At 41.7% G+C, this 57671-nt stretch carries 56 protein-coding genes, 1 pseudogene and 1 riboswitch (1 of these 58 running past the window's edge); of the genes and pseudogenes, 35 read left to right on the forward strand and 22 right to left on the reverse strand.

Going from position 1 to position 57671, the window contains the following annotated elements:
• The coding region (locus tag V7K61_RS25425; RefSeq protein WP_335057664.1) for a COR domain-containing protein at positions 1 to 2588 on the forward strand (2588 nt) is incomplete at its 5' end.
• Positions 2589 to 3025: 437 nt separating this feature from the next.
• Entirely contained in the window at positions 3026 to 4003 is a 978-nt protein-coding gene (locus V7K61_RS25430; protein WP_335057666.1) for an aromatic ring-hydroxylating dioxygenase subunit alpha, read from the forward strand.
• Positions 4004 to 4302: 299 nt separating this feature from the next.
• Here the strand turns inward: V7K61_RS25430 and V7K61_RS25435 are convergent, their stop codons facing one another.
• Complete coding sequence (locus V7K61_RS25435) at positions 4303 to 5058, reverse strand: TspO/MBR family protein (RefSeq protein WP_335057668.1); 756 nt, start codon at positions 5056 to 5058, stop codon at positions 4303 to 4305.
• Between the two features lie 156 nt (positions 5059 to 5214).
• On the opposite strand from V7K61_RS25435, the gene V7K61_RS25440 reads away from it, so the two are divergent.
• The gene (locus V7K61_RS25440; RefSeq protein ID WP_335057669.1) at positions 5215 to 5832 is read left to right on the forward strand and encodes a hypothetical protein; all 618 of its coding nucleotides are present in this window, start codon (positions 5215 to 5217) and stop codon (positions 5830 to 5832) included.
• 387 nt (positions 5833 to 6219) lie between these two features.
• Here V7K61_RS25440 and V7K61_RS25445 read toward each other — a convergent pair whose 3' ends face one another.
• A complete protein-coding gene (locus V7K61_RS25445; protein ID WP_335057671.1) occupies positions 6220 to 7008 on the reverse strand; it encodes a hypothetical protein in 789 nt (262 codons plus the stop codon).
• Between the two features lie 517 nt (positions 7009 to 7525).
• On the opposite strand from V7K61_RS25445, the gene V7K61_RS25450 reads away from it, so the two are divergent.
• From V7K61_RS25450 to V7K61_RS25465, 4 genes are all read left to right on the forward strand, one after another.
• Positions 7526 to 9313 carry an amidase family protein gene (locus V7K61_RS25450; protein ID WP_335057673.1) on the forward strand — a complete coding sequence of 596 codons (1788 nt, stop codon included), beginning with the start codon at positions 7526 to 7528 and terminating at the stop codon, positions 9311 to 9313.
• A 41-nt stretch (positions 9314 to 9354) separates the two neighbouring features.
• Positions 9355 to 11166: a mechanosensitive ion channel family protein gene (locus V7K61_RS25455; protein ID WP_335057675.1), complete on the forward strand. Its 1812-nt coding sequence runs from the start codon at positions 9355 to 9357 to the stop codon at positions 11164 to 11166.
• A 293-nt stretch (positions 11167 to 11459) separates the two neighbouring features.
• Positions 11460 to 11876, forward strand: a complete 417-nt coding sequence (locus tag V7K61_RS25460) for an SH3 domain-containing protein (protein ID WP_335057677.1) — start codon at positions 11460 to 11462, stop codon at positions 11874 to 11876.
• 421 nt (positions 11877 to 12297) lie between these two features.
• Positions 12298 to 12573 (forward strand): hypothetical protein, encoded by a 276-nt coding sequence (locus tag V7K61_RS25465; RefSeq protein ID WP_335057679.1) that lies wholly within the window; start codon positions 12298 to 12300, stop codon positions 12571 to 12573.
• 304 nt (positions 12574 to 12877) lie between these two features.
• Here V7K61_RS25465 and V7K61_RS25470 read toward each other — a convergent pair whose 3' ends face one another.
• Complete coding sequence (locus tag V7K61_RS25470; RefSeq protein ID WP_335057681.1) at positions 12878 to 13555, reverse strand: class I SAM-dependent methyltransferase; 678 nt, start codon at positions 13553 to 13555, stop codon at positions 12878 to 12880.
• Positions 13556 to 13865: 310 nt separating this feature from the next.
• Here V7K61_RS25470 and V7K61_RS25475 point away from each other — a divergent pair, with 310 nt between their 5' ends.
• The 7 genes from V7K61_RS25475 (at position 13866) to V7K61_RS25505 (ending at position 21775) form a co-directional block, all read left to right on the forward strand.
• Positions 13866 to 16061 carry an O-linked N-acetylglucosamine transferase, SPINDLY family protein gene (locus V7K61_RS25475; RefSeq protein ID WP_335057682.1) on the forward strand — a complete coding sequence of 732 codons (2196 nt, stop codon included), beginning with the start codon at positions 13866 to 13868 and terminating at the stop codon, positions 16059 to 16061.
• A gap of 75 nt (positions 16062 to 16136) precedes the next feature.
• Positions 16137 to 17231, forward strand: coding sequence for a DUF4350 domain-containing protein (locus V7K61_RS25480; RefSeq protein ID WP_335057684.1), 1095 nt, complete (start codon positions 16137 to 16139; stop codon positions 17229 to 17231).
• Between the two features lie 61 nt (positions 17232 to 17292).
• Positions 17293 to 18243 (forward strand): AAA family ATPase, encoded by a 951-nt coding sequence (locus V7K61_RS25485; RefSeq protein ID WP_335057686.1) that lies wholly within the window; start codon positions 17293 to 17295, stop codon positions 18241 to 18243.
• Between the two features lie 96 nt (positions 18244 to 18339).
• Entirely contained in the window at positions 18340 to 19287 is a 948-nt protein-coding gene (pip, locus tag V7K61_RS25490; protein ID WP_335057688.1) for a prolyl aminopeptidase, read from the forward strand.
• 193 nt (positions 19288 to 19480) lie between these two features.
• On the forward strand, positions 19481 to 19834 hold the full coding sequence (locus V7K61_RS25495) for a hypothetical protein (RefSeq protein WP_335057690.1): 354 nt from the start codon (positions 19481 to 19483) through the stop codon (positions 19832 to 19834).
• 403 nt (positions 19835 to 20237) lie between these two features.
• The gene (locus V7K61_RS25500) at positions 20238 to 20879 is read left to right on the forward strand and encodes a DUF4232 domain-containing protein (RefSeq protein ID WP_335057692.1); all 642 of its coding nucleotides are present in this window, start codon (positions 20238 to 20240) and stop codon (positions 20877 to 20879) included.
• 101 nt (positions 20880 to 20980) lie between these two features.
• Positions 20981 to 21775, forward strand: a complete 795-nt coding sequence (locus V7K61_RS25505; protein WP_335057694.1) for a GH25 family lysozyme — start codon at positions 20981 to 20983, stop codon at positions 21773 to 21775.
• Between the two features lie 110 nt (positions 21776 to 21885).
• Here the strand turns inward: V7K61_RS25505 and V7K61_RS25510 are convergent, their stop codons facing one another.
• The 5 genes from V7K61_RS25510 to V7K61_RS25530 all read right to left on the reverse strand — a co-directional run bounded on the left by V7K61_RS25510 (position 21886) and on the right by V7K61_RS25530 (position 26798).
• Positions 21886 to 22323 carry an NUDIX hydrolase gene (locus tag V7K61_RS25510; RefSeq protein ID WP_322739032.1) on the reverse strand — a complete coding sequence of 146 codons (438 nt, stop codon included), beginning with the start codon at positions 22321 to 22323 and terminating at the stop codon, positions 21886 to 21888.
• A 639-nt stretch (positions 22324 to 22962) separates the two neighbouring features.
• On the reverse strand, positions 22963 to 25053 hold the full coding sequence (locus tag V7K61_RS25515) for a glycoside hydrolase family 10 protein (RefSeq protein WP_335057696.1): 2091 nt from the start codon (positions 25051 to 25053) through the stop codon (positions 22963 to 22965).
• A 175-nt stretch (positions 25054 to 25228) separates the two neighbouring features.
• Positions 25229 to 25786 carry an HdeD family acid-resistance protein gene (locus V7K61_RS25520; protein WP_335057698.1) on the reverse strand — a complete coding sequence of 186 codons (558 nt, stop codon included), beginning with the start codon at positions 25784 to 25786 and terminating at the stop codon, positions 25229 to 25231.
• 183 nt (positions 25787 to 25969) lie between these two features.
• Positions 25970 to 26521, reverse strand: a complete 552-nt coding sequence (locus V7K61_RS25525; protein ID WP_335057699.1) for an alpha/beta hydrolase — start codon at positions 26519 to 26521, stop codon at positions 25970 to 25972.
• 61 nt (positions 26522 to 26582) lie between these two features.
• Entirely contained in the window at positions 26583 to 26798 is a 216-nt protein-coding gene (locus V7K61_RS25530; RefSeq protein ID WP_099101350.1) for a bromodomain-containing protein, read from the reverse strand.
• A gap of 302 nt (positions 26799 to 27100) precedes the next feature.
• Here V7K61_RS25530 and V7K61_RS25535 point away from each other — a divergent pair, with 302 nt between their 5' ends.
• The 4 genes from V7K61_RS25535 (at position 27101) to V7K61_RS25550 (ending at position 28403) form a co-directional block, all read left to right on the forward strand.
• The gene (locus V7K61_RS25535) at positions 27101 to 27343 is read left to right on the forward strand and encodes a DUF2281 domain-containing protein (protein WP_257236308.1); all 243 of its coding nucleotides are present in this window, start codon (positions 27101 to 27103) and stop codon (positions 27341 to 27343) included.
• Complete coding sequence (locus V7K61_RS25540) at positions 27328 to 27516, forward strand: type II toxin-antitoxin system PemK/MazF family toxin (protein WP_335057702.1); 189 nt, start codon at positions 27328 to 27330, stop codon at positions 27514 to 27516. The genes V7K61_RS25535 and V7K61_RS25540 overlap by 16 nt, the downstream gene beginning before the upstream one ends.
• Positions 27517 to 27522: 6 nt before the next feature.
• Positions 27523 to 27660, forward strand: a complete 138-nt coding sequence (locus tag V7K61_RS25545; protein ID WP_335057704.1) for a hypothetical protein — start codon at positions 27523 to 27525, stop codon at positions 27658 to 27660.
• A 299-nt stretch (positions 27661 to 27959) separates the two neighbouring features.
• Complete coding sequence (locus tag V7K61_RS25550; protein ID WP_335057706.1) at positions 27960 to 28403, forward strand: pyridoxamine 5'-phosphate oxidase family protein; 444 nt, start codon at positions 27960 to 27962, stop codon at positions 28401 to 28403.
• A gap of 90 nt (positions 28404 to 28493) precedes the next feature.
• Here V7K61_RS25550 and V7K61_RS25555 read toward each other — a convergent pair whose 3' ends face one another.
• On the reverse strand, positions 28494 to 28703 hold the full coding sequence (locus V7K61_RS25555; protein ID WP_335057708.1) for a hypothetical protein: 210 nt from the start codon (positions 28701 to 28703) through the stop codon (positions 28494 to 28496).
• Between the two features lie 247 nt (positions 28704 to 28950).
• On the opposite strand from V7K61_RS25555, the gene V7K61_RS25560 reads away from it, so the two are divergent.
• Complete coding sequence (locus V7K61_RS25560; protein ID WP_335057710.1) at positions 28951 to 29526, forward strand: DUF411 domain-containing protein; 576 nt, start codon at positions 28951 to 28953, stop codon at positions 29524 to 29526.
• Positions 29527 to 29566: 40 nt separating this feature from the next.
• Here the strand turns inward: V7K61_RS25560 and V7K61_RS25565 are convergent, their stop codons facing one another.
• Together V7K61_RS25565 and V7K61_RS25570 are read right to left on the reverse strand one after the other, a co-directional pair.
• Positions 29567 to 30511 (reverse strand): tetratricopeptide repeat protein, encoded by a 945-nt coding sequence (locus V7K61_RS25565; RefSeq protein WP_335057712.1) that lies wholly within the window; start codon positions 30509 to 30511, stop codon positions 29567 to 29569.
• Positions 30512 to 30753: 242 nt separating this feature from the next.
• Entirely contained in the window at positions 30754 to 31146 is a 393-nt protein-coding gene (locus V7K61_RS25570; protein WP_335057714.1) for a hypothetical protein, read from the reverse strand.
• A 428-nt stretch (positions 31147 to 31574) separates the two neighbouring features.
• Between V7K61_RS25570 and V7K61_RS25575 the strand changes: the two genes are divergently transcribed.
• Positions 31575 to 31991 carry a KTSC domain-containing protein gene (locus V7K61_RS25575; RefSeq protein ID WP_322662161.1) on the forward strand — a complete coding sequence of 139 codons (417 nt, stop codon included), beginning with the start codon at positions 31575 to 31577 and terminating at the stop codon, positions 31989 to 31991.
• Here V7K61_RS25575 and V7K61_RS25580 read toward each other — a convergent pair.
• Positions 31988 to 34096 (reverse strand): hybrid sensor histidine kinase/response regulator, encoded by a 2109-nt coding sequence (locus tag V7K61_RS25580; RefSeq protein WP_335057716.1) that lies wholly within the window; start codon positions 34094 to 34096, stop codon positions 31988 to 31990. The genes V7K61_RS25575 and V7K61_RS25580 overlap by 4 nt on opposite strands.
• Positions 34097 to 34580: 484 nt before the next feature.
• On the opposite strand from V7K61_RS25580, the gene V7K61_RS25585 reads away from it, so the two are divergent.
• A complete protein-coding gene (locus V7K61_RS25585; RefSeq protein WP_094350603.1) occupies positions 34581 to 35066 on the forward strand; it encodes a molybdenum cofactor biosynthesis protein MoaE in 486 nt (161 codons plus the stop codon).
• 185 nt (positions 35067 to 35251) lie between these two features.
• On the opposite strand, the gene V7K61_RS25590 is transcribed toward V7K61_RS25585, so the two are convergent.
• Both V7K61_RS25590 and V7K61_RS25595 read right to left on the reverse strand, forming a co-directional pair.
• The gene (locus tag V7K61_RS25590; RefSeq protein ID WP_335057718.1) at positions 35252 to 35662 is read right to left on the reverse strand and encodes a VOC family protein; all 411 of its coding nucleotides are present in this window, start codon (positions 35660 to 35662) and stop codon (positions 35252 to 35254) included.
• 103 nt (positions 35663 to 35765) lie between these two features.
• On the reverse strand, positions 35766 to 36179 hold the full coding sequence (locus V7K61_RS25595) for a GNAT family acetyltransferase (protein ID WP_335057720.1): 414 nt from the start codon (positions 36177 to 36179) through the stop codon (positions 35766 to 35768).
• A 149-nt stretch (positions 36180 to 36328) separates the two neighbouring features.
• Between V7K61_RS25595 and V7K61_RS25600 the strand changes: the two genes are divergently transcribed.
• From V7K61_RS25600 to V7K61_RS25660, 13 genes and pseudogenes are all read left to right on the forward strand, one after another.
• Entirely contained in the window at positions 36329 to 37084 is a 756-nt protein-coding gene (locus tag V7K61_RS25600; RefSeq protein WP_334899878.1) for a dienelactone hydrolase family protein, read from the forward strand.
• 93 nt (positions 37085 to 37177) lie between these two features.
• A complete protein-coding gene (locus V7K61_RS25605; RefSeq protein ID WP_335057722.1) occupies positions 37178 to 38224 on the forward strand; it encodes a sulfonate ABC transporter substrate-binding protein in 1047 nt (348 codons plus the stop codon).
• A gap of 17 nt (positions 38225 to 38241) precedes the next feature.
• Positions 38242 to 39378 (forward strand): FMNH2-dependent alkanesulfonate monooxygenase, encoded by a 1137-nt coding sequence (gene ssuD / locus V7K61_RS25610; protein WP_335057724.1) that lies wholly within the window; start codon positions 38242 to 38244, stop codon positions 39376 to 39378.
• Between the two features lie 268 nt (positions 39379 to 39646).
• A riboswitch (adenosylcobalamin-variant (AdoCbl-variant) riboswitch) is annotated at positions 39647 to 39730 on the forward strand.
• Positions 39702 to 41339 carry a precorrin-3B synthase gene (gene cobG, locus V7K61_RS25615; protein ID WP_335057726.1) on the forward strand — a complete coding sequence of 546 codons (1638 nt, stop codon included), beginning with the start codon at positions 39702 to 39704 and terminating at the stop codon, positions 41337 to 41339. (Overlaps the previous riboswitch by 29 nt.)
• A gap of 139 nt (positions 41340 to 41478) precedes the next feature.
• Positions 41479 to 42105, forward strand: a complete 627-nt coding sequence (locus tag V7K61_RS25620) for a precorrin-8X methylmutase (RefSeq protein WP_335057728.1) — start codon at positions 41479 to 41481, stop codon at positions 42103 to 42105.
• 2 nt (positions 42106 to 42107) lie between these two features.
• Positions 42108 to 42812, forward strand: a complete 705-nt coding sequence (locus V7K61_RS25625; RefSeq protein WP_334933282.1) for a precorrin-2 C(20)-methyltransferase — start codon at positions 42108 to 42110, stop codon at positions 42810 to 42812.
• A gap of 145 nt (positions 42813 to 42957) precedes the next feature.
• Positions 42958 to 43284, forward strand: a complete 327-nt coding sequence (locus tag V7K61_RS25630) for an ArsR/SmtB family transcription factor (RefSeq protein ID WP_335057730.1) — start codon at positions 42958 to 42960, stop codon at positions 43282 to 43284.
• 196 nt (positions 43285 to 43480) lie between these two features.
• Complete coding sequence (gene arsB, locus V7K61_RS25635) at positions 43481 to 44545, forward strand: ACR3 family arsenite efflux transporter (RefSeq protein ID WP_335057732.1); 1065 nt, start codon at positions 43481 to 43483, stop codon at positions 44543 to 44545.
• A 31-nt stretch (positions 44546 to 44576) separates the two neighbouring features.
• Positions 44577 to 44990: an arsenate reductase, glutathione/glutaredoxin type gene (gene arsC / locus V7K61_RS25640; RefSeq protein WP_335057734.1), complete on the forward strand. Its 414-nt coding sequence runs from the start codon at positions 44577 to 44579 to the stop codon at positions 44988 to 44990.
• A gap of 20 nt (positions 44991 to 45010) precedes the next feature.
• Entirely contained in the window at positions 45011 to 45148 is a 138-nt protein-coding gene (locus V7K61_RS34225) for a phosphatase domain-containing putative toxin (protein WP_442936366.1), read from the forward strand.
• A gap of 231 nt (positions 45149 to 45379) precedes the next feature.
• Positions 45380 to 46003 (forward strand): arsenical resistance protein ArsH, encoded by a 624-nt coding sequence (gene arsH, locus V7K61_RS25645; RefSeq protein WP_335057736.1) that lies wholly within the window; start codon positions 45380 to 45382, stop codon positions 46001 to 46003.
• A 281-nt stretch (positions 46004 to 46284) separates the two neighbouring features.
• Positions 46285 to 47283, forward strand: a complete 999-nt coding sequence (locus tag V7K61_RS25655; RefSeq protein ID WP_335057738.1) for a GTPase family protein — start codon at positions 46285 to 46287, stop codon at positions 47281 to 47283.
• 21 nt (positions 47284 to 47304) lie between these two features.
• Positions 47305 to 47538, forward strand: a pseudogene (locus V7K61_RS25660) (arsenical resistance protein ArsH); the annotation flags it as partial.
• A gap of 71 nt (positions 47539 to 47609) precedes the next feature.
• Here V7K61_RS25660 and V7K61_RS25665 read toward each other — a convergent pair.
• From V7K61_RS25665 to V7K61_RS25690, 6 genes are all read right to left on the reverse strand, one after another.
• On the reverse strand, positions 47610 to 48296 hold the full coding sequence (locus V7K61_RS25665) for a PHP domain-containing protein (protein ID WP_335057740.1): 687 nt from the start codon (positions 48294 to 48296) through the stop codon (positions 47610 to 47612).
• 430 nt (positions 48297 to 48726) lie between these two features.
• Positions 48727 to 49863, reverse strand: coding sequence for an AIR synthase related protein (locus V7K61_RS25670; protein ID WP_335057742.1), 1137 nt, complete (start codon positions 49861 to 49863; stop codon positions 48727 to 48729).
• 100 nt (positions 49864 to 49963) lie between these two features.
• Positions 49964 to 50170 (reverse strand): hypothetical protein, encoded by a 207-nt coding sequence (locus V7K61_RS25675; protein ID WP_069070599.1) that lies wholly within the window; start codon positions 50168 to 50170, stop codon positions 49964 to 49966.
• Between the two features lie 261 nt (positions 50171 to 50431).
• Positions 50432 to 51034, reverse strand: coding sequence for a superoxide dismutase (locus V7K61_RS25680; RefSeq protein ID WP_094350617.1), 603 nt, complete (start codon positions 51032 to 51034; stop codon positions 50432 to 50434).
• Positions 51035 to 51547: 513 nt separating this feature from the next.
• Positions 51548 to 53155 carry a bifunctional pantoate--beta-alanine ligase/(d)CMP kinase gene (locus V7K61_RS25685; protein WP_335057744.1) on the reverse strand — a complete coding sequence of 536 codons (1608 nt, stop codon included), beginning with the start codon at positions 53153 to 53155 and terminating at the stop codon, positions 51548 to 51550.
• A gap of 185 nt (positions 53156 to 53340) precedes the next feature.
• Complete coding sequence (locus tag V7K61_RS25690; RefSeq protein ID WP_335057746.1) at positions 53341 to 54444, reverse strand: septal ring lytic transglycosylase RlpA family protein; 1104 nt, start codon at positions 54442 to 54444, stop codon at positions 53341 to 53343.
• An 899-nt stretch (positions 54445 to 55343) separates the two neighbouring features.
• Here V7K61_RS25690 and glsA point away from each other — a divergent pair.
• The gene (gene glsA, locus V7K61_RS25695; RefSeq protein ID WP_335057748.1) at positions 55344 to 56315 is read left to right on the forward strand and encodes a glutaminase A; all 972 of its coding nucleotides are present in this window, start codon (positions 55344 to 55346) and stop codon (positions 56313 to 56315) included.
• A 73-nt stretch (positions 56316 to 56388) separates the two neighbouring features.
• Here glsA and V7K61_RS25700 read toward each other — a convergent pair whose 3' ends face one another.
• Both V7K61_RS25700 and V7K61_RS25705 read right to left on the reverse strand, forming a co-directional pair.
• Positions 56389 to 56910, reverse strand: coding sequence for a GNAT family N-acetyltransferase (locus V7K61_RS25700; protein ID WP_335057750.1), 522 nt, complete (start codon positions 56908 to 56910; stop codon positions 56389 to 56391).
• Positions 56911 to 56953: 43 nt separating this feature from the next.
• Positions 56954 to 57671 carry the 3' portion of a DUF1838 domain-containing protein gene (locus tag V7K61_RS25705; RefSeq protein ID WP_335057752.1) on the reverse strand. Its footprint extends 98 nt past the window's final position, so 718 of the gene's 816 nt are visible here — the last part of the coding sequence; the start codon falls outside the window, past its right edge — the gene reads right to left on this strand; it ends in the stop codon at positions 56954 to 56956.

Here is a 57671-nt window from a genome sequence, read left to right on the forward strand (position 1 = left end):
TGACAGAGCTTTCCCTCCATAACAACCAAATTACCGAGATTCCAGAGGCGCTGGCAAAATTAACCAATCTGACGCAGCTTTACCTTAGTGACAACGAAATAACCGAGATTCCAGAGGCGATCGCTAATTTAACCAATCTGACAGAGCTTTCCCTCCATAACAACGAAATAACCGAGATTCCAGAGGCGCTGGCAAAATTAACCAATCTGACGCTGCTTACCCTCTGTGACAACGAAATAACCGAGATTCCAGAGGCGATCGCTAATTTAACCAATCTGACAGAGCTTTCCCTCCATAACAACCAAATTACCGAGATTCCAGAGGCGCTGGCAAAATTAACCAATCTGACGCAGCTTTACCTTAGTGACAACCAAATTACCAAGATTCCAGAGGCGATCGCAAAATTAACCAATCTGACGCTACTTGACCTCACTGACAACGAAATAACCGAGATTCCAGAGGCGATCGAAAGTTTGCCAAAATTGGAAACTCTAGATTTACGGGGAAATCCGCTTCCTATTTCACCAGAGATTTTAGGATCTTCTGATGATGTTGGTTCAGTTGAAAACATTTTTAATTACTTGCGATTACTCCGTAGCGGTGAAGTGCGTCCACTCAACGAAGCCAAACTTTTACTCATTGGACAAAGTAGCGTCGGCAAAACATCGCTCATCGAGCGACTAATCCGCGATAAATACGATCAAAATCAATCCCAAACTGACGGACTCAATGTAGAAACTTGGAACGTGCAGGTCAATAGTAAAGACATCCGCCTCAATGTTTGGGACTTTGGCGGACAGGAAATTTATCATGCTACCCATCAATTTTTTCTGACTAAGCGCAGCCTCTATCTCCTCGTTTGTAATTGTCGCACCAGCGAAGAAGAAAACCGCATCGAATATTGGCTGAAACTAATCGAAAGCTTCGGCGGACAGTCCCCCGTGATTATCGTTGGCAACAAAAAAGACGAACAACCCCTCGACATCAACCGCAAGGCATTACGCGAAAAATATCCTAACATCCAAGACATTATCGAAACCTCTTGCCAAGACAATATCGGCATTGATGAACTTCGCAACGCCATTTTGCAGCAAATCGCCAACCTCAAAGAAGTCTACGATCTTCTACCCCTGACATGGTTTGAGGTTAAACAACAACTCGAAGCCATGACTGAAGACTTCATCACCTACAACCGCTACATCGGCATCTGCTACGACAACAAAATCCCTGAAGAACAAAACCATGACCAACTGATCGACTTGCTGCATCGACTTGGCTTAGTTCTCAACTTCCGCGATCACCCCATCCTCAAAAATACCAACATCCTCAAACCCAACTGGGTGACAGAAGGCATTTACGCGCTCCTAAGCGATGAAACACTCAAAACTAAACACAAAGGCATTTTCACCCTCGCCGATCTCACCCGCATCCTCAATCCAGAGCGCTACCCCGCCAAGCGTCACGACTACCTGATCGGGCTGATGAAAGAATTTGAGCTTTGCTTTGCACTAGAATGTCACCCACCACAATTTCTAATTGCGGGACTTCTGCCTAAAGACGAACCAGACGAAACAGAACTCGACGGTGAAACCCTTGAATTTCAATACCATTACAAAGTTCTCCCCGAAAGCATCATCTCTCGCTTCATCGTCATCACCCACGAAAAAATTTATAACCAAATCTATTGGCGCAGTGGCGTAATGCTTGCCTATAAAGAAAACAACGAAATCTACAACATCGCTCGCATCAAAGCCGATCCCGAAGACAAAAAAATCTTCATCACTATTAGCGGACGCAAAGAAACCCGCCGCTCATTTCTCGGCATCCTCCGCGATGTCTTCCATAAAATCCACAAAAGTCTTCCCAATCTCGAAATCACCGAATGGGTTCCCGTCCCCAAGCATCCCAACCATCCGCCCCTCGACTACCAAGAACTCCTCGGACTCGAATCAATGAGTGAAAGCACAATCACCATCGGCAAACTAAAATTAAAACTCGATTTACGTCAACTTTTAGATGGCTATGAATCACTAAAATCGCGAGAATCGCGTCGAAAATCACAAAAAGGACATAATGATTTAGATGATAGGACTGCATACGAAGATATGCGAGATATTGCTAAACTAGCTGTCAGCAGAGAAATTAAAATTAATAATAATAATAAAGCTGAGGCAAATGCTGTGTCAGAAAATCCTCAATTCACAAACAACCTTCAAGGCGCAAACATCGCCAATTTAGCCAACCAAGTCAAAGACAACGCTAGTCAGCAAGCCTCTAACTTCAACCAAACAAACGGCGCAAACATCACCGAAATTCTGCAACTGATAGGCAAGCTGCGCCAAACTGCCGCTCAATTCCCACCAGAAATCCGCGACGACATCACCATTGATATTGATGATGTAGAAGTAGAAATTCAAAAGCCAGAAAAAGAACGCAATTTACCCAAACTCAAAAAGCGTCTAGTAGCTTTACTAACTGCTGCTACTCTAGTTGCTGGCGCGATCGCAGGTATGACAGACTTTACAAACAATGTTATGGAAATAGGGAACAAATTAAATATCGAACTAAAGCTTCCCTCTGGTAAATAGACTTTTCTAACTCCAGGGGCGATGCAAGCTATTATAAATTAACAATGATGGCATACAGCTGCATCTAAGTACATATTTTACCCCACCCTAACCCTCCCCTTGTAAAGGGGAGGGAACCAGATTTTTCTTGTTTCCCCCCTTTACAAGGGGGGATTAAGGGGGGTAATTAGGTTGTCTGACGCTCAATTACAGCACTCATCAAGTTACTCGTCAGTATGCTCACGTAGAAAAGCAAGTATTCGCCTAAGTTTTTCCCAGCTAATCTTCAGTTGGCATATCTTTTAGGACTTATGCATTAACCTAAATTTCCCGCCACTTTGAGTTTTTGCATACATAGAGATCGCACATTTATCTGTTAACAAATCTAAAAGTGCTTTGATAGTTTTTCCACAGGATGATTAAGATATAGGTATTTGACCTGACGGGTGTCGATACTCATGGTGCAAGACCAGATTTTGCTGAATGATTGGCATGTAATAGCGCGATCGCAAGACCTCCAACCTGGAACAGTCCTGCACAAGCGCTTATTAGGCGAAAATCTAGTGCTTTGGCATAATGGCGACAAAGTTTTAGCTTGGCAAGACGTTTGCCCTCATCGTGGTGCCCGTCTTTCTCTAGGATATGTTAATCAAGAGACTCTTGTTTGTCCCTACCACGGTTTAGCCTTTAATAGCGAGGGAAAATGTGTACAAGTTCCGGCTAATCCCGAACAATCGCCCCCCGCCCAAGCTTGTGTTAAAACTTACCAAATTCAAGAGCGTTACGATCTGCTTTGGGTTTGTTTAGGGACACCAAAACAAGACATAGCTCCGTTTTCTGAGTGGTACGATCCGGTCTATCACAAGATTTTCTGTGGCCCTTACTACTATCACTCTAGCCCTCTGCGGGTGCTGGAAAATTTCATCGATCCGGCACACTTCCCAATTATGCATTCGGGATTATTTGCCCACGCCAGTCGTCCTGAGTTGACGCACTATGAATTAGAGTCTCTTCCAGATGGGATTAGTTTCAAATGTGGTTTGTGGGAACTAGATTTTAATTCCGGTAATCCTCTGTCAGCACCAATGATTTTCAACACTTACGATTACCGCATTTTCCGTCCGCTTGTAGCATACTTTAAACTTGGGCCTGGAGATCGTCGTTTAAATATCTTCTATACAATTACGCCAGTCGATGAAGATGAGTGCGTGGCGCAATATTGGTTAATGGTAAAGAGCGATCGCGAACTAAAAGTGGAACTGTATCTAGATATTCAAAATCAAGTTGCTAGTCAAGATATTGCCATTGTCGAATCCCAGCAACCCCGACGCTTACCTTTAGATTTGCAAGCAGAAATACATTTACCGAGCGATCGCTATTCTATAGCATACCGGAAGTGGCTCAAAAAACAGGGTGTTACTTTCGGCACTATTTAAAAGTTGGCGATGCTTCTCATTATGATTAAAAAACAGATTTAGATAAAATTCGTTTAGAAGCTAACTCCCTTAAAGATTTTAAAAAACGGTAGATTAGACCTCTTTCATAAGTCGAATTCACCCCCCTTAATCTCCCCTTATAAAGGGGAAAAACTTGAAATCTTGCTCCCTCCCCAATACATACGGGGAGGGTTGGGGAGGGGTGATTCAACGATTTTTGCAAGAGGTCTATTGTTAACTGCTCTACCGTTTTTTATGTATCTTGAATTGGCTTTCATCTCAAGGTGAATTTTGGATATTTATTGATCCACAGGTGCTAATTTTAAAGGATACAATGGCTCAGATCCATTTAATTGCCAAATTCTAAATACTAAAACAGCAGCTACAGTTAACCACACACAAGAAAATGATAAAGTCATTCCTGCTATAGGATTAGTTTGCCAATAAATTGCCGTCACCACTACAGCAGATAACCAAGGGCCTAAAATAACTACAGGTACAGCAGCACCTAATCTCCGTTCTACAGTAAAAATCGTATTCCAAGTATCCCCTAAAGCCAAATGTACCACAAACAAAATTAAAGGTAATACTAAAAACTGGTGATTCATTTCCTGCCAAACCAATACAGAAGAAATGACCCGTAAAACAGCAATTATCATCCAAACTATGGGAAATGCTAAAGGTGGAGGCGACCATCTTGGTCTGATTACCTGGTCATAGGTCTGACGAGAACGGGTATTATCTAAAAGGGAAAAAATTCGAGAACGGATACTTAATAGAGCAAAAAATAATCCAGTCAATAAGGTGCTAAACCAACTGGAAAAAGAAGAATTATTATCAATGAACATTACTAATTTTTCCATTCCCAATAACACGATAATCATGACTACTATTTGTAAAATAGTCCCTAGTGTATAAACTAAAACTGCTTTGATATCTAGTTCTTGTGTAGTCGCTATTGATGTGTTTAGAGACTGTCGTTGATTCCCAGGTTTTACCCCCATCACTGTATTAACAAACTGTTCAACTATTCCACTAGTCTTGGATTTATTCATAATTAAGAGATGGTGCGTAGTTGGTAATTAGTAGTAATAAGTCATTATATGATATTCTAATATTTAAAAATAATTTGGTTAGACTCTTTTAACATCAGAGTTTATAAGTTCCGAATCTAATGTACAGTCTCTCATAACTGATATTGAGGAAAAAACGTGGAATTTCAGAAGTTATTGTATATTTTTACTCTAGTAAATATTGCTACGTTTGCTCTGAGTGTACCTGTATTTGCTCAAATCGCGCAGACTCCCTTTAATTCTGCACAGTCAAATTGTCGTGCAACTAAAGTAAATACTCCAATTTTCAAAGAACCTTCAACATCATCTCATGCTATTAGAATATTGTCGGCAAAAACAAGGATTACTTTAGCATATATCCCAGCTAGTGGAGATAGATTTGTCAGAATTAAAGCTCCGACTTCAGGGTTTATTCAAACTGCTGTGCTGAGATTTTGTCAGCCGAATAACAACGCTCAAAATGTATCGAGTAAACCTACTATTGGCAGTGTATGTCGGCAAATTGTACGACGGGAAACTATACGTCGCCAACCAAGTACACAAGAACCTTTTATTACAACACTTTATCCAAACACAGTTGTGTTTGTGAACTTGGTTACAGGTAATATAGTTAAGTCATATAAATCTGAAAATTACATTTGGGTAGAAATCGACCTTTCCAGAAGTTTCCCTGGAGAATTATCTGGTAATGGTTGGATAGTCAATACTGACTTAATAAATACTCCTGGATTAAGCAGTCTGGCTTATTGTAGTTAAGTATCTAGGCATAAATAAATTTAAAGTTTGTAGTAAGGACTTTATTCCTGATAATCCTTGCTCTGAGCGATAAATCGCTCACTACAAACTAGGAGTTTATTTTATATTTAATTATGTCTACCTACTTAAGAGAATCACAACATCATCTAATCCGGCAGATGCTAGCAGTGTGCCTCTAGTTTTAGTAGCAGGATAAAAGGCAACATCCAACGCTCGTTCTTCGTGTCCTTCCAGAGTATTGAGTAGAGTAGCATCCAGTTTCCAGAGTTTCTCCTGACTGTCTAATCGGTATATTTAAGCTTATCGACTAAGAATTTTGTTAGGATTCAAGCTTTCAAATTTGTTTTATATACCAATCAGACAGTCAGATATTCTAAACCCTTAATCTTAACGTCTGTTGTCCGCTTCTACCCTAATCCTCTCGCGAGGACAGCGCCAATTTGCACCACTCGCACCACCAAGACCAACGTTTGTGCAACCTTGGGCTTGCATTGCATCGTCTGAGACATTCTCAGGCTTGTAGAATCGCCAACGACCTTGGTTATCTGGCCCTGACTCTGCTCTGAGTTGTTGTGTAGAGGCTCCGTAACGATAATCGCGATTCCGAGAATCATCATCACCATCCGCTTCTACCCTAATCCTCTCGCGAGGACAGCGCCAATTTGCACCACTCGAACCACCAACACCAACGTTTGTGCAACCTTGGGCTTGCATTGCATCGTCTGAGACATTCTCAGGCTTGTAGAATCGCCAACGACCTTGGTTATCCGGCCCTGACTCTGCTCTGAGTTGCTGTGTAGAGGCTCCGTAACGATAATCGCGATTCCGAGAATCATCATCGTAGCGAGAATCACGACTACGGGAATCACCATCCGCTTCTACCCTAATCCTCTCGCGAGGACAGCGCCAATTTGCACCACTCGAACCACCAACACCAACGTTAGTACAACCTTGGGCTTCCATTGCATCGTCTGAGACATCGTTAGGCTTATAGAATCGCCAACGACCTTTATCATCCGGCCCTGACTCTGCTCTGAGTTGCTGTGTTTGTGATATCAGCAAAGGAGTAGTAGTGGGTTTAATTTTTTGTTGTGCAAAAACTGATGAATCTTTTGTAGTAATGGAAGCTATACTCAAGAGGATGCCACAAGCAGCAAAAGTCACTAATTGAGACAATCTACTTATCTTGGTAAAATGCAACATCAACATAAGTTACTCTGATTGTTGTAAATATTATCTGTCCTGCGGGCAAGGGATAAGACAGAGGGCAGAAGGGAAGAAAAAATTTTAATGTATGCCTTTTTGCCTTGCCCAAATTTACTTTAATAACTGCACTAAATCAAATTATTTAGTGGTCTTCAATTACAGTGTGTTTGAATGCCTGTAATTACTTTTTACCTTCTGCTTTCTTCAAAAATTTAAATAATAATAGCAGGATAAGCCGCATTTTAGTTGAATTTGTTTAAAAATGTAAAGGTAAAGCAAAAAGCCGTAATAAACCGAAACTTTTGACGGCACTGAGTATTGTAAATTTGTGCGCAGAAAAGCTTTAAGCTAATCAAATATCATGTCAAGCTGTTAGCTGTTATTTTTCTCTAAATCTCAACATTGAACAAACCATTTTCAATTCAAAAGTTTTGTACGGAGAACTAATCTAAACTCCAGTAAGAAAACCCTCCAAGATAACAAGTCTATGAAATTGAAAACCCTAAAATTTTTGATGCTCACAGCAATCTCTGCGATCGCCCTCAGTGTCTCCACCCATGCCTACTCTCAGACAGCCACCCCCACTCAAGGCTTTGTGGCAACGGTCGCTGAAGTCCGCAGCTATCCCATCAAATTTCCTGTCGCAGAACCCAACTACACAAATAAGCGTGCGCGAGATTTCAGCCCCTTTACCAAGGCTCTAGCCAACTTCTCTCCTGAGCAACGTAAGGCTCTAGACAAGCAATTGCTAGAAGCCACCGTGCCGAAAATACAGCAGCTCATGGCTAGCGGCGACCTCACTGCCACCGAGTTGGTAGTTTATTACCTCGATCGCATCCGATGCTACGACATCAACAAACTCAACTCGGTCATGGAACTGAATCCTGATGCCCTAGCGATCGCCCAAAAACTCGATGCTGAGAGAAAAGCTGGAAAAGTCCGGGGAGGTATGCACGGTATCCCTGTCTTACTTAAGGACAACATTGCTACAGGCGACAAAATGCATACTACGGCTGGAGCCTACGCCCTCAAAGACTGGCGAGCCGATCGCGATGCCCTCTTGGTACAACAATTGCGAAAAGCTGGAGCCGTTATTTTAGGTAAAGCTAACCTGTCTGAATGGGCAAATTACCTCGATCCCAGTATGCCTAGTGGCTTTAGTGCTTTAGGTGGACAGACTCGCAACCCTTATGGTGCTTTTGACCCACTCGGATCGAGTTCTGGCTCGGCTGTGTCAGTTGCCGCAAATCTGACTGCTGTGAGTGTGGGTAGTGAAACCCAAGGGTCAGTGGTGCAACCCTCCAGAATCAATGATGTAGTTGGACTAAAAACCAGTTATGGGCTAGTCAGTGGCGATTATATAATTCCCCTAGTCGCATGGGCTGATGTCCCCGGACCAATAGGACGCACCGTAACCGATGTAGCAACTTTGCTCACTGCTATGGTGGGTACTCCTGTAGATGCCAAGCCCGATTTCACTAAGTTTCTCTCTCTAGAAGCCGCCCGCAAACGTCGGGTTGGGGTAGCAACCTATGGTAAAGCTTTCGTGGAGGAAAAAATCAAGCAAGCTATTGAAAGCGATAGGGCACCGGGAAGCAAACAACCAACCGAAAACGAACTGGCCGAAGCTCGGCAGATTTTTAATCAAAGGTATGATGCTCAAAATCGGCAGTTCCAAGCTGCGATCGCTACCCTACGCAAACAAAAGATCGAGGTCGTAGAAATTGTCGCAACCAAATTACCACAGGAAAACCTACCGAACCCCGTTCTGGAATATAGCTTTAAGAATGACCTAAACCGCTTCTTAGCCCAAGCCAAGGGCATACCTGTAAAATCGCTGGCAAAGATTATTGAGATCAACAAGGCTGACCCCACCAATCGGATTCCCTACGGGCAACGATATATTGAAGCATCGCAAAACACAGCTATCACAGCTGAAGAAGGTGCCGCCACAAAAGCAACCCTAAAAACTACGGCGACCAATGCTTTAAATCAGCTATTTGAAACCAACAACATCAGTGTTCTGATTGTACCCACTAACGAGGTGTTTGCTCATGCTCCATCAGGCTTTCCTGCCTTGGCAATACCCAGTGGCTTTTCTCCAGAAGGAGAACCCCAAGGTATCAAATTAGTGGGTCGGTACTTAGGAGAATCAGACATAATAGCTGTGGGCTATGCCTACGAACAAGCAACCCTTGCCCGTAAAGCTCCCAACTTAAATGCTACTATTGCCACATTCAAAAATCTCAATCAGGCAGTGCCAAGGAAGTATTAGGTTCTGATAGGTTCTGATATTCAGTTGGGCAATAGTTCTCTATGGTTATACTCTCGTTTAATCGCTTGCAGCGTCTAACAATTCGGTTTGTGCTAATCATTGTGGTGACGATCGCAATGGTGTTTGGCTGGGGTGCGATCGCCCACAGTCAACTGCCCTCGTCACCCACCGCCGCTTCTAACGATCCGCACAAACCGCCTAAAGGCGTCACCCGTCTCGGTGAATATGAAATTGCCAACGTGAATTCACCATTAGACAAAAACCTTTTATTTAAGGTTGTCTCTCCCACTGTTTTTAATCGCGACGAACCGCCAGAGGGAAGTCTTCCTGTGGAAGTACGTGCTGAAGAAATTACGCAACGGCTGATGCGAGCGCTCGATAGAGCCGACAAAGCCAAACAAACTCCCATAATTTCTGTTGCCACCCTGAATAACCGCCTAATCCTCCAGCTCAATGACGATCAAACGACCCGTTCTTTAAGGCTGGTGACAGTCACAGAGCCAGATGCTGACTACTATGGGAAAACACTGGAGGAATTGGCCCAGGATTGGCAAAAAATATTACAAGCAGAAGTGGAACGCATCGAGCGACTCTTCTCACCTAAGGTATTGTCTCAACGGGTTGGGCAGGCAATACAAATCAGCATCGGCTTGGTGTTGGGCAGTGTTGTGTTATGGTTCCTGCGGCGAACTCTAATTCGCAAACAAACGGTATTGCAAGCTCGTTATCAAGAGCATATAGCTGAGGCAAAACAGGCTGCGGTCAAACGCTCTCAGGCAGAAACATCGGCCAATATTCAGGCAATCGACACCAGCGAACCAGAGGCACACACCATTGCCCACCAGCGATCGCAATTTCTAGAAATCATCCAGCGACAGTTCACTCTCAAGCGCCAACTGGGGATCTATTCTTTTCTCACCTTGCTACTGTTTTGGGCGTTTATTCTCGTATGGTACATCGGGATTGTGGTAATCATGTCTCGCGTCCCCTACCTGATGAGATGGTGGAGTGACGCTTTCGCCCGTCCCCTCGGGCTGCTGATTATTTGGTTTTTCATCAGTGTTGTTATTCGTATTGGCAAAAGCTTAATTGACTACATCACCGATGTCTGGACAACCCATCCCTCTATCCCTTTGAGTGAAACTCAACGGATTGCCCTGCGATCTGCAACAGTTTCCGGGGCACTAAAAGGATTAATCACTTTTGTTTTCATTACCTTCGGTATCTTGCGGACTCTAGACATTTTTAATGTACCCACTAGTTCAATTTTGGCAGGGGGTGCTGTCATCGGTATTGCAATTTCCCTTGGTTCCCAAAGTTTGATGAAAGATTTGGTCAATGGGTGCTTAATTTTGATGGAGGATCAATTTGCTGTGGGAGATGTGATTGAGATTGGGAATAAAAGCGGACTGGTGGAAAATCTCAACCTGCGCGTGACTCAACTACGCAATGGCGAAGGTAAGCTAATTACCATTCCTAATAGCAATATCACTGATGTCAACAACTTAACCCGCCTTTGGTCGCGGGTAGACTTTTCTATTGTGGTGGCCTATGAAAACGACCCGAAGTATGTTTTAGAAATTCTCAGGCAAGTATCCCAGCAATTGTATAGCGAACCAGAATGGCGCGATCGCGTGCCAGAATTGCCCGAAGTGCTGGGGATTGATGACCTCTCCCACACAGGTATGTTAGTGCGCGTCTGGATTAAAACAGCACCGATGCAACAATGGTCTGTGGGGCGAGAGTTCCGTCTACGAGTGCGCCTAGCCTTTGAAGCAAACAATATCCAGATCGGCAGACCGGAATGGATCGCTTACAACACAGATTCGGCAAAGTCTCCTTTTCAAAATTAGCCTAAATGGGATATCAGTAATGTTTCACATTTAGCGATCGCACATTGATGTATGCATTGGGATTACTGGCTTAAAGAGTATTGATGTTGAAAATCAAACCGGGTATTGTGTTGAAGTGGGAACTGTTGAAGGACGCTTCAGTTCCATTCTCTACAACTCCACCGATAGATGCAATTGAAGTGGGGTAATGTCATTAAAATATGTGTCGCCTCTTCCGATGAGGAAAATTCTGCAATTCGCTGAGTATTGGCACATTCAACTCTTAATTTGTAAATATTTAGTAAACAAAAACCATGAAACTTAAAACATCACTTGTTGCGACTGTTTTATCTTTAGCATCAATTGCTACGACTTTACCAGTGCAAGCAAACATCGTTAATGCACAAGTGCAAGGAATTAACAATATTTCTGCACCCTCAAATTCTTCTCTTTTAAATCAGTTAAACCAACCTTATCTGATTGCTAGACCTAATTGGGCGAGGCTGTCTGGAAGTCGCACAAGTAGAATTAACCTACGTGCAAGACCAACTATCAACTCATCTACTCAGGGCTACGGTTTAGGTGGCGATCGCGTCCAAAATTTGGAATGCCGTCAAGACTATGATAGAGGTGGTAAAAACCGTAACTGGTGCAAAGTAAGGTTCCCAAAATCGGGAGCAGTTGGTTGGATTCGTAGCGACAAACTTATTTTCAACGATGGTGGCGAATAAGAGAAATTTCTTAATTTTTCGAGTCTAGTAGACAATCAAAACTAGCGAATTTTCCATAGCAATTAATGCTAGTATCTTTTATTTTTAGTATTAATTGCTATGAAATTAATATCAAGAATGGTGGAAACATTCCAGTTTAAATTATGATAAAAAAGCTAGCGATTATCCTAACTTTTATATCCATTGCCCCGATTAATGGATTACCTACAATAGCAAATGCTCTAGAATCTGATGATGAGATTACCTGTAGCACCGATGATTTTCACTATACAATTTTAAAAAATTCTAGGAATCAATTAATTCTATAAGCCACACCAGATTTGACTCCCAATGAAAGAGTAGTTTTTGGTAATGGGCGGGTTGTCCATAATCCCAATTGGACAGATCGCATTTTTAATCAAAATGGATTTAAGTACAATATTTGTACTGTATACAAAAAAATGGTAGCAGAATTACATTCGCTCTCGTTCCTGGCAAAAAGCCTGTGTTCTACGCCTGCAACAACAATCCAGCCAATGAAATTGTTGCCACTTATTACGAAACCAATCCACCGATTGCCCAATTAGAACGGGGCGACACTACGATCGCAGCAATCGTAACTATTTCCCCTAGTTATCCCGTATTTCTTTCTAAATTCAAATCAGAAAAGCAGAGAACACCGCCCCAAACAAGCGCGCAATCTCTGCCGTACAAATAAGTCAATAAAAATGGAGAACAAACCTATACTACACCAAATTAAATAATTGCTGCAAAACGCACAATGACAACAGCAAATAAAAGCAGCAGCTAACCAAGCAGAAGCTATCAAATTGATAGCGATCGCGAGTGCAGAGAAAGGTTATAACTTCACAGTTGAAGCTTTTTAGATCCAACTTTTCCAATATTTGAATTTGGATAATTTCCATACTTGGTACTGCGGTTTAACACAGAAATAGATGCTGCATAACACAATACTGCTCGGTTAAAGGGAAAAGCTAAAGAGAGCAAATGTGTTTAATACTTTACTCCCGTTCAAAGACAAAAATAATGGAAATTGGTTTATTTGTCTTGGGATCGGATGGCTCATATAAATTTAGCAATCGGTAATTCAAAGCATGGAATTCGTCGATCCATGATTCCAGGGTTCGGAAATACCAAGGAGTAGGGTAGAATGGTCGATCTGCATTTGGTTGCCATGAAGTTTCGCGCCACCCATTGGAGTATGGTGAGTCACCGCAAGCAATTATCGGGTGAAGTGTTTGAATGACTATTTTGCCTTTGTCTTCTAACAGACTATGACCTGCCTTAGCGATCTCATCAAGAGCGCATTCGCCTAGAATTGAAAAGTTGCAAATCAAGCAAGAGAAATAGTTAATTGTGCTAAATCTTTGTGATGCCAGATCCGAGTACGAACAAACAACAAAGCGAGAATCACCACTATCCTTTGCTGTCTCGATGAGATCGGCGCAAAAATCAACACCCCAACCATCGATTCCTAAAGAAAAAAGCTGTCGAGACAACCATCCCTCACCGCATCCAATATCTAAGAATGTTCTTGGATTAAGTTGGGTTATCGCTTTAACTATAGCGGCATCTGTGGCGATCGCACGGCTTTCAATTTGTTGATTACGAATTGCTTGTGTCCATAATTTAGCATTCATCTGCCATGAGTCAAGGATTCGTTTTTCATTCTCGTCCATACAACACCGCTCAAATAGCACGAACAATCTTCTCCTTTAAAACATAAGCGATAATGCAGCCAGATGCAGGATTTACACTATTTCCAAGAATCGCAGTTGTAACTCATGCCTATACACGATTACAGCAATTATTTAGGTTCTATCGATTATCGATAGTACACATGAACTCCATAGTCATTTACATTATTTAAGTATGTTCTGTCACACCAAAAATTCAGTGCAAAAGTTTTTTGAGTCGCTGGGGAAACTGAAGGCTTTTTAGGATTTTTCGAGTTTAATAAACGATCGTATCATTAGTAATTGCAACGCTATGTTAATTAATGAATTAAGAAATATTAATTTAATTATTTTTCCTGACTGGTCTAATTTAGAAACTGCGATGCCTTCTCTACGAGAGGCTGCGCCAACGGCGAGCTTCTCTTCTCTACGAGAGGCTACGCCAACGAGACGCTCCGCGAACGCTAACGCAGAAGATTTGACAAATGTTCTCAGAACTCTTTTCACACATCCAGCTAGACAAGATATAACACTGCTAATTTATAGTCAAAGTTTATCGGATGAACTACAAGATAATGCTAACTCATTACTTTTTGAAATAGTTTTGAAGCTTAGTTTAGAAGAAGCTGTCTCGGAAGACCTGAATGTAGGGCTAACAGGTCAGTTAACCACCCAAGAATGGTCTATTATTAAATCATTAATTAATTTTCGTATCCCAATTAATAACGAAGATCGCTACATTATCCAGCAGCCAGAAATTGCACAAATCCCTAGATGTGATTTGTCAGAAATTGAACAGCCAACTATTTATGAAGCGGCTCGGCTAGAATCTTGGCAAAGATGGGGTGACTATTTCGTAGACAGTGATTCCCCTGAAAATGCTATCTCATATTACAGCAAGTATTTATCTAGTTGTCCGCACCAAATTAACTATTATCTGAAGTTAAGTGATGTTTTTTATAAAACTGGTCAGATGCCAGCGGCTATCATAACATTGCAAAATGGTATTAGCAATTGCCCTCAAGCAGAAGAACTCTATTACTGGCTGATTATTCGTCTAAAGCAAAGCCAGAACTATCTGGAAGCTCGTAACTTCGCTCAACAGGTTACAGAGAAGTTTCCTGAAAATTACGTATTTAAGATGTTGAGCTATCTTCTGCTCCCAGAAACTTATCATACTCCTCAAGAGATTGATACCTATCGAGCATGGTTTCAGGATGGGCTAGAAAAATTGATTCAAGAAGTAACAATGAATAGCCCAGATGAACAGAAAAAAGCTTTTAGAGGAATCAGTCATCATACAAACTTTTTTCTTGCATATCAGGCAAAAAATGATCTGGTATTACAGCAGCAATATGGACAGCTAGTTCACCAAATTATGACAGCAAATTATCCGCAATGGAGTCAGGTGCGTCCAATTTCTTCTATTAGTAACAATCGAAGAATTAAAATTGGCTATCTTTCCTATTTTTTATGTAGCTGGAGTGGAACAGTTTTGTTCTTAAACTGGCTTAAATATGCAGATAATCAAAATTTTGAAATTTATTCATATCACATAGGGCATCAAATTGATGCTGCTACTCAATTATTTCAGTCTCATAGTACGAAGTTTTATCATTTGCCGAATAATTTAGAACAGATTTGTCAACAAGTTATTGACGATCGCCTTGATGTGTTAATTTTTCCAGAATTAGGAATGGATGCCACCACACTATGCATTGCTGGACTCCGTTTAGCGCCGATTCAATGTATGGCTTGGGGGCAACCTGTCACTTCTGGACTACCCACCATTGACTATTTTTTATCTAGCGAACTGATGGAGCCTATGAATGGCCAATATCATTACACCGAAAGCCTAGTACGTTTGCCTGGTGTTGGAATTTCCTATCCTACGATCGAAGTTGACTCAGTTAACCGCAACCGATTATTTTTTGGATTACGAGAAGATGCTATCGTCTATATTTCTAGTCAAGCTGCTTATAAATATTTACCACAGTACGATTACGTTTATGCAGAAATTGCCCGTCAAGTTCCCAATGCTCAGTTTATGTTTCTTCGCTCTGGGATTTCTCAAGAACGTCTGAAACGGGCATTCGCGGCTGTCGGGTTAGATAGTCTTGACTATTGTGTATTCTCTCCTGTCCTACCCCGTGATGATTACTTTGACTTGCTTTCTTTGGCAGACATTTACTTAGATACCTTCGACTGGGCGGGTGGTAACACAACACTGGATGCGATCGCCTGTCATTTACCAATCGTTACTTGTCCAGGTGAGTTTATGCGGGGGCGTCATTCCTATGGTTTTTTGCAAGCGATCGCTGTAACACAGACAATTGCAGATGATACCTCGGAATATATTCAGATTGCAGTGCGATTAGCCGCAGATATTGATTGGCGATACTCAGTTCGTGAAGCCCTAAAACTCTCAAGCAAGGTTCTGTTTGACAATCCCACTGCTACCCAAAATTTAGAAGCATTCATCAAACAGGCGATCGCTGCAAGAAGTTAAAGAAAGTATATTTTGACTTTAACTGAAAAATAAGTAAGTATTAACAGTGATATTCAAAGGCTATGAAAGTCGAAAATGAAACGTCCAAATCGCCTTGCTTGGATGGGAGCGATCGCACTCGCTGCGATCGTTTTACTTAGTTTGTTCGTGGCTCCCAATAATACTAAAATTAACGCTGGCTCTACCTACAACCGTAACTCTAATGGCTATGGTGCTTGGTATGCTTTTATGCAACAACAGGGAATTTCTATCAAGCGCTGGCAAAAGCCTTTTAGTGATATTCAGCCAGAGAACAGCCCAGTTACCTTCCTACAGGTAGGCGGCTATCCCAGAGAAACCACACTAGATAGTCAAGAGCGGGAATGGGTAGAAAAAGGGAATACTTTGGTAATTTTGGGTGCGAAGGCGCGGGTTACAGAAGCGGAGTTTAGCACTATGCAAAAATCTCCTGAAGGTGATATTAAAATTGATACACGTAGACGATATAAAAAAGCTAACTCCCAGCAAGTTAATTTAGGCGATCGCTTTGGTGCTGTTGTCTGGAAAGAAAATTACAAAAAAGGAAAGGTGATTTTTTCTACCACTCCTTATTTAGCTGCCAACGCTTACCAAGATTACTTAAGTAATTTCAAGTATTTAGCTAGTTTGGTTGCTGAAAAAAGTAACACAGTTTTTGTCGATGAATACATCCACGGCTATAAAGATGCCGATGTCAGAAAGAAAGAAAACGAAGGAGATTTATCTAGCTTTTTTGCCAAAACTCCTTTACTTCCAATCTTGATACAGGTAGGTATCCTGCTATTAGTGCTAGTTTGGGCGCAGAATCGCCGCTTTGGCAAGCCAGTAGCTTTAGATACACCAGTTGTAGATAATAGCGAAGCATACATCCAAGCTTTAGCCGGGGTGTTGCAGAAAGCTGATACCACCGACTTTGTTGTTGAAATGGTAGGTAAACAAGAACAACTACAACTCCAAAAAGCCTTGGGATTAGGGCAAGTACTTTTAGAACGTCAAGCCTTGATCGATTTTTGGATAGAAAAAACAGGCGCAAGTGCAGCCGAACTAGATGCAGTTTTAAAGCTACAATCTCGCAAACAACCCATCAGTGAACGAGACCTGTTAAGCTGGTTGGGGAAATGGCGAAGCATTAGATTAATTCGTAATTCGTAATTCGTAATTCGTAATTTTTTTTTTGAATTGTACTCTGCGTTGGTTATTTATCAATAAAAATATGAGTGAAACACATCCTATATTAATTCGTCTTGGTCAAGGTCTTAATCAAGTAATTGTCGGACAATCTAGCTTAATACAGCAAATTTTAGTAGCACTGCTAGCGGGTGGACACGTAATTTTAGAAGGAGTACCGGGAACTGGGAAAACCCTACTAGTAAAAGTGTTGGCGCAGTTAATTCAAGGGGAATTTCGCCGGATTCAATTAACACCAGATGTTTTACCTTCAGATATTACTGGTACAAATATTTTTGACTTGAATAGCCGCAATTTTACTTTAAAAAAAGGGCCAATATTTACTGAAGTATTGCTAGCAGACGAAATCAACCGTACTCCGCCCAAGACACAAGCAGCGCTGTTAGAAGCGATGGAAGAGATGCAGGTAACACTGGATGGTGAAAGTTTGCCTTTACCAGATTTATTTTGGGTAATTGCGACACAAAATCCCCTGGAATTTGAGGGTACTTATCCTTTACCAGAGGCACAGTTAGACAGATTTTTATTTAAGCTGGTGGTAGATTACCCCGATAAAGCTGCTGAAAAGCAAATGTTACTCAATCGTCAGGCGGGTTTTGCAGCACGGCGTTTAGATATTAGCCGTTTGAAACCAATCGCAACAGTAGCCGACATTTTGCAAGCACGACAAGCAGTCAAAGAAGTTAAAGTATCAGAAGCGATCGTTGATTATTTGTTGGCGTTGGTGAGAACATCGCGTCAATATCCTGATTTGACTTTGGGTGCATCACCCCGCGCTACCGGTGCTTGGTTGCAGACATCTCAAGCTCTAGCGTGGTTAGGGGGAAGAGATTTTGTAACGCCAGATGATATAAAAGCAGTTGCATCACCGTTACTACGTCATCGTCTCATATTGAAACCAGAAGCGATGCTGGATGGTTTACAAATGGATGCGGTAATTGCATCGGTAATTAATCAAGTACCAGTTCCGAGGTGAAAAAATTAAACCTCTGGTGTAAATCCCCAACCCCTTCTCCCAAAATTGGCTACGTCAAAATGAATTTGACAGACTATTACTGATAAAATATGCAAAATGCGACAACTTTATCCAGCGATCGAGCCTTACTTAGAAGGTAGCTTACAAGTTTCCGACCTTCATACTATCCATTTTGAAGAGTCAGGAAACCCCCAAGGTCAACCCATCGTTTTGCTGCATGGGGGCCCTGGTGGCGGATGTCCAGCTTTTTATCGGCAATATTTCCACCCAGAAAAATGGCGGTTAGTGATGTTTGACCAACGCGGTTGTGGTCAAAGTACTCCCCATGCTGAATTACGAGAAAACACCACTTGGGATTTAGTCAGTGATATCGAAAAACTGCGCCAACATTTAGGTATAGAAAAGTGGGCGGTTTTTGGTGGTAGTTGGGGTAGCACTTTATCATTAGCTTACAGTCAAACCCATCCCTCTCGATGCACGGGGTTAATTCTGCGTGGGATTTTCATGCTGAGGCAAAAAGAGTTGCGCTGGTTCTACCAAGAGGGTGCTAGCTATATTTTTCCTGATGCTTGGGAAGAATATCTCAAACCAATTCCTGTAGATGAACGTGACGATCTGATCGCAGCATATTACAAACGCTTGACCAATCCAGATTTAGAAATTCAATTAACAGCAGCGCGTGCTTGGTCAATTTGGGAAGGTAGCACCAGTAGACTGTTTTTAGATCCAGAACTCATGCAAAAGTTTGGGGAGAGTGAATTTGCTTCCGCTTTTGCACGCATTGAATGCCATTACTTCATGAATAAGGGATTTTTAGAAACAGAAGATCAATTACTCTTAAATGTAGACCGTATCCGCCATATTCCGGCTGTAATTGTTCAGGGACGCTATGATGTAGTCTGCCCAATGATATCAGCTTGGGAATTACATCGCGCTTGGCCAGAAGCGGAATTTATAGTGGTTCCTGATGCCGGACATTCAATGAGTGAACCAGGAATTCGTAGTGCTTTGATTGAGGCAACAGATAATATTAAATTCGGTTGAATATTTAGCCGGTGGGACGGGGGAGTTTGCTAAAGGAGTGGATGTAAGACAAACTCACAACAAAAAATCCTTAGCAAAATGTGAAGGGATTATGCAGCAATAGGATTCAGTTAACGCCAAAAACCTTAAACTGTGTAACAACTGTTTTAAAAGTCAAGCGTAGGCGTAGCCCGTTGTAGACATCGCTTTGTTTGTGGAGATTTATGAAAGCGATGCCTACGGCGGGCTACGCCTACGCACCTGTGTACTCGATCGCGGTGCGACAAAGTTTGGAGTACCTCAACACGACTTCGGAGTACCTCAACACGACTTCGGAGTACCTCAACACGACTTTGGAGTACCTCAACACGACTTTGGAGTACCTCAACACGACTTCGGAGTACCTCAACACGACTTTGGAGTACCTCAACACGACTTCGGAGTACCTCAACACGACTTCGGAGTACCTCAACACGACTTTGGAGTACCTCAACACGAGTTTGGAGTACCTCAACACGACTTTCAAGTACTTCAACATAACTTCGAGGTATCTGTTGCTTATATATAGGATTACTATTTGATTTTTGAACAACACGTAGGGTGTGTTATCGCGAAGCGTAACGCACCATTTTCAAGGCTTTGGTGCGTTAGACTAAAGTCATAACGCACCCTACAAATACTTAATTTTTTTCAGAAATCAAACCGGATTCCTATAGCAAAATAGCTGAATAAGACAGGTTTTACCCCACCCTAACCCTCCCCTTGTGAAGGGGAGGGAACCGGAAATCTCATTTCCCCCCTTTATAAGGGGGGATTAAGGGGGGTAATACGACTTGTGTATACACTGTAGCCTCAGAAAGTACCTTCACTTCGGATACTGGCTCCCTTCAAATTAGCTTCGATTGTAAATTTGGAAACTTACAATGTATATGAAGCATCAGTGTAAGTAGTTCACTACAAAAAAAGATGATATGCGAATTCTAATTGTGGAAAGCAGTATGTTGTTGCTCCTAACTGCGATGACAACTGGCTGTGTCGGTTCTTCCTCTGTTACAAAACAGCCGCAAGCCTTACCAATAATCACTGAGCAGCCGACGAAAGAAGCTGTGTTGACCTCAACACCTACACCGACTGCAAAACCTATAGAGAATTCTACCCCTGAAGCCACTACTGCCACAAATCCGACGCGCTGTGAAACTAGTCAATTGTCAGTGCGCCGAGTCTCTGAAGATGCTGGCGTTGGGAATGTTGCACTTACCTACGCCTTCACCAATAACGCCTCATCCCCTTGCACCCTCAACGGTTATCCGGGATTGGCACTACTGGATGCAAAAGATCAACCTTTGCAGGGGATTAAAGTTATTCGCTCCAAGGATACTTACTTTGCAAGTAAGCAACCTCGACAACAAGTAACTCTAGCTCCTGGAAAACAAGCCTCATTTCAGATAGCATATAACCACATTAGTTCCCCAGAGCAAAACTGCCCAATGTCTAGTAAAATTCAAATCACACCTCCTAATGCTTACCAGCACTTTACCCTTACAGAACAAATCAAGCCTTGTACAGGCAAAGTTAGAGTGACTCCAGTACGAGCCGTTAACACTCAACCCTAGTAAATTTCTGTAATTTACTCAAATACCCAGAAAAAGCATAAATTTAATCAAAGCCTCTGATAAGTTCAGGATTGTACTAATCAAAAAGGTTAAAAAATTCTATGGAAGGAATTGATGTTGCCGATCAAGACGGCAGAGTAGATTGGACGGCAGTAAAAAACTCTGGTAAAACTTTTGCGTTTGTCAAAGCCACAGAAGGAGTAAGCATCAAAGATTCTGCTTTTGCTCATCACTGGCAAACTATGAAAGCTGTTGGTCTGATTCGGGGTGCTTATCATTTCTTTCACCCTCATACATCTGACCCGGTTCAGCAAGCAAAGGAATTCTTAAAAACTTTGGGCAAATTAGAACCGGGAGACTTACCACCAGTCATAGATGTAGAGGTAACTGACAAAGTAAATAGCCAAGCTGTAATTAATGCAGCGAAGTTGTGGTTAGCAGAGGTGGAAAAAGCGCTTTTACAACAAACAAAAAAACCAATCAAACCGATTATTTATACTTACCCCAATTTCTGGAAAGAAGAACTTGGTAATCCATCTGATTTTGCTAGTTATCCTTTATGGATTGCCCACTACGAAACTAGGAACCCAACTATTCCTGGTGCTTGGCAGGGACAATATTTAATCCATCAATATGAAGGCGATATATCTGGTGTAACTGGTGTTAGTGGTCGAGCCGATTTGAATAGATTTAATGGATTGCAGCTAGGAGATTCTGGGCTAAGAGTAAAACAATTACAACAGCAATTAAAAGATATTGGATTATATACTGATGCCATTGATGGGCGTTTTTCTGAATCAGTTAAGAATGCAATTGTTAGTTTTCAAACATCTAAAAAATTGCAGGCTGATGGAATTGTCGGTATAAAAACTTGGGTAGCTTTATTATGGATTTAAGTAAGTGGGCGTGAATAAACAAAGGTTTATAGTAAGGTTTGGAGCTTTGACTACAAACCTTTTATTAGTTTTGTATTGTATAATATAGTTTAATTTTTTCTGTCCACTACTTAACATCGTAATGAACAAAATTGAGATTTTACCTGGAAAAAACCTTTAAGGATTCGTTTGAGTGAATTAAACTTAACCCGCCTGATAGCTTTATTCACTTCTACCCACTGCCGTTTTCTTTTACTTGCTTCGGGATAATCTTCACTCAGCATATCGACTGATAGTAAATACATCTTGACGCAGTAAATTTTGCCTTGTTTGCGGTACTTGTAAGTTCCCAGTTCATTTGCATCTACTTGCCCAATTATCCCTGCTTCTTCCCACGCCTCTTTGGCTGCTGAAGCAGGCGGACTCATGCCATTAGGAATATCTCCTTTGGGAATCACCCAGTGTTGAAAGTCACGAGTTGTAATTAGTAAAATTTCAACTTTACCATTGTTCACTCTGTAAGGAATTACCCCAGACTGTTTAAACACTTTGCTGGCTTTTCGACTCATGTAATTTACATCCTGTACTGACTAGCTTTTTTGTACAATGCTTACTTCAGAAAGTCTAGAGCTGATACCGGATAAATTTTGGTTAATCTTAAGTTATGAAAAGGTTAAAAACAGATTTTCACTTATAAGAGTTAATTATTCAAACAATTTCCAGCATCAGTGTTTGAGCGGGTGATGATGGTTTTAATTCCTCAGTTACGCTATTATTACCGGACTGGTTTTATCTTGAAGAGTCAGACTCGAATGGCACTAAGTTAAGATATAGCCCCTGCCCCAACTTCCAGCCTGGAGGCTGGGAAACCATTCTTGGAGGGCTGCCGCCTCCTATTTCTTGATATCATGTTCGCGTAATTAGTTATGCTAACCACAGTCATTACACCCCACCCCTTAATCCCCTCCCCGCAAGCGGGGAGGGGAGACAAAGCGTAGCTTTGGCGGGGTGGGGTTCTTCGGGTTTAATAAGCAATCAAGCGGACATGATATGACAAGAGGCAGAGCCTCTCGGAACTCATTCCCAGCCTGGAGGCTGGGAACGAAGATACAATCAGTCTTTGGGCTTTTCTTAGTGCCATTCGAGTCTGATGCCTATTCGTCAGTTGTATCCATAAAAGTTGTGGGTAATCTGGGCAGCACTGTTGTTTAACTAACTGTAATAACTGTTCCCGCACTCTCGTTGGCTAATCTATCCACTGCACACACGGCATAGCTTCCCGCTTGTTGGACGGTAGCGAAGGTTGTGCCAGCAGACAAAATTCGCTGAATTGTCCAAGTATCGCCACTCAGCCGATAAAGTGTCCAGGAACGAACTGGCTGATTATCTCCAGGCTGCCAACTCAGTTTGCGGTTATTGACTTGTAATCCAATGGGTGGAGGTGGTGGTGTTGTATCCTGCCAAGGCAAAGTTGGCGGTAGCGCAGGTTTGTTATACAGCAGACTTTGGAATTTATCAGCAATGCCCTGACTATTTTCTGTTAAAACACTGAGATTAAAGAAGATATTCCCCAGTGATAACTGTGCAGCTTGGCTACGACTAACTATCACCTGCTTTTCAATCTCATCACTCTCCCGACTCTTGTTGCTTGGTTCTGTCAAATTGTTGCCAGCGTAAACGTGTCTTTGTTTTGTATTTACCTGTGTCCACCACTTTAGTAACGCTGAATAACTTTGTTGTGGTTGGTCTGTGCGCCAGTAAAGTTGAGGAGCGATATAATCAATCCAGCCTTCTTCTAACCATTTCTTTGAGTCAGCATAGAGTACGTTGTAAGCATCTAATCCAGTAATACCAGCGGGTTGGCCGGGGCGATAAATTCCAAAGGGACTGATACCAAATTTAACGTCGGGTTTGGTTGTTTTAATCCCTTGCCAAAGGCGCTGTACCATTTTGTTAACATTGTCTCGTCGCCAGTCGCCAAGGCTGAGTGTACCACCAGCTGCTTTATATGCAGCGTAGGTTTTATCATCGGGGAAAGACTGTCCCTCGATGGGATATGGATAGAAATAATCATCTAAGTGAATGCCATCAACATCGTAGCGCTTCACTACATCAAGAATTACGTTATACGCCCTATCCTGAACTATTTTTAGTCCTGGGTCCATCCAGCGTTGAGTTTTCCACAAATAAATGCTTTCGGGATTGGTAGCTGCGATGTGGGGACGGACTGTTTTCGCAGGGTCGGTGGAGGTGCTAGCGCGGTAAGGGTTAAACCAAGCATGGAGTTCAATATTGCGCTTATGACATTCTGCGATCGCAAACGCTAAAGGATCGTAAAATGGTTCTGGTGCTTTCCCCTGAGTTCCTGTAATCCAAGCACTCCAAGGCTCTAATTGAGATTCATACAAAGCGTCTCCCTCTGGTCGCACCTGGAAAATCAGAGCATTGAAGTTTAGCGCTTGTAATTTAGTAATAATCTCGGTAAGTTCTGCTTTTTGTTGAGCAACAGAAAGTCCCGCTTTGGAAGGCCAATCACCATTCCACACAGATACTACCCATGCCCCCCGGAATTCCCGGCTATGATTTACCCTAACACTACCTATAGGTGTTGGCGTTGGAGTTGGTATTGGAGTTGGAGTTGGTGCTGGAATTGGTGTCGGTGTCGGTGTCGGTGTCGGCGTTAATATTGGCGGCTGTACTAGGTAACTAGAGGCAATTTTTTCTGCCTGACCTAAATACACCAGGGCTTGATAAATAATCACTGCCACATCTGCACGAGTGGCTGCGAGATTAGAATTGAGTAATTTAATATTTGGAAAACTAACCACCAATCCAGCGCTGGTGGCAATAGCTACGTGATTTCTACCATATTCAGGAATCTGAACAGAATCCTGATAAATTTGTGAGAGTTTTGAGAGGAGGTCAGGTTTTATCTTGGTAGCAATTTCTAAGCCTGCTACCAAGGAAACTAAGACTTCTACTCTAGTAATTCGGTTAGCAGAACGGAAAGTTTTATCAGGAAACCCGCTAATAAATGCTTTTTCGTAAGCTGTTTTGATGGCTGCTGCTGCCCAATAATTCGTGGGTACATCAACAAAGGGAACATACTGCCGCTTCTTGGAAACTGTCCCAAATGCGTTGGCGATAATAGCGGCAAATTCAGCACGGGTAAGTGAATTATCGGGGCGATAAGTGCCATTAGGCAACCCACTGACAATACCGCGTTGGGCTAAGGCTGTAATAAATGAGCGTGCCCAATGGTTTTGAATATCCGAGAAGGGAGTAGCAATAGATACCATTGTTAATTGCAGCTAGCTGGCCTTGATTTTGATTTCCTTTGTTAATTTAGCAATTTTGTTGGCGTAGGCATAGCCAGGGGTAGGCATCGCTGCTGCAATGTCTTGTAAACTTTTTTGGTATCGGGGATTAGGGATTAGGCATTTAGAAAACCTTTCCCTATTGTCTATTCTCTATTTAAGGTAGTTCTCCACTTAAGGTAGAACGCCCATTCAACGCCAGCATCACGCGTGAAATGCCACTAAAAATAATGCTGACACCAACTAATGTCCCAATTAGCCAAGGCGCATTGAAGGGCCACTGGAACCAAATCATTGCACCTAACACGAGGGTAATAATGCCATTAGTTAATATCCACGTCCAGTTTTGTTGTGGACGCAACTTGAATGCCAGAATTAACTCGAATGTGCCTTCAGTCAACAAAAATGTGCCAAGTAACAGAGTCAGTGTCAAAACACCCGTATAAGGGTAAACAAACAGCATGATGCCGGTGGCAATATAAAGCCCGCTCAAAAGAAGTTTCCAAAGAAAACCTCCTTTTTCGCGGGTTTGAGTGGCATAAACTAGCTTTGTAAATCCGGCGAAAATCAAAATCGCTGCAATCCAAGTTTCGGCGAATATGGTGGTGAAGTTAGGCGCTGCGATCGCAATAACCCCTAAAATACTCAACAGAACACCTGTTATCAGCGATCCATTAACATTTTTGTTAGTATCTCTAGAAATATCGGTTGTCATAAAAATCCTTTTCCTATTCTTAGACTAAACTCTACATTTAGGTTAGGGAATTTCTAAGTAACAGGGTATGAACCCTAAGATAGACTCTTCAGTATTAACTTAATCCTAATAGTGACTAAAATTCATCACTCTTGAGACACTAAACAAATCATCTCATGACAAATCTATTGTCTGAAGTAATCATTATAAGAGTTCTGCAAGACTGCTAAGGCGTTCATAAACAGAGATGAGACGATCTCCTTCAAGTTCAACAGAAGTATTTGGATAATTTTGAATGGCTCCAAGTAGTGTAACTTCACCATTTTGTTGAATAGATGTACTTAAAGCACTTCGCAATGCCTCCTGATTTAGTTCTCCTGCTGGAGGATGAACTACCTCACCAATTTGGTTAACTAAAATTGGCCCAGCCCAACTAGATAGTAAGCTATTTAAAAATGCAGCATCAGCTTTTATTGGTGCTTTCAGTGCCTTACGAGCTACTGCGGGATCTTGTTGTGCCGCCTGTAAATAAGCTCTTAATGTTGGAGTAGTTTCGCCAGTTTCTGTAAACTGAGTTAATTCTTCAACCGATATTTGCCCCTGAAAAGTACCATACTTTAAAACAACTTGCTCGGCGGCATTAGCATTAGTAGTTGAAAATAAAACGATAGCGCCTAAGCTTAAAGCTACTGTCTCAGTGAGTAACTTACTAAATTTTTTATTGTTTAATCGACTGAAAAGTTGAGAAATCTGCATTTTGTTAAACTTGATAATGGTATGGAGCAGATATAGACAAAAAATGCCTATATCGTTAGTATTAAACCTTTTCATTAGGCGAAGCTGCATGAGGTAGTATTGATTGATCTTCGTCTAAAGTTGGTGCAGGTACGCCCAAATGCTTCCTTGCAGTTTCTTCAGCAAGCTTTCGGTCTTGTTCGTTCTCGAACTGATTCTCATCTAACAAATGAGGATTTTTTGCTGCTTCGTCTCGGCTTGGCCGATAACCATTTTTCCACCTGTACTTCCAGTCCATAATTTAAAAGACAGATATCCTGCAATTTGGTTTCCTGCTTGTTTATAGTAGACGCTGAATGGAAAGTGATACTCCTGCTATGGGTTGAAGAGGCTCATTCATAGGGTATAATTTTAACATTTTAGGGTAAAAATACTTTGCTGCGTAAATTTTAATACTTTAATACGCAAATAACAGGTCATGAGTGGCGATCGCCAATGTAATAACTATTGTCAAGACGATCTGCGATCGCTACTGGTGTTATATAAAATTTTACAGTTGCAAGGATTTATTTGATTTTATATTTTTATTCAAAAATAGATATGATAAATATTATTTTAGATATTGCCCAAACACATAATCAGACAATTATGCTTAAAGAACAGATTACACAAGAACTAGAAAAATTACCTGAACCTCTGTTACAGGAAATTTTAGATTTTGTTCAATTCTTACAAGCAAAGTACCAAAAAGATAAAATTTTAGAAATCACCATTATGAGTGAATCATCACTGCAAAAAGATTGGTTAAAACCAGAGGAAGATACAGCATGGCAGGATTTGTAAAAGGAGATGTTGTTATTGTTCCATTTCCCTTTTCAGACTTAACTCAGACAAAACGCAGACCTGCTTTAGTTATTGCTACACTTCAGGGGAATGACCTGATTCTTTGCCAAATTACTAGCCAATCAGTTAGTGATATCTATGCTATTGAACTGAATAATAGTAATTTTAGCTAAGGTCGATTGAATCAGCCAAGTAATATCAGACCAAATCGAATTTTTACTGCCGATCGAGAAATTGTTTTATATCAAGCAGGTCAAATAAAACCTGAATCATTACCAGAGGTGATTAATAAAGTTATTGAAATTATACAGTACTAAAGGCTGTAGTTATATGGAGTATTTGACTAAGTTGGACTGATGACAGTTGATTCGGTAACTGGCGGTTGTTTGACAGTTCTACATGGAGTTGGGGCGTCTGATTGTAAAAGTCACTCTCAACCAATATCTCTATAGATATAACTAAAAAAGCTATTTTTATTATAATTACACCTTTAGGCTCACGCAATTGAAACTAAAAAGGTTAATACTGAAAAATAACTGTATCAGCATTAAATCTGGTTGTAATCAAAAATTACAGCCCAGAAAAAATTAGATAAATAGAGAAAAAAGTACAAACAATGACAACTTCTACAGACCGCGATCAACAGATTAAAAAACTGCATGAGCTAATCAAAGATATTGATTATGGTATGTTTACCACAGTCGATGATGATGGCAGCTTGCATAGTTACCCTATGTCAAAGAGTGGTGAGATTAACTCTGATAGTATACTCTGGTTTTTTACTTATGCTGGTTCCCATAAGGTGACTGAAATTGAACACCATGAGCAGGTTAATATTAGTTTCTCATCACCAGAACAGCAGCGATACGTTTCTATCTCAGGTACAGCACAACTCGTCAAAGACCGCAACAAGTTGCGAGAGCTATGGAAGCCGGAACTTCAAACTTGGTTTCCGAAAGGACTGGACGAACCTGATATTGCTTTGCTCAAGGTGAATATTAACCAGGTTAATTATTGGGATAGTGTATCGAGCTTCAAGCCACAAACAATTAGTTTTTAACACCATCACGTCTTTAATTAATAAATAATTCGTAATTCGTAATTCGTAATTAACAATGGAATTACGAATTATTTCAGACTTGTAGACTGATTATTGTAGAGACGGCGATTCATCGCGTCTCTTAACCGAACAGTATTTGAAGTGACTAGCCACCAAAATATCAATCATGGGAGATCGCCTCAAGAAAAGCTTAGGCGTAGCCCGCACTTCTCTACGAGACGCTGCGCGTAGCTTGCTTCCACGTTCGCGGAGCGTGCCGTAGGCAAGTGGTACGACAAGCTCAGTGACCATCGTAGACATCGCTCCATTTGTTTTCATGAAAATATAATGACTAATAAGGAATCGCTTTTGCTTTATAGGATATAGTACATTTTTAGAGATATGAGCAAAAATGAATATAGAGACATAGCACTGCTATCTTTTACAAGAGTTATGGATAACACATATTTAATTTTACTCATATCTCTTTTATGTAAAATCGTAGTCTTTCTAAACGCACAGGAGCGCAGAGTGTTTTGGAAGCAATGTTGTATTTAGGAAGTATCAAATGTCGCACAAACTATTGATTTATTGCTGGCAAAAATGGTTACTTCCCATCTTGATGCCTGCCACTGTGCAAATAGTGATTCTAACATTAGGGGTGTTGAGCATCTTGGGAAGCACTGCTCCTATGAGTCATGCTCAAGCTGTTTTTAGCACTACGCACATCCAGGAGCAACAGACACTATCAAAATCAACAGTGCTAAATGCCACTGTATATCACAGTCCCGATTGTAACTGTTGTGGCGGGTGGATTGAGCACTTAAAGACACAAGGTTTTAAAATCACAGATTTTTCAACAACTGACATCGAAACAGTCAAACAAAAGTACAACGTGCCGGATAACTTGTCATCTTGCCATACAGCAATTGTTAATGGATATGTCATCGAAGGACACGTCCCCGCAGGCGACATCAAACGTCTGCTTCAAGAAAAGCCAAATGTTGTTGGTTTAACTGTCCCTCAAATGCCTGTAGGCACTCCTGGGATGGAAATGGGGAATCGAAAAGACCCGTTTTCTGTGCTTTCCTTCGATCGCAAGAACTCAGTTGCAGTATTCAATAAGTATCCTGGTGAGTCCTGAGTGAATTAAAGGGGTCTTTTAACTCGGAACTCAGCACTCTTTATTTAGAACCAGTTTTGATCGACTGCGACAAATGACTTAACCATCTCCTCAACCAGAAAGTAGATGCTGCGCTTGCAATTTTTTGAGAAAGAAACTCAATGGCATGGTTACAATCTTGCAGACTGGCATCGAGTCCCATTGCATGATAAATTTCGTGAGCATTGCAAAAGGCATTCATCGCTTCTGATTCTCGATTGATTTTTTCTAAGACCAAACCCAAATTAAACCAGGCGTTTGCTTCCCCGTTTCCGTCATCAAGATCCATTCTGATCTCTAATGAATGCTGATAAAACTCTAACGCTCTTTGGTACTTTCCTAAAGCCTTATAAGCACTGCCCAATCCACTCAAGGCCATGCTTTGACTATTGCGATCGCTGATGAATTTTGCCAGCCCTAACCATTGTTGGTAAAATTCAATTGCTAGTTGGTAAGATCCCAATGATTCATAAGTATTGCCCAAACTTCCCAGGCTTATGCATTCCCCAGTCCAATCGCCTGTTTTCTTGGTTATACTCAACCACTGGTGATAGAATTCAATCGCTTGCTCGTACTTACCCAGGTATTCATAAGTATTACCCAAGCTTCCCAAGCAAATACCTTCCCCAGTGCGATCGCCTATTTTCCTGGTAATACTCAACCACTGGTGATAAAATTCAATCGCTCGCTGGTATTTGCCCAGTGATTGGTAAGCGTTACCCAACCCAGATAAAGATTTGGCTTCTTCTAAGCGATCGCCTATTTCTTTAGCTATATCTAACCACTGCTGATAAAACTCAATTGCTAGGTGGTACTCGCCTAGCGACTGGTAAGCATTGCCCAAACTTGCCAAAGAAATGACTTCTGCATTGCGATCGCCTGTTTCTCTGGCTTTTTCTAAGCACTGCTCTTCCAACTCAATGGACTCAATATTATTTAGGCCCCCGGATCTTATTACTTCTGTCATTCTCTATAGAAATTTTTGCTCAATAAGCTGTCGATTATACAATTTTCTATAGCTTTAGCACAGGATAAATGCAACTTATGTCAAAATTTATAAATTATTTTTCAATATCAAGCTTTCTTGTATACTTTTAATACACAGCGATCGCTATGTACCAAAGGCTTTTACTTATCCTTAGTAACAAGCATACAAATATACCATACTAAAAAACTTAGCTTTCTTATAAAGATATAAGACAAACCAAATTAATCAGCAGCAGCATAATCTGGCAATACGTTGAGTTCTAAATTAACGGCACTTAAATAATTTTGATCGTTTAAAACTTGTGATGGTAATTTATCTGCATTCACGGCAGCTTTAACCAAATCTTTCGCAAGAATATTTCTATTTAGAGTTTTAAGTACTAGCGCTTCTCCGCTAGGAATACCATGTTCTTGCAGACCTCCTTGATAAGCAAAAGTGACTAGATTAAAGGGCTGGAGGTAATTCGCAGAAGTCGAGTTAGTGGATAAATTGTTAGAGTTAACAGCTATTGTTTCACTGTTTTTGGTAGTAGCTGTTTGAGCGCCAGCGATTCCAGGTACAAGAGTGATAGAAGCAAAAATCACTGCCAAATTTATTAAGTTAGTAAGTTTCATAAGTTATATTTAGGTAAAATGCAATCGCTATTCCTTAGTAATAGAGTCCTCTTTATTATTAATCTCAACTTCCTTCAGTCAGGTCATCTGATCGGTTGATATATGACTCACCCTTTTGGGTGAGCTAATTGAGTGATATAAACAGCAATAGAGACTCAGTTAAGTCTAGACACAACAAGGATTAGTTGAAATTTTCAAGTACTTATAGGAGAATTCAGGAGTAATATCTATCATGAGTATTTCCCCGAATGTCAGAGAAAAACACTGCGTGCTGCTTTGCTGAAGCGTCTCTACATACCTAAAATTCTCTCTTAGAAGGAAAAACTTGACACTTAAGCGATTGTTTAGTATAAATGTACTATAAAAGCGCTTGATGTTGCATAAAACTTTACCACTCCCGACTACGCCAATAGGAGAGTAGAAAATAAATGAAGCTATCTAAGGTAGACTTGAGCAGTTTAGTAGCGATCGCTCATTCTGATGGATATTTGCAGTTGTTGCTCGATCGAGGCAACGAACTAGAGTTTTTAGAAATTCCGGCACCGATACAAGCTTATGAAGGATTGCAAGAACTCAACGAAGCGATTGCCGAAACGACTGCATTACCCTTTGAAGAAGAACCAATTGTGATGCTACCAGTTGTCTCATCAATGGCTATGGCTGTAGGCTACGATCGCAACGAACAGATTTTGCAAGTTGAGTTTCAAAGTGGAGCGGTTTATCAGTACTTAGGCGTAGACGAGGATACTTGGGAAGATTTACATTCCTCGGACTCAATTGGCAGCTTTTTCAATCAAGAGATTAAAGGTAGATATGACTGCGATCGTCTAGATAATGCAGATTAATGACTAATAACTGCATGTAGGGTTTTCAATAATTCTTGCGTTGTATAAGGTTTAGATAAAAAGGCTGTATACTCAGCCGTTTTATCGAGCGGTACTTGCTCACTTGTTACTAGTCCACTTACAGCAATAATCGGCAACAGCGGATTTATATTTTGCAATGTGCGAATGGTAGTTGCTCCATCCATCTTGGACATCATTATATCAATAATCGCCGCACTAATTGTCTCTTGATGCTCGGTGTAAATTTCTAATGCTTCCATGCCATCACCAGCAGTAATTGCTGTGTAATTATAGTTTTCTAGGGATGTTTTAGTAATTTCCTGAATGGCAGTTTCATCATCTACAACCAAAATGCATTCTCCCGATCCCGTCGGGATTTCTATATCTTGTAACAACTGGATTGGAACTTGATTAACTGCTGGCAAGTAAACCTGAAATTTTGTCCCTTCGCCTACACAACTTGATACAGTAATAAAAGCATCATGTTCTTTAATAATTGATATTACTGTTGATAGCCCAAGCCCTGTACCTTTCCCCAACTCTTTTGTCGTAAAAAATGGTTCAAATATTCTATCTAATATTTCTTTGCTAATTCCCAATCCTGTATCAGCAGCTGTCAAGGTAATGTAAGCACCAACTTTCGCTCCTATATGCATACTTGCATAAATTTCATCAATCCAAATATTCTCGGCAGATATTGTTAAAGTTCCGCCTGTAAGCATGGCATCCCGCGCATTGAGACACAAATTAATGAGTACCTGATGCAGTTGGGTGCTATCAGCACAAATAGGTAACAATTCCTCTTGAATTTCTGTGTACACTGTAATTGATTTGGGAAATGTTTGTAAAATAATTTGCTGTATTTCTAAAATCAAGTGTTTGACTTGAAGCACGGTGTGTTGAGGCGTAGCGGTTTGTCCTTGGATATCGCCTTCGATTCCCCTGGCAAATGACAGCACTTGCTTAACTAAATCAGCACCACGTTTAGCATTGCTTTCTATTATTGATAGCATCTGATTAATTTGTGGTTCGCGGTTTTTTGCTTTGAGCAGATGCACTGACATCAAAATTGGTGATAACACATTATTTAAATCGTGAGCAATCCCACTAGCAAGAGTGCCTATACTTTCCATGCGTTGGGCACGTAAAACTTGTTTTTCTAATTGTTTTTTCTGGGTAATATCAGTATCAATAGCAAGAATTGATTTGACTTGAGAATACTCACCTTCGAGCAGCATCCAGCGACTTCCAACGATCAGTTTCTTTCCAGATTTGCTGGTTTTATGTAACTCACCTTGCCAAAAGCCATTCTTTAAGACAGTTTGATAAATTTCTAAATATTGTGCCAAAGCTTCAGTGGATAAAAGTTCATCGAATTGTTTGCCTATAGCTTCTTCTGACTTCCAGCCATAAAGTTCTTCAGCCTTTTTGTTCCATAATAAAATTTTCTTAGACAAATCTTGCACGAAAATTGCATCATTGACAAGATCCAACAATACTGCTTGTTCGTGAATTTGTTGTTCTACTTGTTGGCAACTGTCCAAAATAGATTCGCTTTGGTGTAATGCTTCTTGTACCTGCTTGTAATCCTGTTTGATGCTTACCAGTTCAACTAAGTTCCGCCGATTCTCTAGTTGTCTAACTATCATGCGGCTAAGAGTTTGCAATGCTTCCACTTGTTGGGGATTGATTTGGTGTGGTACGCGATCGACTATACACAGAGTCCCGATCGCTTCTCCTCCCGGTGCTAACAAAGGAACACCAGCATAAAATCTCGCACCAAATTCAGCAGAAGTAACTAGGGGATTTATCGCAAATCGTTCATCAGCCAAGGTGTCGGGAATAATCAAAACTTCGCCACTTTCCATACAAATCGAGCCGAAACCGTTATTTCGTGGCATTTCCGGTACATCCAACCCCACCTTGGCTTTAAACCACTGACGGTTAGCGTCAATTAGATTAATCAAGGCGATCGGTGTGTTACAAATCTGTGTGGCTAAAAACGCTAGATCGTCGAATGCTTCTTCTGGTGGAGTGTCGAGAATCTCGTACTGATGCAGAGCCTCAAGCCTCGCTGATTCTTTGTTAGACACGAAAGATTTCATTAGATTGTTCCTAACTATTGCTGAATGATCACTTGCCCTCGTGTTACTCATAAACGTGGATTTGTAGCGCTTTCTGTAGGTAAGCATTGCCACCAAATATCACATAGACTTTTGTGGGCAATTCAGCCTTGACTGCACTTGATAGCTCAATCAAATCACCATTGGATTATTCAAATAAGCAAACAAGCAGATAACTTGATTGTTCTAATTATAATAATATATCTTAAGGGGGATAACAGTGAATTTTAGTGATTTTAAAAGATTTTAAAAGATTTTGGTTACAATCATTTTTTGCTAACAAATAAAATTACTTTTACTATGGCAAGAGAATTTTAACCCTTAATTGCTATCCTGATAAGCAACAAAATTTATCAACTTCAAAAATCCTCTTTTGCCCACAAGCATTAACTAAAGCCACTCAAGATAGACTAATAATGCTTTCTTCAGAGACAATAGAAAAAACCTATATAATATCAACGCAGTTATGACAACCACACTTACCTCTGCTGTTAAACCAAGAGCCGAAGATAGTTTTGCCATTACCTTTGCGCCATTATCTCTGGAAGAAATCTACGCCAAATCTGACGATCCAGCCAATGGTGCTGTGGTTGTGATGAGTGGTATGGTTCGCAATCAAACCGATGGTAAACCTGTGATTGCTCTAGAGTATCAAGCTTATGAACCGATGGCGTTGCGGATATTTTATCAAATTGCTGCTGATATTCGCTTATCTATGTCTGATGTGAATCGAGTCGCAATTTATCATCGTGTTGGACGTTTGCAAGTTGGGGAAATCAGCGTTTTAGTAGCTGTGGGTTCTCCTCATCGGAGTGAGGCGTTTGAAGCTTGCCAATATGCTATTGATACCCTCAAACACAATGCCCCTATATGGAAGAAAGAACATTGGCAAGATGGTTCTAGTACCTGGGTGAGTATTGGTGCGTGTGAAACATCAGGAGAAAATTGTTGATTTGAAAAAGAATTCAGGAGTCAGATTGACAAAATCTTGACAAGCATAGGTAAAATTCTATGCTCTTTTTCCAAATGTATTGAACTCATCGACACCACTCACCAGAATCTTGAAAACCGTCATAACTTCTCTACGAGACGCTGCGCGAACGTTGACTGGTGTCGATTGTATTCACAGTAAGGGTTTCAGGCTACAAAATCGATTGTTTGTCGCTGTGCAAAAGTACTCTTAACGAACTCTGCAATCTCTATACGATTCCCACCGGGATCTCGGAGGAAAAACCGCACGCATCCTGGAAGTGGTCGTCGATCGGGAATAATTTCTATCCCATGCTCTTTTAGGTGTTCTTCAAAGGCGTTCAAGTTATCGACTTGGAAACAAAAATGTCGTCTAGATGCTTGGTTATTGGCGTTTTCCTCTCTACTAACGTGCAGTTCAATGTCTCCAAACTTGTACCACGCTCCTGAATCATTTTTGATCACATCAGGTCTGGCAATTTCAGTCAGTCCCAAAACTTCGCTGTAGAAAGATAGCATTGCTTCCTCCACTTCAAAAGGATAGGTTACTTGAATATGATGAATTGCATTAAGCTTCATAAATTTTTCTCCTAATTTGGGTTAAATTTGGTACAGCTACAATCACCTTTTGCCGTAATACTGGCGTATTTCTAAAGTTTTTCTGTTCAAACTCACCAAACATCTATGCGACAAGCTTTCCCATACTGATGCGTTCTTCAATGAGATAGCCAAGTTTTCTATAAAACTCAACTACTTCTGTGTTGGAGACACGAACTTGAAGATTGATTTTGAGGCATCCCATCGCTATCAATACCTTCTCTGCGTGCTGCACTAGCTTGCTACCAACACCCTGCCGTTGATACTGAGGACTGACCGCAACTGTGTATAGCCAACCGCGATGCCCGTCATATCCTGCCATGATAGTGCCTACAATTACAGAGTTAATCTCAGTAACGAAAAACAACTCTGGCTGTACAGCAAGCTTCTGACTGATTACCAATTTTGGGCTGCTGTGCGACGGATTATTAGGAAACACCTCATCCCACAAAGCACTGACTAATTCAGCATCAGATTCTTGATATGGTCTTATATTCATCTACATCTCTAAATCAAAGGACTTGCCTTTGCACATTGTTTGTGAAATACTACTCTTAAACTACGGCAAATCGATATATTTTAAGTAGTATTGTACAAAAATTACCATAAAATATCGCGTCCTGAAAGCAATTACAGGCTAATCCTAAGATGACAAACACAGAAATTCGCACTGCTCAAGTTAAAGTCCCTAACGGGGATTTGCAAATTGATGCTTACTTGGCTGAACCAGCCCAAAAGGGAACCTTCCCAGCCGTTATTGTGATTCAGGAAATTTTTGGGGTTAATATTCACATTCGGGAAGTTGCTGAGAAATTTGCCAAAGAGGGGTATGTGGCGATCGCACCGACATTATTTCAACGCACCGCCCCCGGTTTTGAGGGTGGCTATACCCCTGAAGATGTCCAGCAAGGTAGAGGATATAAAGAGCAGACAACAGCCGATGAAATATTGAGTGATATTAAAGCTGCGATCGCTTATTTAAGAACCTTACCAAATGTGCAAGGAGATGCGATCGGCTCTATTGGTTTCTGTTTTGGTGGTCATGTCGTTTATCTAGCTGCCACCTTACCAGATATTAAAGTTACAGCTTCCTTCTATGGTGGCGGTATTCCCAACTCAACTCCCGGCGGTGGAGAACCAACCATCACCCGCACTCCAGAGATTAAAGGCCCCATTTACGCCTTCTTTGGTCTTGACGATCAGGGAATCCCCTTAGAACATACAGAACAGATTGAGGCTGAATTGAAGAAAAATCAGATTACTCATGCTATCTTCCGTTATCCCGGTGCAGGGCATGGCTTTTTCTGCAATCATCGCGCCAGCTACAATGCCGAAGCTGCTGCCGATGCTTGGAAAAACGTTCAAGAACTGTTCCAAAAGAACCTTCAGCTTCAAAAAGTCTAAATCTTGAGGTTACGAGCAATACAACACTAGAGGCGCACATTTGTGCGCCTCTACGACTAGTCAAAAGCAAATAAAAAACAAAGTATCACGTCCATGATTCCCGCCTTTAACCAGCCACGAGTTAAGATTTTCCAAGGTTTTTCACTATTCCTTTTACCTGGATTATTAACAATCTCAACCACCTTAATCAGTTGCTCAGTCCAAACTCCAAATTCAGAAAGTCAAACCACTGGGTTGAAAACCAAAGTTGTCCGAATGGGATATCAAAGTTCTGGGGATATTTTCAGACTTAAAGGATTGATAGAAAAACGTCTAAAGCCTTTAGGTGTTTCTGTGGAATGGGCGCAATTTGCCGCCGGGCCGCAACTGATGGAAGCGATGAATGTGGGTAGAGTTGATATTGGCTCTGTAGGCGAGACTCCCCCGATATTTGCCCAAGCTGCTGGTACATCTTTAGTTTATATTGCTAGTAATAAGCCCAGTACTGGTAAAGGAAGCGGAATTATCGTTCAAAAGAATTCACCGATTCGGACTTTAGCCGATCTCAAAGGGAAAAAAGTAGTTTTTCAAAAGGGTTCTGCTTCCCATTACTTATTAATCAAAGCTTTGGAAGAGGCTGGTTTGAAATATAGTGATATTCAAGCTATTAGCCTCCCTCCTTCAGAAGCTCGTGATGCTTTTATTCAAGGCAAAATAGATGCTTGGGTAACTTGGGACCCTTATTTAGCCGTGGCCCAAAAAAAGGCCAATGCTCGTGTTTTGCGAGATGCTAGTGGGATTTCTACTCAGGGCGGATATTATATGGCTGCGCGAAAATTTGCCACAGAAAACCCGAAATTAGTGCGATTAGTTCTTGAGGAGATAGACAACACAGGTCAATGGAGTGAGAAAAACCGAGCAGAAGTTGTAAAACTGACTATTCCTCACCTCAAAATTGATGAAGATATTTTAACAACAATGGTTGAAAGGCGAACTTACGGTATAAGACCAATTACGCCTGAAATTATGGAAAAACAACAGAAAATTGCAGATTTGTTTGCCAAAGAAAAAGTGATTCCTAAACCCATCAATATTAAGGAAGCGATGCTGACTAGCGAACAATATGCAGCTATAACACCAGAAACCATTAGCCAGAAATAGCGCCAGGAGATAAGAAAATGGAAGTTTTTTGGTATTTGCCGACACAGGGAGATGAGCGTTATTTAGGTACTACAATCGGCAGGCGACCAGCCACTTATCCCTATATGCAACAAATCGCCCAAGCTGTTGATAAATTGGGCTATGGCGGGATGTTAATTGGTACTGGACAAAAACAAGATACTTGGATTGTAGCTACTTCATTAATTTCAGTTACGGAACGCTTGCGGTTTCTTGTAGCCTTTCGTCCGGCAATTATGTCGCCTTCTTTGGCAGTGAGAATGGCTGCTACTTTTGACCAGATTTCTAATGGTCGAATTATTCTGAATGTTGTCACTGGTGGCGACACAAAAGAACTTGCAAAAGATGGGATTTTCTTAGATCACGATCAGCGTTATGAACTCACAGATGAGTTTTTGACAATTTGGCGATCGCTGATGCAAGGTGAAGAAGTAACCTATAGTGGTCGCCACTTGCAAGTTCAAGGCGCAAAACTCCAATTTCCTCCCGTACAAAAGCCTTATCCCACCTTATATTTTGGTGGTTCTTCAGATGCGGCGCTCCAAGTTGCTGCCAAACACATTGATGTGTATTTAACTTGGGGTGAACCACCAAATCAAGTTGCTCAAAAGATTGCCAAGGTACGCCAATTAGCAGCAGAACAAGGTAGAACGGTACGTTTTGGGATTCGGATGCACGTTATAGTCCGCGAAACTACGCAACAAGCTTGGGATGCAGCTAATGAACTGATTCAGTATGTCGATGATGAAAGCATCGCTGCTGCACATCAGCGGTTTGCTCAATCTGAATCAGAAGGACAACGCCGCATGGCTCAACTGCATAAAGGTAATCGCAAAAACTTAGAAATTAGCCCCAACTTATGGGCAGGTGTGGGCTTAGTGCGTGGAGGTGCTGGGACTGCCTTAGTTGGAGATCCAGACACAGTTGCAGCGCGAATGCTGGAATATGCCGATTTAGGAATTGATACCTTTGTTTTCTCAGGGTATCCCCATCTCGAAGAAGCCTATCGAGTCGCAGAATTACTGTTTCCTCGCTTACCAGTGCAAACCCCAAGCATTGCATTACCGCAGCAGGTTGCAAGTACATTCAGTGAATTTGTTACCAAAACAGATTTACTCAAACCCCAAGCTGTGTAAGCAATTCAAAATTCAAAAAATCATGAGTACGAAAAAACCTCAACTTAGACCGCCTAATTTTTTCTAAAGCAAGTTTTGCAGCAAAAAGGCTCAAGCATTCCTGCCTGAGCCATAACTAAATTCAATTTATAGACTAGCTTCAAGAGCTATATCTTTCGATCGGTAGTGGATAAGCTTAGTTAAAATTTCTGGCTATAGTAATGTAAGATGATTATCTGGATGATGTCTGGTTAAAATCTATAACCTAAACAAAATCTAAATACTAAAGCTGGGAGTTGGGAAACTCCGGTGAAATTCCGGGACTGTGCCGCAGCTGTGATGGGATGACCCAAGTCAGAATGCCAACTCTCAGGATGTCCTCAAGACACACTCACCGTCTACTCCCTGCGTTGCACGGGGAAGGAGTTCTAAGTTTGGTTTCTGGATTTGCCACTTGTCCTGGCTTGTTTTATCCTACTCCCGCCGCAGATGGTATATTATCTCGCGTTAGAATACCAGGTGGAATTATTAGTAGTCAGCAGTGCCGTGCGATCGCAGATATAGCAGAACAGCACGGTGGCGGTTATATAGATGTAACTAATCGGGCTAACCTGCAAGTTCGTGAAATCCGCACCGGGATAAATGCTGAGGTTCTGAAGTACTTACAAAATATGGGATTGGGTTCTGGCAATACTGTTGTAGACCAAATCCGCAATATTATGACCAGTCCAACTGCTGGTATCGATCCCCAAGAATTAATCGACACTCGCCCCTTTGTCAAAAGTTGGGATGATTATATTGCGGCACATCCGGCGCTTTCGGGACTGTCGGCCAAATTTAGCGTTTGCTTTGATGGTGGTGGGATAATTCAGGTGTGCGATCGCTTGAATGATATCGCCTTTGCAGCTGTCTTACTTAACGATAATGTTTACTTTCGCCTCTATCTCAGTGTTGGCGACAAAGGTCAACCCCCCAGCGATACGGGAATTTTGTTACCACCAGAAGACTGTTTGCCCGTCTTGGCAGCTTTGGCGGATGTCTATCTAGCTTATAGTCATCCTACGAGTAAGCGGCGGCTACGTTTGAGAGAGTTATTGAATACTTTGGGTTGTAAAAATTATTTTCATGAAGTTGAACAGCGTCTACCTTTTTCTCTTTTGTACAGTGAAATCAGAAAAGACCTAACCCCCCAACCCCCTTCCCTGCAAGGGAAGGGGGAGAAATTCTCCCCTCTCCTACAAGGAGAGGGGTTGGGGGAGAGGTCAGATGCGAAATATCAGCATATTGGCATCCATCCCCAACATCAGCAAGGCTTATTTTACATTGGTGTCGTCTTGCCTCTTGGCCGATTGGAAAGTAGACAGATGCGGGGTTTAGCAGATTTAGCAGCAAAATACGGCAGTGGAACTCTCAGGCTAACCCCTTGGCAAAATTTGCTCCTTACAGATATTCCTCAGCAATGGGTTGCTGATGTCCAAAGTGAAATTGCTTTCTTGGGATTAGATTCTTCTGCAACCAACATCAAGGGTGGATTAGTTGCCTGTTCTGGAAAAAAGGGTTGCGCCGCTTCTGCCACTGACACCAAAAGTCATGCGTTGGCATTGGCAGAGTATCTTAAAACTCGCGTTACTCTCGATTACCCAGTTAATATTCACTTCACTGGCTGCGAAAAATCTTGTGCCCAGCACAGCAAAAGTGATATTACTCTCCTCGGCGTCAGCATTGAGGCTGAAAATAGAACAGTGGAAGGCTATCACATTTATGTTGGTGACAGCAATCAGAAATTCGGACGCGAACTATATCAATATGTAACTTTTGCCGAACTACCTGCATTAATAGAGCGGATGTTATATGTATATAAAATTCAACGCTTAAATTCTGATGAGTCCTTTGGGGAATTTGCTAATGGATATCCAATAGCACAATTACAGCAGTTATTTGATAAACACTTAGAAAATGGAACCACAGATAAATACAGATGATTGATTCCTCCCTTTCTCTGACTCTGCGTTCTCTGCGTCTCTGTGGTTAATTAAATTAGGTATTTTTCTATTAAAAAAGAAGTATCTATACTAACTAACAAATCAATCCAAAATTTAAAATCTAAAATCCAAAATTCGAATGTCCGACTATATCCGAGATGCCAACGAAATTTACCGTAATTCCTTTGCAATTATCCGGTCAGAAGCAAACCTAGATGTGCTGCCACCAGATGTAGCAAAAGTTGCTGTGCGTCTAATTCATGCCTGTGGGATGACGGATATTGTGACAGACTTGGGATATTCACCAACAGCAGTACAATCCGCAAGAGCAGCATTAGCAGCAGGAGCGCCAATTCTGTGCGATTGCCGAATGGTTGCCGATGGCGTTACCAGACGGCGGTTGTCTGCAAACAATCAAGTTATCTGTACCCTCAACGAGCCAGAAGTGCCAGAACTTGCCCAGCGTATGGGTACTACAAGGTCGGCGGCAGCCCTAGAATTATGGCGATCGCACCTAGAAGGCTCAGTAATTGCAATTGGGAATGCACCCACAGCACTGTTCCGCCTGTTAGAAATGCTCGATGCAGGAGCTACTAAACCTGCGATTATCTTAGGCTTTCCAGTGGGGTTTGTCGGTGCAGCAGAATCAAAAGCCGCACTGGCAGCAGATAGCAGAAATGTACCATTTTTAACCTTACACGGTCGGCGCGGTGGAAGTGCGATCGCGGCAGCAGCAGTTAACGCCCTGGCAACGGAGGAAGAATGAATATGCAACCCAAAGGTCGTCTCTATGGTATTGGTGTCGGCCCGGGCGATCCCGAACTATTGACCCTCAAAGCGCTGCGGCTATTACGTGCGGCTCCTGTGGTAGCTTATCAATCAGCCACAGATAAACAAAGTATCGCTAGAGCGATCGTGGCGCAGTATCTTCCTGGCAATCAAATCGAGGTACTATTTCACCTCCCCCGCGCTTTGGAACCAGAGAAGGCTAAGTCTATTTATGACAACGAAATTCAACCAATTGCCGACCATTTAGCAGCCGGTCGAGATGTCGTAGTGTTATGCGAGGGCGATCCATTTTTCTATGGTTCCTTCATGTACCTGTTCACGCGGTTATGTGACCAATACGAAACAGAAGTTGTCCCTGGAGTTTCCTCACTAATGGCTTGTCCGGTAGCCTTGGGTGTACCTTTCACCTATTACACCGATATCCTCACAGTCTTACCCGCCCCATTGCCGGCAGAAGAACTGACTACACATCTGCTGATGACCGACGCAGCCGCAATTATGAAACTAGGTCGTCACTTTACCAAAGTACGAGATATCCTGCATAAATTAGGGCTAGCGTCACGAGCAAGATATATTGAGCGGGCATCAACATCACAGCAACGCATCATCCCCTTAGATGAAGTCGATCCAGCCGAAGTACCCTATTTCTCAATGATTGTAATTCCAACTAAGAATCGACTATAGACTGACCATTTTTTGAATTCATAATTTTGAATTCCCCGTTCGCGTAGCGTCTCGCAGAGAAGGGGTTGACCCTTTCTTTTCGGTAAAGGTATTGTTTAACCGATGATTTAGACTTTACCATAAAGAAATACTTCAAGAAAAGTTGATGGCTTCTAATAGCACCTTCACTCCTGAGACGATCGCTGCTGGTTTTCATGCCCTGTCTGACCCCCTACGGATTCAGGTATTAGAACTGCTGCGCTCTCAAGAACTATGCGTCTGTGACCTGTGTGACCACCTGGGAACCACTCAATCTAAACTGTCTTTTCACCTCAAAACTCTTAAAGAAGCGGGTTTAGTTCGCGCTCGTCAAGAAGGGCGCTGGATTTACTACAGCCTCAATCTACCGCAGTTTGTTGCCTTAGAGCAGTATTTAGCAGAATTCCGCCGTTTTAGCCCCATATTACCTATTCGCCCCCCCTGCGAGCCTTAAATATTCATCAATTTTTTTTGTGATATTTTATTTAATTTTAGTTTTATCGGCATTGACAAATCAACTTTTTTTGAAATGATAGATATATACTCTTGATATAACTCCACGAATTTTAGATTTTCAATTTTGGATGTTGGATTGAATAATCTGAAATTCCTGCTCAAAGCTCCTGCATTCATGTATGGGGTTAATTTTAATGAACAAAAAAACTTCAAAACGCCTCTCTTTTATTGACCGTTTCCTAACCTTATGGATTTTTTTAGCAATGGCTATCGGCGTTGCTCTAGGCTATTTCTTTCCTGGAGTAGAAGTCTTTATCAATCAGTTCCAGGTGGGAGCAACCAATATACCAATTGCCATCGGGTTAATTTTGATGATGTATCCGCCCTTAGCCAAGGTGCGGTATGAAGAATTAGGGGATGTATTTCGCAACGGAAAAATTCTTGGTGTTTCACTAATTCAGAATTGGATCATTGGGCCAATTTTGATGTTTGCTCTGGCAGCTATCTTCTTACATAATTACCCAGAATACATGACGGGATTGATTTTGATTGGATTAGCCCGATGTATTGCAATGGTAGTTGTGTGGAGTGACTTGGCACGAGGCAATACAGAGTACACGGCTGGATTGGTTGCCTTCAATAGTATCTTTCAAGTCATCTTTTATAGTCCTTATGCTTGGTTTTTCATTACTGTACTGCCACCACTATTTGGATTACAAGGCAGTGTTGTTAATGTCAGCATTGCCGAGATTGCTGAAAGTGTGTTTATCTATCTTGGTATTCCCTTTTTAGCTGGATTTTTCACTCGTTACTTCTTAGTAAAAGTGAAAAGTAAGCAGTGGTATCACGAGGAATTTGTACCTAAAATCAGCCCGATCACACTGATTGCTCTGTTATTTACAATCGTCGTTATGTTCAGCTTGAAAGGGAATTTGATTGTTCAGATCCCCTTCGATGTGGTGAAGATTGCAATTCCGTTGATCGTCTACTTCTTCATTATGTTTTTGGTCAGCTTTTACATGGCTTGGCGCGTTAAAACAGACTATTCTAGAGCCGCAAGTGTCGCGTTTACATCGGCAGGAAATAATTTTGAACTTGCGATCGCAGTGGCGATCGCAGTATTTGGCATTAATTCGGGTGTTGCTTTTGCCGCCGTCGTCGGGCCTCTGGTGGAAGTGCCTGTATTGATTGGTCTGGTTAATGTGGCTTTCTGGTTTGAAAAACGTTATTTTTCGCCATCTGAATCGAGAAACTTTTAAATTTAGTCAAATTATTCGGAGGATTTGAACCATGAAACGTGTGATGTTTGTCTGCAAAAAGAATTCTGCCCGTTCCCAAATGGCGGAAGGCTTTGCTAAAATCCTTGGTAAGGGAAAAATTGAAGTGATTAGCTCTGGTTTAGAAGCAAGTCAGGTTAGACCAGAAGCGATCGCAACCATGAAAGAAATTGGTATCGACATTACCGATCAACACTCTAAACCCCTGAGTGATTTCCAAGCACAAGACTTTGATATAGTGATTTCTTTGTGTGGCTGTGGGGTGAATTTACCGCCTGAGTGGGTTGTGCGAGAAGTATTTGAAGATTGGCAGTTAGACGATCCAGCAGAACAACCAGAAATTTTTCCGAGAGTCCGCGATGAAATCAAAGAACGGGTGACTCAATTAATTGAGTCTGCGAATAAAGAATTTACAACTGCTCGATAAATATTGATATTCAAAAAGGCATTGGCAACGCTGTTGCAGTTCATTGCACCAGTGGAAGACGACGAATAGGAACGATACTGGCTTCTTACCTGATTTACACTGGCTCGTCTTATACAGCGGATTGCGAGTTGATGAGGTACAAAACTACCCCACCCTAACCCTCCCCTTATAAAGGGGAGGGAACTAGATTTGCTGTTTCCCCCCAATACATCGGGGGGATTAAGGGGGGTAATTCACCTTAGCCCCAAGCAATGGAAGGGTGTACTTCACTTCCTTGCAAAGTGCTGTAACGACGCCATCCAGAAAATCCAACACGCAAATCCTGATGTCGAATTGCGAGAAGCCCAAAGCAGATTTTTGCGAGAGTTGGAAAAAAATAAGCAATTACCATGACGACATTTGACCATCCCCCCAGAATTTTATTTTTGTATGGTTCCCTGCGCGAGCGTTCCTATAGCCGCCTCTTGGCAGAGGAAGCCGCACGCATCATTGAAGAATTGGGGGCAGAGGTAAAGTTTTTCGATCCCCGTGAACTGCCGATTTACGGCAGCGTACCTGACACCCACCCAAAGGTGCAGGAGTTGCGTCAATTAAGCTTGTGGTCAGAAGGCCAAGTCTGGTCTAGCCCAGAGTTACACGGTCAGATTTCTGGCATTATGAAAAACCAAATTGATTGGATTCCGCTTAGTATTGGAGCCGTTCGCCCGACTCAAGGGAGGACTTTGGCTGTGATGCAAGTGAGTGGAGGATCTCAGTCTTTTAACGCTGTCAACACATTAAGAATTCTTGGACGCTGGATGCGGATGTTCACAATCCCCAATCAATCCTCAGTGGCTAAAGCATATCAGGAGTTTAACGAAGACGGGACTATGAAGGAATCGCTCTACCGCGATCGCGTTGTTGATGTGATGGAAGAACTTTACAAATTTACCTTGCTATTGCGTGACAAAGTTGATTATCTCACAGACCGCTATAGCGAACGTAAGGAAAAAGCTGCCAAAGAGAAAACCTAATCAGTAATGATTAGAATCCCTGTACCTTTAGGTCGGCGATAACCCCCAATCAATCCTCAGTGGCCAAAGCATATCAGGAGTTTAACAAAGACGACACTATCAAGGATTCGCCCTACCGCGATCGCCTCATAGAACAAAGCTCAGATTTCTCATAAGTGAAAAAAATACTCATTTAAAAAGCTAATCAAGAGCGATCGCGTTTGCGTTATATATGCTTTGTGATCATGAAATAAATTTTTTGGGAATAATACAGCTAGTCTTTCTCTAAGATGATGTTCTTCATGATGAATATGCCAGAAAATGTATTAGACCAATTCGATCACCTTTACAAACTACAGCCTGGAGTAGCAACAAAAATAAAAAATTTTATTTTAAAAACGTTTAATTATCAGCCCAAAATAGGCATTCTTGGTAAGACAGGTGTAGGAAAATCAAGCCTTTGCAACGCTCTTTTTGGAAAAGACGTTGCACCTATCGGTCACATTGAATCTATTACACGAATACCTCATGAATATCCAGTAGGTGAGGGTTCAGGAAATATCAAATTAGTTGATTTACCTGGTGTAGGTGAAAGTCAAGAGCGAGATATCGAATATAAAGATTTATATTCTAAACAGTTGCCAGAATTAGACGTAGTTTTGTGGGTTCTCAAAGCAGATGACAGAGCTTTTAGTACTGATGAAGAGTTTTATCACAATGTCGTCAAGCCTCACTTGGTACAAGGTAAGCCTTTTATCATTGTGCTGAACCAGGTTGATAAGGTTGAACCGATGGATAAATGGGATTTAAACAACTCTATTCCTGGGTGTGAACAGCAAAAAAATATTGATGCCAAGATAAAGGATGTTGCTAAAAGGTTTGGTCTTGATACCAAAAACGTTATCCCAGTCTCCTGTCGTAAAAAATATAACGTGGTAACACTTGTGGAAACAATTGTCTATGCAATCCCTAAAGAGAAAAAGTTAACGTTTGTGGATTCTGTACTAAATGAAAATCGTTCAGAGAAAGCTAAGGAGGAAGCCAAAAGTGGTTTTTTTAAAGAATTCGGTGAATTTACGAATACTGTACTACATGAAAATCGTTCAGAGAAAGCTAAGAAGGAAGCCAAAATAGGTATTGGTGAGAAATTGGGAGGATATGGAGAAAAATATATAGCAGAAGACGCACAAGACTGGGGTCAAAAGATTGAAGAAACCATTGGTTATTTTGTAAATAACACTGTTATTAAACTTCTTAACGAGCTTGCTAAACATGTTTTTCCTTGGTGGCCATTCCCATAAACTGAGAATGGTTTAAAACCATCCTCAGTGGCCAAAGCATATCAGGAGTTTAACGAAGACGGGACTATGAAGGATTCGCCCTACCGCGATCGCGTTGTCGATGTGATGGAAGAACTTTACAAATTTACTTTGCTATTGCGTGACAAAGTTGATTATCTCACAGACCGCTATAGTGAACGTAAGGAAAAAGCTGCCAAAGAGACAATCAAGATAGCCTCTCAATCTCTTGAAATTAACTCTAATAAAACAAATTGACTATTGAGTATCCAAAAAAAGATAACCTCCTGGCAGATTTAACCAGGAGATTTAAAAAAATTGATTCATCTTTACAAGCGTTGTAGCAGACTCAAACCGTGGCTATCAGTACCACAGGTATTGAAAAGAAAGTATTCATCAGCCAACTTTTGCACTTGTTCTGATTCCAATACGCTGGGTTTCCAAGGGTTAGGGTTATTGTAGGCGTAGAAAGTTTCCACACCATCAATGCCCTTTTCGGATGCAGCTGGAATTAAGTCAAAAAGCGATCGCTTGTAACGAGCTGGATGAGCCAAAACTGCCAATCCCCCAGCCTCATGAATAGCGGCAATCACGTTACTTGCCTGATATTCTTGCCCTGTAGTCGGCCTTCTTTGCAGATAGGGTTTCATACTAGGGTGTTCTGGTGTAAAAGCGTAAGCCAAAATGTGAACTTCTATATTCAAAAGGTTGGCATTAATTTCCACGCCACTCCACAGATGAGGAGTTGTTGCATGAGGATTATTCCACTTCCAATCTTCTAACCAAGCAAGGCCTGCTTGATAGCCGATAATACCATGATGATCGGTGATGGCTAACCCTTTTAGCCCAATCGCGATCGCCTGTTCCATCAATGCACTCGGCTGCAACTTGCCATCCGAGAAGACAGTGTGCATGTGAAAGTTGAATAACTTTGGACAACTATGTGCATCAATGTTACGGAATACTTGCTTTAAAAGTTCTGCCGAAGCTGTAGTACGGGCCAAATTTACAACCATAACCCCCTCTGAAGAAAATATATATTCTTAACACACCAAAACGCTACATCTCTGGATGAGAAAGAACCAACACTAAAAATTAGTATCGGCAGCTACTTTCTCAGCTTTTTCAGCAAATTTTTCAATATGTTAAGACTACGTTAGCAAATCTTAATCTCAGTGGTCATGGGTGATTCGCACTACTTTAATTTTAAGTAGTAGTAAATATTACATCCAAAGTTTTATCAATGTGCCTATAGCATCTGTGTTAAATGACTTAGAAAATAAAGGTTTAGTAGAGTAATTATCTCTAATAAGCCTGAAATGTAAATTGCTTTTGTGTGTAAAAAATATTATTTATCTCAGTAATTACAGCTTTTTTCTAAGCAAAATGACTTTAGCGTAGACGTAGCCCACCACAGGCATGGGCTATGCCTACGCTTGGGTTGGATTATACCCCTCGCGCAATTCCAAAAGAATCTCCCTTTAAGGTAACTCCAAGGGGTTCTATGACTACCTCGCGGGAAACAGACGCTTCAACTCTTCCAGCGATCGCAGCCGAAAGTTGATGTTCTCTTGCAAGCAGGACAATTCTCTCTGCATCCTGCTCAGACTCTGTATAGAATGCGAATCCTGCACCGTAATTGAACACCGAAAGCATCGTCTCGGCCCCGCCCTCAAGATGACTCTCAACAAATGTAAATATCTCTGGTACTGGGAGCATCGTTTCGATGACATATCGCAGCGGCTTCACCGACCGCATCAGCTTTTGCCAGCCATGACCAGTAATATTCTCCATCGCCGTGGGACGAATTCCCTCACTAAGCACCGCCTGTACAAGCGGGGTGTAAAGATACGACGCAGCATTCATCGCTTCCCAGAACTCCTGCCCACTCGGAAGTTTTGTTCTATAACCATCAGGAAGCGACTCAGCAAGCTTTCGCAGTGGGGTAAAGCCGTTCTCATGGGGGCCCGAACTTTCGATGAGAACAATAGTATTTCCGGCATCCAGACGCGAGCTATCAATGGGAGCGACACCAGGGGGCATAACCCCAAAAACTGAGCCTGCGATGTCGAGCCGCCCTGGAATCATCTTGGTTTTTAGCTGAGGAGTTTCCCCTGAAAGATAGACACATCCCACTCGTTTGCAGCCCTCAACTACTCCATCCAGAAACCCATCAAGGAAAGCAGGGGTAAAGATTGTTTCAGGAGTACTCGACGGTAGATAAAGACCGAGAAGTATAGTCTGCATACCTGAAGTTGCGGCATCGTTCGTCAGACACGAGATGATTTTGATCCCAATATTCCACCAGAATCGTCTAAGTTCTTCTTCGGAAAGATCGTCAGGGCGCGTATCGTCTGCGGTGCCTAGTCCTTCCGGCACAAGTGTCATCGAAAGTTCTCTAGCCCCCGCCTCTAGAAACGGAGCGAGGTTGAAGCTGAAAGCGTTGGCGCTTGCTCCCAGACCTGACGCGGGCACGATGCCATAAGCGCTTGCAAAGCCGAGTGTGCGTTTTGCGGCATCGATGAAGCGTCGTTTTGCAGCATCGAGAGTATCGTAATCGACTTGATCGAGAGCTTGAGCCATCAGGTTGCGTTTTAAGTTAGGAGTTAGGAGTTAGGAGTTAGGAGTTAAAAGTTAGGAAAACTCATAACTCATAACTCATAACTCCTCACTTTAAAATACCTCAAAATACCTCATCTTCAATACCGCGCCACCATTCTCCTAAATTCATCAAGTCTTGGTAAATGTCTTCTAATTCTTTGGTGTAGACATCATTTGTTAGCGTGGCTCGACGCTCTTGCAATTTTTTGAGGCGCAGTTGTACCAATACCCAAGGTTTAGAGATACTATTTGTTGCTTCGATGTATTGCGCTAGTTCTTTGCTATCCATAATGTTTTATATTTTGATTTTCATCTCACTTTATATTTAGGCGATGCCCGTCCCACTCCTGGAAAACAGAAAAGGGAGAAATTAAAAAGAACTTCTCCCTTTGCTGGTGGGCTTTCTGCTTCAAATTTTGTAAATTAACTTATTGCTTCTACTTTAGATAGTCTGGCACAAGCCGCGTAGACGAATTTAGCTTTGCCATTCTCAAAAGTTAGGAAGCAGCTTACTAAGAAGCATCGCACTCAGTTCAAAACTGTCAAGTAATTAAGCTTTAGCCAAGTTTTCAGCAGCAAAGTCCCAGTTGACCAAGTTTTCTAGGAAATTCTTGATGAACGCTGGACGGGCATTTTTGTAGTCAATGTAGTAGGCGTGTTCCCAAACATCCAAGGTTAGGAGTGCCTTCTTACCATGAGCTAGGGGATTTTCTGCATTTGGTGTTTTGATCACCTTTAGCGTACCACCATCATCGATCAGCCAAGACCATCCACTGCCGAATTGAGTTGCAGCCGCGTTAGAGAACTCTTCCTTGAATTTGTCAAAACTACCAAAATCTTTATCGATTTTGGCTGCGAGTTCACCTGTGGGTGTGCCACCACCTTGTGGTTTCAAAGAATTCCAGAAGAAAGTGTGGTTCCAAACTTGGGCAGCGTTGTTGAAGATTCCCACCTTAGAGGAGTCTTGGAACGAAATTTTGATCACTTCTTCTAGGGACTTATCAGCAAGTTCTGTACCTTCAGTGAGCTTGTTGAGGTTGTCTACATAAGCTTTATGATGCTTGCCGTAGTGATACTCAAAAGTTTCAGCTTTCATGCCAAAAGGCTCTAGAGCATCTTTTTCAAAGGGTAGTGGGGGCTGTACAAATGCCATTGTGTCAAATCCTCTCTTTACCGGTTTCCAGTTTTAAGCTATTGCAAAAGTTTGGGAAATTAATAGCTTTTATTTGTAGGGGTTTTATGTCTTTGATTAGTGAAACATAAAACTTAACATCGTCATTCTACTACCAAAGTGTAGATAAAGTGAAGACGGAAACAAAGTACTTTGGTGATAAGTCAAATCAATAGTAATTCCTGACTATAAATAAAAATGACTAATATCTTATAGCGAAAGGCCAGTAACTAACTAGCATTTAGCAATTAAAGCTTTAATACTTCTATCTTTAGTAAGATTAATTACGATTTACAAAATCAGTCGAAAGCGAGATGATTTTATATTTAAATAAATGTAATATTTATTAACACTTAATAAGTGTTAATTTTCAAAAAATATAGCCAATAGTAAAATTATCTATTTTCTTTTTAAATACAGTTTTAAGGATGGTAAGTAAACAATCATTCACCCACCACCCTTTGAAACTAAAAAACTAACAGCAAATAGCAGTAATTAACACTGAGATAAACGCTGTTGGTAATAGTTAACTATTTGTGCCGTGACTTCAGACACGTCCAAACCATCAGTTTGAAGTTCGATCGCATCTGCTGCTTTTTGCAAAGGAGAAACCTTGCGAGTGCTGTCTTTCCAGTCACGTTCGGCAATATCCCGTTCCAACTGCTCTAAACTCACTTCCGGTTGACCTTGGGTGTGAAAGTCTTGCTGGCGGCGACGGGCGCGTTCACCGACAGAAGCGGTTAAAAAGATTTTAACTTCGGCATCGGGAAATACGTGAGTACCAATATCCCGACCTTCAGCGACTAAACCACCTTTTTTTCCCCAGCTTTGCTGTTGTTTAACCAGTGCCTGACGGACAGCGCTTTGTGCCGCGATCGCAGATACAAGAGAAGTTACCTCAATGGTGCGAATTACCTGGGTAACATCAGTACCGTCAATCCAAACCTGCACGGACGATTGTAAATCCTCGGTGGGAGTAAGTTCAATTTTACACTGATTAGCTAATTCGGCGATCGCACACTCATCGTCAATCGCAATCCCCTTTTGCAGTACTAACCAAGTGACAGCACGGTACATCGCTCCTGTATCTAAATACACTAAACTCAGGTTTGCTGCCACTTGCCGCGCCACCGTGGATTTTCCAGCCCCAGCTGGGCCATCAATAGCGATAATGGGTTGACGATCGCACAATATGATATTGTCAATCAAACGTGTAGCACCAAGACGAGCTGCGATCGCCAACATTCCTTCCTCCTCAACTTTTTCTAAAGACATTAACGTAGTCGGTTCAACCAATTCAATATATTCCACTGAGACCGTGCTGACCATTGCCACTTCTTGCTGTACCACTGCTATCAACTTGTTGCTATTGCGATCGCCTGCAATGAATGCAGCTTCAGCTCGTCGCAAGCCGCGATATAATACTGCTGCTTGCTCTTTTGCCGTTGCAGTCAAATATTGATTGCGAGAACTGAAGGCCAGACCCGACGCTTCCCGAACTGTTGGACAAGCAACAATTTCTACTGGCAAATTTAAGTCAGCCACTAAGCGTTTAATAATTGCTAGTTGCTGACCATCCTTTTCACCAAAGTAAGCACGGTCAGGCTCTACCAAGTTGAAAAGCTTGGTAACAATCGTAGCGACACCTTGAAAGTGACCCAGCCGAGAACGACCACACAAGCCTGTCATCATAGCAGATGGGGGGATAACTTGTGTAACCTTTGATTCTTGTATACTCTTCTGGGGAACTGCCATCTCTTCAGGACTCGGTGCAAAAATGGCATCTACCCCAGCTTGTTCGCAAAGTTGTTGGTCTTGCTCTAAAGTGCGGGGATAGCGTTGATAATCCTCATTAGGAGCAAATTGTAGGGGATTGACGAAAATACTCACAATCACCGTCGAATTTTCGTGCCGCGCCCGTTGGATTAAGCTTAAATGACCTTGATGCAAATTTCCCATCGTTGGCACCAGACCGACTGCCGTCTGATACCAGCCAGTCATCTCATCTAGTCTCAGATCCTCAGTAACCGCAATTAGCTTGTTTTCTGAGCAGCGTTTAGTTAAATAGCAGCGTAAAGCTGCGACTGTTGTCAGCAGGCGCACAAAAATACCCCTAGTTCTTATCGATCCCTCCCCCGTTAGTTTATATCCGAAATAGAGGGAAGAGTTGATTGAACTAGGGGAATTAAGTGATACGGAACTGGGATTGGGGATTGGGGAAAGGTTATAGGTGACAGGTGATAGGGAATAATCTTTTCCCTGTAACCTGTAACCTGTAACCTACTCGATTATTTACCCAAAACTTCAATATGCACTGGTGCAACACCACTGCCCATCATTCCCAAAATCCGAGCCGCGCCGGCAGACACGTCAATGACTCGACCCCGAATGAATGGGCCTCGGTCATTAATCCGCAGCACTACGGAACGACCGTTGCGAGTGTTAGTTACACGAACTTGCGTACCAAAGGGTAAACTACGATGAGCGGCAGTCATTGCTTCGGGATTAAATCTCTGACCGCTAGCAGTGCGATTACCAGAACCGTCATAGCCGTAATAAGAAGCCATGCCTCTCAGGGTGGCTCGCACTACTCCGACTGCAATCTGTTGGGGTAGCTTTGGTATTGATATTTGTTGACGCACTGGTAAATTTGCAATCTCTTTTAGAGGAGATGCATTACCTAGTAGCCTCCGCAAGCGATTGGTTGCTTGCAATGCATCTTGCGCTAAATCGTTGGTACTACCTGCTAATCGCGTACCTTCGCTAATTTCGACCAACTCTTCGCCATTAATTTTGATTACATAGCGATCGCCATTTTGTTGGACAGGAACGCTTTTGTTTTGCGCTTGATTGGCAGTAGATTTTTCCCCTGCTTTCCAACTGACGGTAATCTTACTCCCGTCCACGTTTTCCCGATTCAACTGGTTGATCTTAGCTGCGATTACACCAGCTATCTGAACCGGGTCATTGTCAGCGGAGCTAATCTGATTACTCGCATCTGTTAGGTTCCCAGTATTTAATGCATTTGATGAATTGCTAGCAATAAGGGCGTACCCTTGTACGCCCCCAGTATTGCCAATTGCACCAACTTTTTTAGTCTCAAGATTCGTATTTGATACAGAACTCAAAAAGGTGAGAACAGGTATATTTTTGATAAAAAGGGTTGCCGCCTTACGTCCTCTAATGTTGTGAGGATGAATTTCTGTAATCACAGCATCCAAGGTTTGTTTCCCTGCTGTTGATTGGTACTCTCCCACCTTAACCACATCAGGGGCAGGTGATTTTTGGGATGCTAGCGCATTTCCTTTGGTGGTTTGAGTGCAACCGACTGATGGTATTCCCAAAACAGTCAGAAACAGGGCAACAATAGTCCACAAATGTCTTTGATTCATGCGTCCGTTTTTGAAAGCGACTGTAGAACTTAAAGTTTTATAACTCGCGGGATTTATCACTAATGAAAGTGATTTCCCTTTTGAAAAACTCGAACTCGTTCCGTTTTCACTTTGTTCTTTATAACTGCAACAGACTAACACGAACCTTTTGGCTTGGGGATCAGGGTTTTAGCGTAACTATCGGCCACTTTCTCAAATTCCCATTCCAATTTGAAGGTCGAAACCTTTCTCAAAAGCGGACTTTGGCTATGTAACGCTTTTTTCTGTAAGTCAAAAATTTATTAAAAAAACTTTACGCTTATTTCACACTAAAGTAGCGATACCCTATTCACATCGCTTCTAAAGGCTCGCAACTACCCGTGTATTCTAGATCACATTACTTTTAGCTATTTCCTATAAGAAGGTAATATAACTTTAATTAAATAGCATCGGCATAAATACTTAAAATCATTTATTTAATGAAATATTTAGATTTAACTATGAGTAAGTCGTGATATGAGTTACATCTTAAAAAATTATGCAAATTAGCTTGAGTCTGATATATTTTTTCAAAGTTTTTTCTACTTACATCAATCATTACTTTGATTCTCCACAACTAGACTGATATTGGTGATAAATATAACTTCTTCTGACCGTATTGCTGAGTATAAAAAAAAGGACAATACTCAAATGAATATTTTTCAGGATTAATGACTTAAAAATTAAGAAAACTTTGCGATCGCTTGGATAACAGATGTTGCGTGTATTAAAAATCACAAGCTATCCTGTTTTTCCTCAGTAATTGCTCAAGTATGATTTTTTAGAGCAAGCTATTTTTGGCAAAATCTTTGTAACAGTAGGGATGTACAGCTGTACCTCTTCTATATATAGTAGGTATTTTGGGAAATGCCATCAGCCTAATGACAAACCAAGTGCATCAAGGAGATTTAGAAATAGAGCCATCACCATTATTAGCTTTTCTCAACGAGTTGCATTCCCAGTACAAATCACTGCGGGAGGGTGCAGTAGCGAAATACATTCCCGAACTGGCAAAGGCAAACCCGGATTTGTTCAGCATTTGCATTGTGACAGTAGATGGTCAGGTTTACAAAGTTGGGGACTGGGAGCAACTCTTTACCATTCAGTCAATTTCTAAGGTGTTTGCTTATGGACTTGCCTTAGAAGATCATGGACTAGATTATGTTTTAACTAGAGTTGGCGTGGAACCGACGGGAGATGCATTCAACGCGATTGTTTTGGATGAGCAATCGAAGCGACCTTATAATCCAATGGTAAACGCTGGAGCGATCGCCACCACTAGCTTAATCAAAGGTTCCGGCCCAACCGAACGCCTCAATCGGATGCTAGATATGTTTCGCCGATATATTGGCCGCGACGTATTCGTTGACATTTCAGTTTTTACCTCAGAACGCAGTACAGGGCATCGCAATCGCGCAATGGCGCATTTGATGCTCAATTTTGGCATGATTGACCGAAACATTGAGGAGGCGCTGGATCTTTATTTCCAGCAGTGTGCTGTGATGGTGAATTGTCAAGACTTGGCGGTGATGGCGGCTACCCTTGCTAACAGAGGTATTAACCCAATTACCAAAGATCGGGCGGTAGATAAGCGTTACATCAAAGATATTCTGAGTGTTATGTATACCTGTGGAATGTACAACTTTGCAGGTGAGTGGGCTTATAAAATTGGGATTCCGGCGAAAAGCGGTATTTGTGGTGGGATTATTGCTGTTGTACCCAATAAAATGGGCATCGGAGTGTTTTCGCCCCTGTTGGATGTGCGTGGTAATAGTGTACGGGGGGTGAAGGTGTGTGAAGAACTTTCCCAACGGTTAGGTTTACATCTATTTGATTGTTCAGGTCAAGAGTGAATTGGGCATTGGGCATTGAAAAACTCTTCCTCAGTCATCAGTCCCCAATCCCCAATTTAGCGATCGCCAAATTTTAAATAATCCCTCTTCGCGTATCCGTCCAACCGTATGCAACCTCAACCAGTTGGACTGTGGCAATCTCGATTTGCTTTTGGTACACCTGTTGACCACCAAGGCTTTGGTAGAAATGGACTGCGGGGTTATCAGCTAAAACCCACACTAACATTGAACTAATACCAGACTGCATCAGCCTGGTGGCGATGGTGGAAACCAGGCGATATCCTAAACCTTGGTGCTGGTACTTCTCTAGAATATAGATAGCATACAACTCACCTTGATAAAGGCGATCGCCTGTTCTCTCTTTACCTCCACTAGCAAAACCAATTACTTGCCCGATTTCATCCTCAGCAATATATGTGAAATTATCCTGAGTTATATTGCTCAAAATTTTTACCCATTTTGTCTCTCGTTCTTCATAAGATAAATCTGCGAGAAACTTTGCTGGCATTAAGTTACTGTAGGTTGTTCGCCAAGTGTCTACATGCACTTTGGCGATCGCGGGTGCATCGGTTAAGTTTGCTTCTCGGATCGCCATCAGCTATCTCCTGGCAAGAGATCGATAGTTCTTTTCAACTAGTTTACAACTCTTCTGCTTGCGGAAGTGGGAAGATTTCACCAGCTAAATAAGCTTGAAAGTGCTTTTGGAAGTACAACCAAGAAGTCATATCTTCCCCATCTATCAATGCTTTTGGGGCTTGTTTATATAAAGGAATACGGTTATTAATTTCGTCTTGCAGCAGTGGGGGCAGTTCTGTTAAACCATTGACTTTGCTACCAACAGCACTGTAGATTAGTTGACCGGGGCGATCGCCCATTTTCATCCAGGGCAGCCATTGACCAATCCGATCCCAACTCAGTTTGAGTTCAGAAACTGATTTAAGTGCTGGGTTGAATAAATCTGCGGTTGGCACTGTTAATTTAAACAATTCCGCTGCCTGATAAATTGGATTTGGGCTGTATTCAGCAAATTTGCGATCGTCTGCTAAGGGATTAGGGTAATAAGGAAAAATATCAAAAACGAAGGTTGTGCTGTCACCATCTACTTGTGCGGGGAAATTTCCCTCAAACTTTCCCTGTACAGGATTATTGGCAACGTGAATCACCGGAACTGTCTCGCCTGTCCAAGGATTCTCCCATTTCGATAAAACCTCATCTGTTTTTGGGTTGAGGTAGTAAGTTAGTTCCCTAGAAGTAAAATCCCAACTACCCTCTGCTGTGGGAATACATCGGCTAACGCTTAATCCCAGCATCTTAAACAAGAGTTGTCTTTTCTCACCGGGGATAAAGGCGTAAATT

Source organism: Nostoc sp. (assembly GCF_036918015.1).
GTDB lineage: Bacteria > Cyanobacteriota > Cyanobacteriia > Cyanobacteriales > Nostocaceae > Nostoc.

What these genes read in the sequence shown, in the direction of transcription:
- V7K61_RS25430 (WP_335057666.1), top strand. Translation starts at nt 3,026, where the DNA reads ATGGTGCAAGACCAGATTTTGCTGAATGATTGGCATGTAATAGCGCGA.
- V7K61_RS25435 (WP_335057668.1), bottom strand. Translation starts at nt 5,058, where the DNA reads ATGAATAAATCCAAGACTAGTGGAATAGTTGAACAGTTTGTTAATACA.
- V7K61_RS25450 (WP_335057673.1), top strand. Translation starts at nt 7,526, where the DNA reads ATGAAATTGAAAACCCTAAAATTTTTGATGCTCACAGCAATCTCTGCG.
- V7K61_RS25455 (WP_335057675.1), top strand. Translation starts at nt 9,355, where the DNA reads ATGGTTATACTCTCGTTTAATCGCTTGCAGCGTCTAACAATTCGGTTT.
- V7K61_RS25460 (WP_335057677.1), top strand. Translation starts at nt 11,460, where the DNA reads ATGAAACTTAAAACATCACTTGTTGCGACTGTTTTATCTTTAGCATCA.
- V7K61_RS25470 (WP_335057681.1), bottom strand. Translation starts at nt 13,555, where the DNA reads ATGGACGAGAATGAAAAACGAATCCTTGACTCATGGCAGATGAATGCT.
- V7K61_RS25475 (WP_335057682.1), top strand. Translation starts at nt 13,866, where the DNA reads ATGTTAATTAATGAATTAAGAAATATTAATTTAATTATTTTTCCTGAC.
- V7K61_RS25480 (WP_335057684.1), top strand. Translation starts at nt 16,137, where the DNA reads ATGAAACGTCCAAATCGCCTTGCTTGGATGGGAGCGATCGCACTCGCT.
- V7K61_RS25485 (WP_335057686.1), top strand. Translation starts at nt 17,293, where the DNA reads ATGAGTGAAACACATCCTATATTAATTCGTCTTGGTCAAGGTCTTAAT.
- pip (WP_335057688.1), top strand. Translation starts at nt 18,340, where the DNA reads ATGCGACAACTTTATCCAGCGATCGAGCCTTACTTAGAAGGTAGCTTA.
- V7K61_RS25500 (WP_335057692.1), top strand. Translation starts at nt 20,238, where the DNA reads ATGCGAATTCTAATTGTGGAAAGCAGTATGTTGTTGCTCCTAACTGCG.
- V7K61_RS25505 (WP_335057694.1), top strand. Translation starts at nt 20,981, where the DNA reads ATGGAAGGAATTGATGTTGCCGATCAAGACGGCAGAGTAGATTGGACG.
- V7K61_RS25510 (WP_322739032.1), bottom strand. Translation starts at nt 22,323, where the DNA reads ATGAGTCGAAAAGCCAGCAAAGTGTTTAAACAGTCTGGGGTAATTCCT.
- V7K61_RS25515 (WP_335057696.1), bottom strand. Translation starts at nt 25,053, where the DNA reads ATGGTATCTATTGCTACTCCCTTCTCGGATATTCAAAACCATTGGGCA.
- V7K61_RS25520 (WP_335057698.1), bottom strand. Translation starts at nt 25,786, where the DNA reads ATGACAACCGATATTTCTAGAGATACTAACAAAAATGTTAATGGATCG.
- V7K61_RS25525 (WP_335057699.1), bottom strand. Translation starts at nt 26,521, where the DNA reads ATGCAGATTTCTCAACTTTTCAGTCGATTAAACAATAAAAAATTTAGT.
- V7K61_RS25530 (WP_099101350.1), bottom strand. Translation starts at nt 26,798, where the DNA reads ATGGACTGGAAGTACAGGTGGAAAAATGGTTATCGGCCAAGCCGAGAC.
- V7K61_RS25535 (WP_257236308.1), top strand. Translation starts at nt 27,101, where the DNA reads ATGATAAATATTATTTTAGATATTGCCCAAACACATAATCAGACAATT.
- V7K61_RS25540 (WP_335057702.1), top strand. Translation starts at nt 27,328, where the DNA reads ATGGCAGGATTTGTAAAAGGAGATGTTGTTATTGTTCCATTTCCCTTT.
- V7K61_RS25550 (WP_335057706.1), top strand. Translation starts at nt 27,960, where the DNA reads ATGACAACTTCTACAGACCGCGATCAACAGATTAAAAAACTGCATGAG.
- V7K61_RS25555 (WP_335057708.1), bottom strand. Translation starts at nt 28,703, where the DNA reads ATGTCTACGATGGTCACTGAGCTTGTCGTACCACTTGCCTACGGCACG.
- V7K61_RS25560 (WP_335057710.1), top strand. Translation starts at nt 28,951, where the DNA reads ATGTCGCACAAACTATTGATTTATTGCTGGCAAAAATGGTTACTTCCC.
- V7K61_RS25565 (WP_335057712.1), bottom strand. Translation starts at nt 30,511, where the DNA reads ATGACAGAAGTAATAAGATCCGGGGGCCTAAATAATATTGAGTCCATT.
- V7K61_RS25570 (WP_335057714.1), bottom strand. Translation starts at nt 31,146, where the DNA reads ATGAAACTTACTAACTTAATAAATTTGGCAGTGATTTTTGCTTCTATC.
- V7K61_RS25575 (WP_322662161.1), top strand. Translation starts at nt 31,575, where the DNA reads ATGAAGCTATCTAAGGTAGACTTGAGCAGTTTAGTAGCGATCGCTCAT.
- V7K61_RS25580 (WP_335057716.1), bottom strand. Translation starts at nt 34,096, where the DNA reads ATGAAATCTTTCGTGTCTAACAAAGAATCAGCGAGGCTTGAGGCTCTG.
- V7K61_RS25585 (WP_094350603.1), top strand. Translation starts at nt 34,581, where the DNA reads ATGACAACCACACTTACCTCTGCTGTTAAACCAAGAGCCGAAGATAGT.
- V7K61_RS25590 (WP_335057718.1), bottom strand. Translation starts at nt 35,662, where the DNA reads ATGAAGCTTAATGCAATTCATCATATTCAAGTAACCTATCCTTTTGAA.
- V7K61_RS25595 (WP_335057720.1), bottom strand. Translation starts at nt 36,179, where the DNA reads ATGAATATAAGACCATATCAAGAATCTGATGCTGAATTAGTCAGTGCT.
- V7K61_RS25600 (WP_334899878.1), top strand. Translation starts at nt 36,329, where the DNA reads ATGACAAACACAGAAATTCGCACTGCTCAAGTTAAAGTCCCTAACGGG.
- V7K61_RS25605 (WP_335057722.1), top strand. Translation starts at nt 37,178, where the DNA reads ATGATTCCCGCCTTTAACCAGCCACGAGTTAAGATTTTCCAAGGTTTT.
- ssuD (WP_335057724.1), top strand. Translation starts at nt 38,242, where the DNA reads ATGGAAGTTTTTTGGTATTTGCCGACACAGGGAGATGAGCGTTATTTA.
- cobG (WP_335057726.1), top strand. Translation starts at nt 39,702, where the DNA reads ATGACCCAAGTCAGAATGCCAACTCTCAGGATGTCCTCAAGACACACT.
- V7K61_RS25620 (WP_335057728.1), top strand. Translation starts at nt 41,479, where the DNA reads ATGTCCGACTATATCCGAGATGCCAACGAAATTTACCGTAATTCCTTT.
- V7K61_RS25625 (WP_334933282.1), top strand. Translation starts at nt 42,108, where the DNA reads ATGCAACCCAAAGGTCGTCTCTATGGTATTGGTGTCGGCCCGGGCGAT.
- V7K61_RS25630 (WP_335057730.1), top strand. Translation starts at nt 42,958, where the DNA reads ATGGCTTCTAATAGCACCTTCACTCCTGAGACGATCGCTGCTGGTTTT.
- arsB (WP_335057732.1), top strand. Translation starts at nt 43,481, where the DNA reads ATGAACAAAAAAACTTCAAAACGCCTCTCTTTTATTGACCGTTTCCTA.
- arsC (WP_335057734.1), top strand. Translation starts at nt 44,577, where the DNA reads ATGAAACGTGTGATGTTTGTCTGCAAAAAGAATTCTGCCCGTTCCCAA.
- arsH (WP_335057736.1), top strand. Translation starts at nt 45,380, where the DNA reads ATGACGACATTTGACCATCCCCCCAGAATTTTATTTTTGTATGGTTCC.
- V7K61_RS25655 (WP_335057738.1), top strand. Translation starts at nt 46,285, where the DNA reads ATGATGAATATGCCAGAAAATGTATTAGACCAATTCGATCACCTTTAC.
- V7K61_RS25665 (WP_335057740.1), bottom strand. Translation starts at nt 48,296, where the DNA reads ATGGTTGTAAATTTGGCCCGTACTACAGCTTCGGCAGAACTTTTAAAG.
- V7K61_RS25670 (WP_335057742.1), bottom strand. Translation starts at nt 49,863, where the DNA reads ATGGCTCAAGCTCTCGATCAAGTCGATTACGATACTCTCGATGCTGCA.
- V7K61_RS25675 (WP_069070599.1), bottom strand. Translation starts at nt 50,170, where the DNA reads ATGGATAGCAAAGAACTAGCGCAATACATCGAAGCAACAAATAGTATC.
- V7K61_RS25680 (WP_094350617.1), bottom strand. Translation starts at nt 51,034, where the DNA reads ATGGCATTTGTACAGCCCCCACTACCCTTTGAAAAAGATGCTCTAGAG.
- V7K61_RS25690 (WP_335057746.1), bottom strand. Translation starts at nt 54,444, where the DNA reads ATGAATCAAAGACATTTGTGGACTATTGTTGCCCTGTTTCTGACTGTT.
- glsA (WP_335057748.1), top strand. Translation starts at nt 55,344, where the DNA reads ATGACAAACCAAGTGCATCAAGGAGATTTAGAAATAGAGCCATCACCA.
- V7K61_RS25700 (WP_335057750.1), bottom strand. Translation starts at nt 56,910, where the DNA reads ATGGCGATCCGAGAAGCAAACTTAACCGATGCACCCGCGATCGCCAAA.